This is a genomic window from Actinoplanes sp. NPDC051346 (genome assembly GCF_040682215.1).
GTDB lineage: Bacteria > Actinomycetota > Actinomycetes > Mycobacteriales > Micromonosporaceae > Actinoplanes.
In genome coordinates, this window is sequence record NZ_JBFBAJ010000014.1 from 91,173 (window position 1) to 137,695 (window position 46,523).

General features: G+C 70.9%; 41 protein-coding genes. 12 read left to right on the forward strand and 29 right to left on the reverse strand.

Annotated features, from left to right (window positions below; translation table 11 throughout):
* A partial coding sequence (locus AB0M36_RS30015; RefSeq protein ID WP_364164150.1) for a hypothetical protein occupies positions 1-1,070 on the forward strand: 1,070 nt, incomplete at its 5' end.
* Positions 1,071-1,156: 86 nt separating this feature from the next.
* Here AB0M36_RS30015 and AB0M36_RS30020 read toward each other — a convergent pair.
* The 8 genes from AB0M36_RS30020 to AB0M36_RS30055 form a co-directional block, all read right to left on the reverse strand.
* Complete coding sequence (locus tag AB0M36_RS30020; protein ID WP_364164153.1) at positions 1,157-2,143, reverse strand: DUF2332 domain-containing protein; 987 nt, start codon at positions 2,141-2,143, stop codon at positions 1,157-1,159.
* A gap of 621 nt (positions 2,144-2,764) precedes the next feature.
* Positions 2,765-3,565 carry a type I-E CRISPR-associated protein Cas6/Cse3/CasE gene (cas6e, locus tag AB0M36_RS30025; RefSeq protein WP_364164156.1) on the reverse strand — a complete coding sequence of 267 codons (801 nt, stop codon included), beginning with the start codon at positions 3,563-3,565 and terminating at the stop codon, positions 2,765-2,767.
* Positions 3,556-4,269 carry a type I-E CRISPR-associated protein Cas5/CasD gene (gene cas5e, locus AB0M36_RS30030; RefSeq protein WP_364164159.1) on the reverse strand — a complete coding sequence of 238 codons (714 nt, stop codon included), beginning with the start codon at positions 4,267-4,269 and terminating at the stop codon, positions 3,556-3,558. Before cas5e ends, cas6e begins: the two co-directional genes overlap by 10 nt.
* Positions 4,266-5,384: a type I-E CRISPR-associated protein Cas7/Cse4/CasC gene (gene cas7e / locus AB0M36_RS30035; protein WP_364164162.1), complete on the reverse strand. Its 1,119-nt coding sequence runs from the start codon at positions 5,382-5,384 to the stop codon at positions 4,266-4,268. The genes cas5e and cas7e overlap by 4 nt, the downstream gene beginning before the upstream one ends.
* Positions 5,381-6,049, reverse strand: a complete 669-nt coding sequence (gene casB, locus AB0M36_RS30040) for a type I-E CRISPR-associated protein Cse2/CasB (RefSeq protein ID WP_364164165.1) — start codon at positions 6,047-6,049, stop codon at positions 5,381-5,383. Before casB ends, cas7e begins: the two co-directional genes overlap by 4 nt.
* Positions 6,046-7,683 (reverse strand): type I-E CRISPR-associated protein Cse1/CasA, encoded by a 1,638-nt coding sequence (gene casA, locus AB0M36_RS30045; protein ID WP_364164168.1) that lies wholly within the window; start codon positions 7,681-7,683, stop codon positions 6,046-6,048. The genes casB and casA overlap by 4 nt, the downstream gene beginning before the upstream one ends.
* A gap of 218 nt (positions 7,684-7,901) precedes the next feature.
* Entirely contained in the window at positions 7,902-10,988 is a 3,087-nt protein-coding gene (locus AB0M36_RS30050) for a CRISPR-associated endonuclease Cas3'' (protein WP_364164171.1), read from the reverse strand.
* 674 nt (positions 10,989-11,662) lie between these two features.
* Entirely contained in the window at positions 11,663-12,154 is a 492-nt protein-coding gene (locus AB0M36_RS30055; protein ID WP_364164174.1) for a GNAT family N-acetyltransferase, read from the reverse strand.
* An 83-nt stretch (positions 12,155-12,237) separates the two neighbouring features.
* Here AB0M36_RS30055 and AB0M36_RS30060 point away from each other — a divergent pair, with 83 nt between their 5' ends.
* On the forward strand, positions 12,238-13,653 hold the full coding sequence (locus AB0M36_RS30060; RefSeq protein WP_364164177.1) for a hypothetical protein: 1,416 nt from the start codon (positions 12,238-12,240) through the stop codon (positions 13,651-13,653).
* 16 nt (positions 13,654-13,669) lie between these two features.
* Here the strand turns inward: AB0M36_RS30060 and AB0M36_RS30065 are convergent, their stop codons facing one another.
* From AB0M36_RS30065 to murD, 9 genes are all read right to left on the reverse strand, one after another.
* Positions 13,670-15,394, reverse strand: coding sequence for a bifunctional 3'-5' exonuclease/DNA polymerase (locus tag AB0M36_RS30065; RefSeq protein WP_364164180.1), 1,725 nt, complete (start codon positions 15,392-15,394; stop codon positions 13,670-13,672).
* A gap of 37 nt (positions 15,395-15,431) precedes the next feature.
* Positions 15,432-16,364 (reverse strand): carbohydrate ABC transporter permease, encoded by a 933-nt coding sequence (locus tag AB0M36_RS30070; RefSeq protein ID WP_364164183.1) that lies wholly within the window; start codon positions 16,362-16,364, stop codon positions 15,432-15,434.
* Between the two features lie 19 nt (positions 16,365-16,383).
* Positions 16,384-17,295: a sugar ABC transporter permease gene (locus tag AB0M36_RS30075; protein WP_364164185.1), complete on the reverse strand. Its 912-nt coding sequence runs from the start codon at positions 17,293-17,295 to the stop codon at positions 16,384-16,386.
* Between the two features lie 51 nt (positions 17,296-17,346).
* Entirely contained in the window at positions 17,347-18,777 is a 1,431-nt protein-coding gene (ngcE, locus tag AB0M36_RS30080; protein ID WP_364164187.1) for an N-acetylglucosamine/diacetylchitobiose ABC transporter substrate-binding protein, read from the reverse strand.
* Positions 18,778-18,814: 37 nt separating this feature from the next.
* Positions 18,815-19,714, reverse strand: a complete 900-nt coding sequence (locus tag AB0M36_RS30085; protein WP_364164190.1) for a carbohydrate ABC transporter permease — start codon at positions 19,712-19,714, stop codon at positions 18,815-18,817.
* Positions 19,714-20,694, reverse strand: a complete 981-nt coding sequence (locus AB0M36_RS30090; protein ID WP_364164193.1) for a sugar ABC transporter permease — start codon at positions 20,692-20,694, stop codon at positions 19,714-19,716. Before AB0M36_RS30090 ends, AB0M36_RS30085 begins: the two co-directional genes overlap by 1 nt.
* Before the next feature lie 64 nt (positions 20,695-20,758).
* Positions 20,759-22,066: an extracellular solute-binding protein gene (locus AB0M36_RS30095; RefSeq protein WP_364164196.1), complete on the reverse strand. Its 1,308-nt coding sequence runs from the start codon at positions 22,064-22,066 to the stop codon at positions 20,759-20,761.
* Positions 22,067-22,109: 43 nt separating this feature from the next.
* Positions 22,110-23,072 (reverse strand): MurR/RpiR family transcriptional regulator, encoded by a 963-nt coding sequence (locus AB0M36_RS30100; protein WP_364164198.1) that lies wholly within the window; start codon positions 23,070-23,072, stop codon positions 22,110-22,112.
* A gap of 285 nt (positions 23,073-23,357) precedes the next feature.
* Entirely contained in the window at positions 23,358-24,710 is a 1,353-nt protein-coding gene (gene murD / locus AB0M36_RS30105) for a UDP-N-acetylmuramoyl-L-alanine--D-glutamate ligase (protein WP_364164201.1), read from the reverse strand.
* 80 nt (positions 24,711-24,790) lie between these two features.
* Between murD and AB0M36_RS30110 the strand changes: the two genes are divergently transcribed.
* On the forward strand, positions 24,791-26,092 hold the full coding sequence (locus AB0M36_RS30110) for a hypothetical protein (RefSeq protein WP_364164510.1): 1,302 nt from the start codon (positions 24,791-24,793) through the stop codon (positions 26,090-26,092).
* A gap of 4 nt (positions 26,093-26,096) precedes the next feature.
* Here the strand turns inward: AB0M36_RS30110 and AB0M36_RS30115 are convergent, their stop codons facing one another.
* Positions 26,097-27,509 (reverse strand): MFS transporter, encoded by a 1,413-nt coding sequence (locus tag AB0M36_RS30115; RefSeq protein ID WP_364164202.1) that lies wholly within the window; start codon positions 27,507-27,509, stop codon positions 26,097-26,099.
* Positions 27,510-27,588: 79 nt separating this feature from the next.
* On the opposite strand from AB0M36_RS30115, the gene AB0M36_RS30120 reads away from it, so the two are divergent.
* On the forward strand, positions 27,589-28,263 hold the full coding sequence (locus tag AB0M36_RS30120) for a TetR family transcriptional regulator (RefSeq protein WP_364164204.1): 675 nt from the start codon (positions 27,589-27,591) through the stop codon (positions 28,261-28,263).
* Between the two features lie 112 nt (positions 28,264-28,375).
* A complete protein-coding gene (locus tag AB0M36_RS30125) occupies positions 28,376-28,768 on the forward strand; it encodes a hypothetical protein (protein WP_364164207.1) in 393 nt (130 codons plus the stop codon).
* An 11-nt stretch (positions 28,769-28,779) separates the two neighbouring features.
* On the opposite strand, the gene AB0M36_RS30130 is transcribed toward AB0M36_RS30125, so the two are convergent.
* Both AB0M36_RS30130 and AB0M36_RS30135 read right to left on the reverse strand, forming a co-directional pair.
* A complete protein-coding gene (locus AB0M36_RS30130) occupies positions 28,780-31,581 on the reverse strand; it encodes a hypothetical protein (RefSeq protein ID WP_364164210.1) in 2,802 nt (933 codons plus the stop codon).
* 88 nt (positions 31,582-31,669) lie between these two features.
* Positions 31,670-32,788: an aminotransferase class I/II-fold pyridoxal phosphate-dependent enzyme gene (locus AB0M36_RS30135; RefSeq protein ID WP_364164213.1), complete on the reverse strand. Its 1,119-nt coding sequence runs from the start codon at positions 32,786-32,788 to the stop codon at positions 31,670-31,672.
* An 87-nt stretch (positions 32,789-32,875) separates the two neighbouring features.
* Between AB0M36_RS30135 and AB0M36_RS30140 the strand changes: the two genes are divergently transcribed.
* Entirely contained in the window at positions 32,876-33,682 is an 807-nt protein-coding gene (locus tag AB0M36_RS30140) for an RNA methyltransferase (protein ID WP_364164215.1), read from the forward strand.
* Complete coding sequence (locus tag AB0M36_RS30145) at positions 33,669-34,214, forward strand: GNAT family N-acetyltransferase (protein WP_364164218.1); 546 nt, start codon at positions 33,669-33,671, stop codon at positions 34,212-34,214. Before AB0M36_RS30140 ends, AB0M36_RS30145 begins: the two co-directional genes overlap by 14 nt.
* A gap of 18 nt (positions 34,215-34,232) precedes the next feature.
* Here the strand turns inward: AB0M36_RS30145 and AB0M36_RS30150 are convergent, their stop codons facing one another.
* The 3 genes from AB0M36_RS30150 to AB0M36_RS30160 all read right to left on the reverse strand — a co-directional run bounded on the left by AB0M36_RS30150 (position 34,233) and on the right by AB0M36_RS30160 (position 36,645).
* On the reverse strand, positions 34,233-34,922 hold the full coding sequence (locus AB0M36_RS30150) for a hypothetical protein (protein WP_364164221.1): 690 nt from the start codon (positions 34,920-34,922) through the stop codon (positions 34,233-34,235).
* 147 nt (positions 34,923-35,069) lie between these two features.
* Positions 35,070-36,185 (reverse strand): SPFH domain-containing protein, encoded by a 1,116-nt coding sequence (locus AB0M36_RS30155; protein ID WP_364164224.1) that lies wholly within the window; start codon positions 36,183-36,185, stop codon positions 35,070-35,072.
* A gap of 10 nt (positions 36,186-36,195) precedes the next feature.
* Positions 36,196-36,645: an NfeD family protein gene (locus AB0M36_RS30160; protein ID WP_364164227.1), complete on the reverse strand. Its 450-nt coding sequence runs from the start codon at positions 36,643-36,645 to the stop codon at positions 36,196-36,198.
* 117 nt (positions 36,646-36,762) lie between these two features.
* Between AB0M36_RS30160 and AB0M36_RS30165 the strand changes: the two genes are divergently transcribed.
* A complete protein-coding gene (locus AB0M36_RS30165; RefSeq protein ID WP_364164513.1) occupies positions 36,763-38,076 on the forward strand; it encodes a serine hydrolase domain-containing protein in 1,314 nt (437 codons plus the stop codon).
* On the opposite strand, the gene AB0M36_RS30170 is transcribed toward AB0M36_RS30165, so the two are convergent.
* Positions 38,073-38,879, reverse strand: coding sequence for a DUF3097 domain-containing protein (locus tag AB0M36_RS30170; protein ID WP_364164230.1), 807 nt, complete (start codon positions 38,877-38,879; stop codon positions 38,073-38,075). The two genes, AB0M36_RS30165 and AB0M36_RS30170, sit on opposite strands and share 4 nt — an antisense overlap.
* 88 nt (positions 38,880-38,967) lie before the next feature.
* On the opposite strand from AB0M36_RS30170, the gene AB0M36_RS30175 reads away from it, so the two are divergent.
* Together AB0M36_RS30175 and AB0M36_RS30180 are read left to right on the forward strand one after the other, a co-directional pair.
* On the forward strand, positions 38,968-39,750 hold the full coding sequence (locus tag AB0M36_RS30175) for a hypothetical protein (protein WP_364164233.1): 783 nt from the start codon (positions 38,968-38,970) through the stop codon (positions 39,748-39,750).
* Positions 39,743-40,246: an NUDIX domain-containing protein gene (locus AB0M36_RS30180; protein ID WP_364164236.1), complete on the forward strand. Its 504-nt coding sequence runs from the start codon at positions 39,743-39,745 to the stop codon at positions 40,244-40,246. Before AB0M36_RS30175 ends, AB0M36_RS30180 begins: the two co-directional genes overlap by 8 nt.
* Positions 40,247-40,316: 70 nt before the next feature.
* On the opposite strand, the gene AB0M36_RS30185 is transcribed toward AB0M36_RS30180, so the two are convergent.
* Positions 40,317-41,504, reverse strand: coding sequence for a methyl-accepting chemotaxis protein (locus tag AB0M36_RS30185; RefSeq protein WP_364164239.1), 1,188 nt, complete (start codon positions 41,502-41,504; stop codon positions 40,317-40,319).
* A 188-nt stretch (positions 41,505-41,692) separates the two neighbouring features.
* Here AB0M36_RS30185 and AB0M36_RS30190 point away from each other — a divergent pair, with 188 nt between their 5' ends.
* Entirely contained in the window at positions 41,693-42,034 is a 342-nt protein-coding gene (locus AB0M36_RS30190) for an STAS domain-containing protein (protein WP_364164242.1), read from the forward strand.
* Positions 42,027-42,431: an ATP-binding protein gene (locus AB0M36_RS30195; protein WP_364164245.1), complete on the forward strand. Its 405-nt coding sequence runs from the start codon at positions 42,027-42,029 to the stop codon at positions 42,429-42,431. Before AB0M36_RS30190 ends, AB0M36_RS30195 begins: the two co-directional genes overlap by 8 nt.
* Positions 42,432-42,435: 4 nt before the next feature.
* On the opposite strand, the gene AB0M36_RS30200 is transcribed toward AB0M36_RS30195, so the two are convergent.
* The 4 genes from AB0M36_RS30200 to AB0M36_RS30215 are packed head-to-tail and all read right to left on the reverse strand — an operon-like array spanning position 42,436 to position 46,382.
* Positions 42,436-43,941: a SpoIIE family protein phosphatase gene (locus AB0M36_RS30200; protein WP_364164248.1), complete on the reverse strand. Its 1,506-nt coding sequence runs from the start codon at positions 43,939-43,941 to the stop codon at positions 42,436-42,438.
* A gap of 30 nt (positions 43,942-43,971) precedes the next feature.
* Complete coding sequence (locus AB0M36_RS30205) at positions 43,972-44,574, reverse strand: SAM-dependent methyltransferase (RefSeq protein WP_364164251.1); 603 nt, start codon at positions 44,572-44,574, stop codon at positions 43,972-43,974.
* A 3-nt stretch (positions 44,575-44,577) separates the two neighbouring features.
* Positions 44,578-45,357, reverse strand: a complete 780-nt coding sequence (locus AB0M36_RS30210; RefSeq protein ID WP_364164254.1) for an HAD-IIA family hydrolase — start codon at positions 45,355-45,357, stop codon at positions 44,578-44,580.
* Positions 45,354-46,382, reverse strand: coding sequence for a ferrochelatase (locus tag AB0M36_RS30215; RefSeq protein WP_364164257.1), 1,029 nt, complete (start codon positions 46,380-46,382; stop codon positions 45,354-45,356). The genes AB0M36_RS30210 and AB0M36_RS30215 overlap by 4 nt, the downstream gene beginning before the upstream one ends.
* Positions 46,383-46,523 lie beyond the last annotated feature (141 nt).

Here is a 46,523-nt window from a genome sequence, read left to right on the forward strand (position 1 = left end):
ACGACACCAACACCGCCAGCGACATCTTCATCCGCGACACCCAGGCCGGCACCACCGTACGCGCCAGCGTCTCCACCACCGGCGAACAAGCCACCGGCGCGAGCACCAACCCGACGATCAGCGCGGACGGCCGCTACGTGGCATTCGCCTCGACCGCCATCAACCTCGTCACCGACGACACCAACACCGCCAGCGACATCTTCATCCGCGACACCCAGGCCGGCACCACCGTACGCGCCAGCGTCTCCACCACCGGCGAACAAGCCACCGGCGTGAGCACCAACCCCGCGATCAGCGCGGACGGCACCTCGGTGGCGTTCCTGTCCACGGCGGCCAACCTGGTCGCCCGCCACACCAACACCGTGCAGGACGTGTTCGTCCGCGACCTGAGCACCGGCACGACCGTCGAGGCCACGGTGTCCCCGACCGGCGAGCCGAGCAACTCGAAGAGCTTGTTCACGGAGCGGGCGGCCCCGGCGCTCAGCGCGGACGGCCGCTTCGTGGCCTTCGCCTCCAGCGCCTCACACCTGGTTTCGGACGACACCAACGGCCAGGCCGACCTGTTCGTCCGAGACCTGCTCGCCGGCACCACGGTCCGGGTCAACGTCGCCCCGGACGGCACCGAGGTGAAGAGCGCCTTCCTGTTGCTGGCACCCCACTACGTCGCGATCAGCGCCGACGGTCGCCGCGTCGCCTTCTCCTCGGTCTCCACCGCGCTGGTGCCCGGTGACACCAACGGGGTCGAAGACATCTTCGTCCGGGACCTCGAGAACAAGACAACGGTCAACATCACCGCGGGGATGAAGGAGCCCAGCCGCGAGCCGTCACTGAGCGCCGACGGCCGGTACGTCGGCTTCGAGTACTTCGCGCCCCCCGGAAGCAAGGGATTCGCCGCCCTGCACGACCTTGACACCGGCAAGCTGACCTGGCTGTCCATCCTCCAGGGCCGGACGACGCTCGGCCAAGGCCGGCAGGTGCGGATCAGCGCGGACGGCCGCTACGCCGCCTTCATCTCCAACTGGAACGCGAACGCTCCGGACAAGGTCTACGTCCGCGGCCCCCTGAGCTGACCGCACCACCCGGTCGACCCCTGTGCGGCCGGGCGCGGATCTTCGGTCCGTGCCCGGCCGTCGCCGGGTGTGGTGTCTCCAGGACTTCACGACGACCCGGCAGCTCCATGCCGCGCGGGAGTGAGCCAGTCGATCTCCTGTCCGTGCGGTCCGGTGAAAGCCACGGGCTCGCCGTCCAGGGAGAGCAAGAACCTCGCCGGGCCGCCGCCCTCGACGTCGACGGTCGCCGCCAGGTCCGGCAGAACACCCACGCCCTCGTTGGAAATCCAGTGTCCCCGCAGGCCGCGGACAAGCTCAATGAAGGCGGCGCGAACGTCCGGCGGCACATAGGTCAACACAGCACTGTGGAAGATGACCAGAGTGGCGTCCGCCGGCGCCTGGGCGGCGAGCGGCGGGAGATCGGTGAGCAGATCACCCTTGATCAGGTACGGCGGATCCGCGCGGGCGATGCGGGCGGCGGCGTGCAGTCGGTCGCGCCGCGGCTGCTGCTCCGGCCAGATCAACGCCTCGAGCCAGCGCAGGTCGTCGTCGTCCGCCACGTCGAGCGGATTGAGGTCGATACCCGCACGCCACACCACTGTGGGCACCGCACTCGGCAACGGGACGTCGCCGTTGATCGAGCAGGTGAGCAGCACCGGGCTGTCCGCGGGGCCGAGCACCGAGGCGTCATCGCGATAGCGATACCGGTAGGCGTCCGGGTACAGGCACAGCCCGGCGGAGGCGCCCACCTCCAACAGCGCAAGGGGCTGCGGCAGGCGAGCCAGAAGCGGCAGCAGGGTGGCACAGCGCGCCGGCTCGTTGGTCTGCGTCCGGCGATGCCGCATCGTCACCGACAACTGCGACCAATGCCGCACCACCCAGGACCCAAACTCCTCGGGTACGGCCATAGGGGCGCCCAGATAGCGGGCCGCGGCGAACAGCAGGTTGGGCTGGCGCTTATCCGCTGGCAGCCCGTCCAACAACGCCAGCACGCGCCTGTCGGCGCTGACCGCGATGGCCAGCGCTTCATATGTCGGGGAGAGACCCCGAGCCTCACGCACCGCAAAATCCCGATACCAATGCGCCGTCGACATCGGATCACTCTGCCCACCGGAAGCCGACGCGCGCTATGACGACGATCTCCCCCGCGGGAGCAACCCCGACCCGGGCGCCCGCTGCCGGAGTTCTATCCCCGCGTGCGCGGGGAGCAGCACGTTGTCGCGTCCGGGTTCTGGACGGCCGTGGGGCCAACCCCTCCCATGAGGGGAGCACCGAACGTCCCGCGGGTGGTGCGCCGGATTCCACGGGCCATCCCCGCGTTCGCGGGGAGCGAGCTTCACCAACTCGATCGGACTGACCTACGTCGGCCCACCCCCGCGTCCGTGGGGAGCACTACGGCATCGGCAACCTCCTGGCGCGACACGACGGGCCATCCCCGCGCGTGCGGGGAGCACTACAGCACCTGGGATCCGGGCACAGGCGACTTCGGGCCATCCCCGCGCGTGCGGGGAGCACTTGGCCACGGCCGCCTCAACCCCGGGCATCACCGGGCCATCCCCGCGCGTGCGGGGGAGCACCCGGACAAGACCCGATTCAGCGCCTATCCGTCGGGGCCATCCCCCCGCGTGCGGGGAGCACACTTGCCGACCTGCAATGAGGTAGCTCGAGAGCGGCACTTTGTGCATCTGGTCCTTGGCCGCCAGCTTCTCGGGTGCTCACTGCCGACGGAGTGGGGCGAGGGTGAGCAGGCCGCAGCCGTAGGCGCGGGCGTGGCCGATGCCGCTCATCAGCATGCCGCGGAACGGGACCACGTCCTGAATCGTCAGGACTCCGTCGAATGTCGCCGTGGCCAGCGTGACCGGTCGTTGTCCCTGGCCGTGGGCGAAGGTCAGGGTCTGCCGGCGGTGCAACGACAGGTTCGGGCGGCCGTCGCTCTGGTCGGCGACCGCGAAGCCGTTGCGCTGCTGCCTGGCCAGCAGCCATTGGATCTGATGGTCGGTGGTGACGTGCCCGTATCTTCGGGTGTCGCCGCCCTGGGCGGGGCGACCGTTGCGCACCGGGTTGGCCGTGAGGCGGAACGCCCACTGTTGTCCTTCCTGGAGGATGTCGAGGAAGGGCTGGTAGGGCTTGGTGAGCCAGGTGTCGGTCGTGGGCCAACCCGCTTGCTCGACCAGGTGAGTGAGATCCGGCTTGGTGGGGCTCGCGATGTAGAGCGTCACTCGGCTGTCGGCACCCTGATCGAGACGCCAGAGAGTGCGCGCCGGCGGCTGAGCGCGACCCGGCAGCTCACCGCGACCCGGCAGCTCACCGCGACCCGGCAGCTCACCGCGACCCGGCAGCTCAGCGCGACCCGGCAGCTCAGCGCGACCCGGCGGCTGAGTGCGCTCCGCCGGGCGGGTGTGGTCCTCGGGGCGGGGGAAGCCAGCCAGGACCGCGGCGTGCATGACCTGCGGGGAGCCGAGGAGTTTGCGGGCGTCGCGGCGGGCGGGGTTGATGCGGAAGCGGGTCAGGAACATGTCCATCCTTCGAGGACGTCCATCGGGTCATGGTCGGGGGCCGGCCGGTGCGCGGGGTTCGTCAGGTCGGCGTGTTCTCGGACCACCGTCCGCCAGGCGTGTTGCCGACGGCCGGGGTCGAAGCTGACGGGCTGGTCGGCGGCGGTTTCGGTCAGTGTGTCGCCGGGGTCGGCGTCGCGGAGGATCTCGAGGCGTACGGTGGGGTGTCCGCGCAGCTTGCGCTGGTGCCAGCCGGCGGCTTGCCACGGCCAGGTAGTGAGCTTTTCGCGCAGCGTGCCGTCGTGAACGCCGAGGCTGACCGCGCCCGCGGGTGGGCATGAGCGCCGGCCGAGGAACAGCGGAAAGTGGGGACGTGTCAGCGCCTGGTGCAGGGTGTCGAGGATCGGGAGGTCGCCGCTGACGGCGGCGAGGAAGGCCGCGTCGGTCAGGTAGTGGCGGTAGGTCAGCGGCATGCTGGTGCGGCCGTCGAGGGTGCGGGCCACGTGGAAGTCGCGCAGGATGTCGCCGGGCTGGTCGACGCGGACCCCGAACCGCAGCTCGAGCAGGTCCGTGAGCGGGTCGGTGCGCCTCAGTCCCCGGGCGGCGGCGAGCATGCCGATGACTCCGCTCTTGCTCGGGGCGATGTCGGTGTGGCGGTGCGCGAAGCGGCTGCGGGTTCCCCAGGCTTGCAGCGGGCCGGCGAGGCGCAGCAGCAGGACGCTCACGGCCGGCTGCCGATCCGTCCGGCGATCGTGGCGCCGACGGCCTCGGTGAGCTGGTTCAGGGGTAGGACGGTGCCGAGCGTGGCGAGATCCCTGGTGCGGTCGCCGACGTGGGTGACCCAGCTGGCGGCCGGCGTCTCGCCGTACGCGTCGTGGACCTCGGCGGTGTAGGTCGCCAGTGCGCGGGCGGCCTGGGCGACGCGGCCGCTGGTGTCGTCGGCGCGGCCGACGGGCTCTTCGAAGGCGCCGACGAGGTTGATCGACCGGGTGTCGCGGAGCTGCACGACGATCGCGTCGGGACGGGTGCCGTTGGCGAACGTGTTGCGCTTCCCGGTCGGCATGCTCAACGCGTACGCCTGGAGGAACGCCTCGACGGCCCGGCGGGTGGCGGCGGGATCGCCGAGGGTGTCGTGGAGGCGGTCGACGTCGATCGTCGCGTACCGATAGAGGGTCGAGGAGTTGAATTCGACCGTGCCGATCATGCCGGCGCCGCTTTCCTGGATGTCGTATTTGCGGTCGTCGACGGCGGTGAAGTAGTCGAACTCGTTCTCCACGCGGTGCACGCTGATCGCGTGGGCGACCTGTACGGCCGCGTCGACGTTGATGTCGCTGACGTCGGCGACCATGCGACCGAACATGGCGATGTCGATCGAGTGTGCGGTGTTCGCGGCTTCCCGTGCGGTGCGGGCGTCGACCGTCGTGTCCTCGTGTGCGGCTTGCACGGCGAGCTCGGCGAGTCGCTGCTGTTGGCGATGGCTGAGAAAGAGGAGGTAGTCCGTCTCGGCTTGCTTGTCCTTCTTGGGCTCCTTCTTGACCAGCCCGGCGGCTTTCAACACCCCGGTGGCGAGCGTCGCGGCCTGGCCCGCCAGCGCCGGTTCGAGTCCGCTGATCCGGGCGGCGATCGCCTCGCCCACCCGCTTGGTGCGTTCGCCCAGGTCAGCGTCGTTCAGGATTTCCTCGAACGCCAGCCGTACGGCGCGCTTCCACGCCTGGCTGGAGACCCGCGCGCGGCGCACACCGCCGTACATCGCGGTCTTGGGGGAACCGGAATCATCGCGGTTGAGATTGCTCGGCGGCACGGTGTGCAGGATGTGGACGTCGATGATGCTGCGGGTCACGGAGTCTCCTCGGCGGTGGCGCTCGGCATGGTGCGGTAGAAGTCGCGGCCCCACAGGGCGCGGACGCGCTCCCTGCCGTCGGGATGCCGGAAGGCCAGCAGGTCGTCGGCGAGCAGGCCGTAGTCCAGCGGGATGCGCCGCTGCTTCAGCAGGCCGATCAGCCCGCGAAGGTGGTAGGTCAGAGCGTCGTAGGTCATGGCGTTGCCCAGGGCGGTGAAGCGGCGACGCACGGCCGTGCTGCTGCCCGCTTCGCGGGCGAGCCTGCTGACCGCCGAGCCGAGGCTGACGCCGTCGGCGTGCATGGGGGCGCTGAGCGACTGCTGATGCACCGCGTACAGGGTGAGCGCGCTGTGTTTGGCCCATTCCTCGTCGACCGGCGCGTCACCGGGGGCATTCCGGAAGAATCGCTCGGGTACGGCGGTGACGTCGAGGACGGCGTACTCGGATCCCGGCGGTCTCGTCACGGCACCGCGCAGCTTGGACATGACGGCGACGGCGGCCGGATCGCGGCGGGCGAGCATGCGGTTCTGCAGGGCGAAGACCGTCTGGGCGGCGTGCTGGCCGAACGGCCGGGGCCTGCGGACGCGCGGCCGCGTGGACGGGTTTGTCATGCCGGCACTCTCCTGGGGGCCTGTCATGCCGGCACCCTCCTGGGGGCCTGTCATGCCGGCACCTCCTGGGAAGGGGCCGCGACGGCCAGTGGAAGGGTCTTGGTGAGGCCGCGCCGGAACCACAGGTCCGCCAGCGAGGAGCACAGGAATTGCGACCTGTCGCCGCCGGTCTCGCGGCCGGCCCAGGCCGCGGGACCTGCCTGGGCGACGAGCGACGAGCCGAGGGTCAGCAGGGCGCGTTTGACGATGTGTTGCCAGTCGCGGCGTGCCGGCAGCGGATCGGTGTCCGGCAGCAGGGTTGCCAGCCAGGCCCGGAAACGCTGATCCAGCAGGGCGAACGCGGAACCGGCCGCTACCGCTCCCGCGTGGGTGGGTGCATCCCCGCGTGCTCCGGCGGCCCGGGTGAGGTTGGCGCCGAGCGTGCGGACGTGGCGGACGGCGGCTTCGGCGTCGGCCGCGCCGTCGACGATCAGGGTGCGCAGGGCGGCATCGGGGTGGAAAGCCTGCACCGGCATGGTGAGGGCGTCCTCAATGGTCTGCTCGACCACCGACTGCTGGGTGCCGTAGACGGCGCCGACCGCGTGCAGGGTCACGCGCGTATCCGCGGCGATGCTGCCGCTGACACGCAGGCTGGCGAGCCATTCGGCAACCGCGGGCGCGAGCCGGGCGGCGCCGGCCCCGCGCGTCGCCGGTAGCAGGACTTCGAGACCGCGCCAGAGGGCACGGCCCGGATCATGCCGGGAGGGCAGGTAGACCGGAGTGCGCTTGAGTTCCTTCTCCCTGGTCTCGCTGCGCCGCCAGGCCGTCATGGGTTCGACCCGGTGCTTGTCGGCCGGGTCCAGCTTGTCGCCGTTGGCGATCAGCGCCCCGGTGATGGCCCGCCCGTCGCCGAAGAGCCTGACCCGGCGGGACTGCCAGGTATAAAGACTGAGCGGACCGTACGGTCCCCGCTCACGAACGTCCTCCTCGGCCGGGCCCAGGGGCGCCCGTTCCCACGCCGGCGCGTCGTCGTCGCCGCGGTGAACGTGCGCGAAGGACTCCGGCAACAGGTTCAGCAGCAGGGTGTCGCGAAGCGAGGATCCCTCGAGAAAGACGCCGCCGAGGGCCCCACACCAGCCCGGTCCGATCGGATAACCCTTGCCGCCCTTGACCCGCGGATCGCCGACGGCACCGGACTTGATGCCGGACGTGTCGAAGGCCTGGCAGTGCACCAGCCATCGCGCCGCCTCGGCCGGGGTGATCCGCAGCAGGTCGGCGCCGAGCCGGGCGCTGAGGTACGGCACACCGTTGGGCACATCCCCGAGCAGCCGCTCCAGCCCCGCGGGTTCGTCCTTGGCGGTCCGCAGGTCGGCCACCTGGTAGAACGGCGTCACCGGATGCAGGAGATCGAACCGATCCCGGTGTTCGCGCAGGTATCCGTCGATCTCCTCGGCGGGGAGGGTCTCGCGCTGCCACAGGTCGCGCCACTGACGTTCCGAGGCGGGCCCGTCCGTCGCACGGTGCAGCACCGCCAGGGACAGTCGTAGGATGGCGAGCGCCTGGGTCGGGAGATCGCCGACCACGACGCGAAACCGGTGCGAGTCGGCGAGCAACTGGAGCAAAGAGACCACCTGTTGGCCGCCACCCCGGTCGAGCACCCTGATCCACGGTTCATCGATCAAAGAGAAGGTCGGTCCGATGTCCTTCATGGCGAAGTCTTCTCCGTCCCACAATGGGGTCGATACGGGCGATGAACCTACTCCCTCACCTGCTATTCGATAATCCTCCCACCCGTGCGGTGGGGTGATCCCCTACTGCCTCATCGAGGTACGTGTTCCTCGCGCCCAGGCGGGGATTCCGCAGTTCACCACCGTCCACACCGGAAATTTCACCCGCATTCGCAGTCGCGTTACCGACAAACATGAATTCACCCGTGCGATGTAATTCGCGCGACGCGCAAACCGTCATCGCTGTCGTAATGCACGTCGAAGCCGGCGACTTCCGCATGACCGTCCGCGTCAAGATCGAGAATCAACTCGCCGCCGAGCCACGGATCTCGCTGCCAGGCCTTGACGAACGTCCGTCCCCTCAACTCGTCGATCACCCGAGCCATCCCCGATCCGGACACCATCGCGGCCGGCAGCGCCAACGTGCAGGACGCGACCGCTCTCGCCAACGCGGGAGGTGGAGCCGCGTCCGTGGGCACGAGCCGGCCGCCGCACTCGTCGAGCCACGGCACCACCGACAGCCCTTCATCGGTACGGCTCAGCACCAGCACCTCGAGGGTGTCCGGGCCGTCGTCGCGGACATGCGCCCGACCCCGCCCGTCACTCGTCCCGTTCTCGGCGTCGCCGATGTCGCCGGCGAGCCAGGCCACGAGGTCGGTGCCGGCCGCGCCGACCCGGCCGAGACGATACGTGTCCGCCCGCAGCCGCCGCTGGGCATCCTCGGCGGCGCAAAGATCCGCCGCCGCCCGCAGATCCGGTTGCCAACTCGCCGGCCCCACCGGATCGCCGCCGTAGGCGGCCTGCACCAACGGCGAAATGTCATCCGGCAACCGAACCGGCCCGCCCCCGAGGTGGCCGAGCCCCATCAGGTACGGCCACAGCACCGCGGCGCTCCGCAGCAGGCTGGACAGGTCGTACACCCGAGCCGAGCCGCGCACGGGCGTGGGCGGCTCGGTCGTCCAGTCCGCGCCGGTGATCAGGCACCGGGGCCGGGCCACCGCCGCCGGCCTCGGTGGACGCCGATGGCGATGCAGCCGGCCGATGCGCTGCAGAAGCAGGTCGACCGGCGCCAGATCGGTGACCAGCAGGTCGAAGTCGATGTCGAGGGACTGCTCCGCCACCTGACTGGCGACCACGACATGCCGGAAGGGTCGCGTCCCGCCGCTGCGACGCACATGCTCGGGAGAACCGAACGTCCTCAGCAACCAGCGGTCCTTGGCGGCCCGATCGGGCCCGATGAATCGCGAATGCGCCACCGACACCGCGATCTCCGACCCGAACTCACGCCGGAGAACCGCCGCCGTCTGCTGAACCCGGGAAACGGTATTGCGGATCACCACGGCACAACCGCCGTCAGCCAGGGCGGCGCGCAGGGTTGCCGCTAGCGCCGTCGGGTCGTCATCGTGATGCTCGACGTCGACCACGGACGCGCGGCTCGAAGCCGCACAGCCGAGCGCTGTGGGCTCTCCCCCGCCAACACCCCCACCGCCGCAACCCCGACCGCCGTCGTCACCACCGCCGTCGTCACCACCGCCGTCGTCACCACCGCCGTCGTCACCACCGCCGTCGTCATCACCGGTGGAACCGCCGCTGAGTGGGTCTCCACGTCCGCTGCCGACCCGGTCGCCGGTGAAGCTGACCAGCGGGTAGCGAAGGTCTTCCCCGAGCGCCCGGTAGCGCGACGCCCGCTCGCGAGACCGCCCCCGCCGCACCCCGGCCCGCCGCACCCCGGCCCGCCGCACCCCGGCCCGCCGCACCCCGGTCTGGTGAGCCCCGGTCTGGTGAGCCCATCGGCCGTCGTCGTAGGCCCGCATCATCTCCGCACGCCGGCGCGCCGGCAGTGTGGCCGACAGGACCACCACCGCGACGCCATACGCTCCCAGCCATTCCAGGGCGCGATCGAGATACTGGCTCATGTAGACGTCGTAGGCGTGGGCCTCGTCGATCACCACCACCTTCCCGGCGAGGCCCAGATGCCGCAGGACCAGGTGTCGCTGCCTGAGCGCGGTGAACAGCAGCTGATCAATGGTGCCGATGACGAAGCCGGACAACATGGTGCGCTTACGACCGGCGAGCCACCGGTGCGCGGCGACCTCGGCACCGCCGTCGTCGACGCCGACCTGCGAGGGCAGCGGCGCCTCGTACAGAGCGGTGAACTCGGTGTTCAGACGAGCCTTGCCGTGCGCCAGTGCGACGCCGTGCGCGCCCCGGGCCGTATCGGCGTCGGGAAGGCGCCGCAGCCATTCGAGCACCCGGGAGAACATCGCGTCACTGGTCGCTCGGGTCGGCAGCGCGACAAAGCAGCCGCCGGCACCTGTCCGCTCGGCCAGGATCTCCACCGCGGCCAGGGCAGCCTCGGTCTTCCCCTCCCCCATGGGTGCCTCGACGACCAGCAACCCCGGCGCCGGCATCCGCCGAGCCGCCTCCACCACGGTTTCCTGCACCGGCCGAGGCCGCGCACCCTCTGGCAGAGCGAACCGCGCCGCGTAGAGATCGTGCGCGCCCTCGGGCGGAGGCACCGCCCGCCAAGGGGCGGGCAGATCCAAGCCTTCCCAGCCCGCGGCGAGCCGGGCCGCACCGTCGGGAAGCACCATGGAGTACGGGAAGTAATCCTCGTTGCTGGCGATCCAGTCAGCGACGATGACCACGCCGGTCAGCAGCGCCTGCACCGGCTGGGACAACGCCACTCCATCCCAGTGCGGCAGCCGCTCGTCCACGCCGGCGCGGGCAGCGATCCAGTCCAGCAACTCGTCGCGTACGCGAAGCCAAGGGTCTTGGAATTCGACCAGATAGGGGCGGTCCATGAGCTCTTTGAGATCGGAGTCCGTCGGCGGCAGGCCGTGATGGCCGCCGACCACGACCGCCAACGCGCGAGCGTCGGCCGGAGCTCGGCCGCATCGAGACCCCAACCAGTCGGACAGAATGAGGAAACCGGCCGTGGCGTGCGGCGCCAGTCGACGATCGGCATCCACCCGGGAGTCGAAGGCGAAGCCATGATCTTGCATCCGGCGCGCCAGGAGAGGCACCTGACTCGCGAAGGCCGGCGTCGCCTTGCCGATGTCATGAACACCCGCCAGCCAGCACACCAACCGCCGCCCGTCCTCGGCGGCCGGCAACTCGGAACTCACCCGGTCACGGACCGTTCGGGGAAGCCACCGGTCCCAGAGCAACCCGGCGACATCGGCGCTGTCCGCCAGATGCCGCCACAATGGCAAAGGCCGCACAAGATCGCCGGACTTCCCCCAGACCACCCGTGCGGCGTCGCTCAGGACCGCGTCAGCTCTCACGCCGAAAATGAAAGCACCGGGGTACGACAAATCCCGGCGCATGATCAATTCACGGCCCGAAACCGATCCCGCGAAGAATGTAGAATGATCGCGATCAAATGCGAACGATGATCTTCAAGCCGCAGGCAAGCATGCTCCCCGCACACGCGGGGGTGGCCCCCACAGCGGAAGCACGCCGTCGTCTTGGCCGCCGCTCTCCCGCACGCGGGGGTGATCCGAGGCTAAGGTGATGGTGCTCGACACCTGCTCCCCGCTTGCGCAGGCGGGGATGGTCCGATCCCGACCAAACTCGGCGCGGGCACGAATGAGGGTTCCTCGCACACGCGGGGGTGCTCCCGGCTCATCGTCCATGTCCTGAACGCCGACCTTCTGTTCCCCGCGCCCGCGGGAGTGGCCCTCACTTGGCGGACGTGACGTTCGCCGTCACCACATGTTCCCCGCGCCCGCGGGGATGCTCCTCGCTTGACGGCGCGGAAGTCGTTCACACTGCCTTGCTCCCCGCACACGCGGGGGTGCGCCCGGGATCACGCCGTTGTCGTTGCAGTAGATGACAGGTTCCCCGCGCACGCGGGGATGGTCCTACGGTACGCACTTTCGCAAGCTGGGCTTGTGTTTCCTACGGCATGCAGGGATGATCCGCGTTTCACCGACGTGAGGTTCGCCAGCTGGGCGGGCTACAGCGTTTTCTCCAGCACCAGGGTGGGCCGGCCCTTGGCTCGATCCGGTCGCAGGTCGATCTGGCGGTATCCGAGCTTGGCCCAGAATGGCTGCGCCTCGGTGTTGACGACCAGGACGCCGAGGCGGATGGCGGTCGCGCCCTCGGATCGGAACCGGTCTTCGAGGGCCGCGACGATTGCCCGGCCGTGGCCTCGGCGGCCCAACCGTCCATCTACGAGCAGCAGCCCGATCCATGGGTGACCGTCTTCGGGGTGGCGCAGCAGGAGCTGGGCGAAGCCCACGATCCGACCGTCGGAGTCGCGGCCGACCACGGTCTCGCATCCGTCCGCCTCGGCGTCCTCGCGCAGCATCGCCTCGATCTGGGCCCGGGTCATCGTGTCCGGATCCTGGTCGCCGCTGGACCGCCAATAGGACGGCTGGGACCGACAGATCTCGTCGAGACTGTCCAGCTCCGCGCCGCTGAGGGTCGCGCGATTCAGGGTGACCACCTCGAGGAGGCTAAGCCCTCGACGGCCGCGGAACCACGCGAATTCTCAGCGTGCCCTCAGCGCGGGCGAAAGACAATCTCGCCGTGACCGAATTCGTCGTCGTGCTGGGGTCGGTTGCTCTCGTGCTGGCTCGCTGGCTGCCGTCCGCTCGCGGCCGCCGCCGTGTCGCGGGCGGCGCGGTGGTCGTGGTGGCGGTCGCCGCGGCCTCGATCGGGATCGGAATGCGCTGGCAGTTGCTCCTCGTGCTGGCCGTCGACCTGCTCGTCGGCGCGGCGGCCGGCGTGGTGTGGATGGTGCGCCGGCGCCGCGGGCGTACCGGTTGGCGGGTTCGTCGGTGGCTGGCCGTGCTCGGCACCGTGGCGTGTGTCGGCCTCATCGCCACGGGCGTGGCCGCCGCCTGGGCGCTGCCCGTGCCGGTGTTCCCGGAACCGTCCGGGCCCTTCGCGGTCGGCACCATGACGGTGCAATGGACCGACGCCGAGCGCGAAGAGACCGCCACACCGGACGCTGGTGACCGGCGAACCGTGGTCGTGCAACTCTGGTATCCGGCGCAGTCGGCCACGCAGGAGATGCCGCGGGCGCGGTACCTCGGCCGGACCCGGCGAGAAGCGGACACCGTGGCCGCAGCGGCAGCCGACTATCTCGGAGTGCCCGCCCTCCTGCTCGACGGGCTGCCGCGGGCCCGCAGCCACGCGGCATTCGATGCGGCGCCAGCTGCCGGTCGCTTTCCGGTCGTGCTGTTCTCTCCGGGCCTCGGCGGCGTACGCACCCAGAACACCGCGTGGGCCGAGGACCTGGCCAGCCGCGGCTATCTCGTCGCGGGCGTGGACCATCCGTACGATTCGGCGGCGGTCGTGCTTGCCGACGGCCGTAGCGTCCGGACCCGGATCGCTGCCAGCGGTGATCCGAAGGAGGATGAGAAACGGAGGATCGGCTGGACGGCGGTGCGGGCCGCGGATCTCAGTTTCGTCCTCACCCAGCTCGGCCGCCTCGATCGCGGTGAGCTCACCGGGCCGCTCAGCGGACACGTCGACATCGGGCGGGCGGCGGCGACCGGCCACTCCGTCGGCGGGGCCGCCGCCATGCGCGCCGCTCAGCAGGACAGCCGGTTCGCCGCGGTGATCAACCTGGACGGTGGTCTCAATGCGGACCAGGCGTCGCCGCACCAGCCTGTGCTGGCCCTCACCCACACGGTCATCGACCAGGCCGACGCCGATTACGTCGCCGGCCTGTCGAGGGTCCTGGAACGTGGCAGCGCGACCAGTTACCAGCTCAGCGTGCCCGGTAGCGCACACCTCACCTTCACCGACGGCCCGCTGTATCTGCCACCCGTCCCCGCGGTGGCGGGCTCTCTCGGTCGGACCGAAAGCGTGCGGATGACCACACTGACCTGCGCCGCGTTCCTCGACGCCACGCTGCGCGGCCGGTCCGACGAGCTGTCCGCGACGCTGTCACGGCACGGTGAGCTCCGGGTGTACCCGGCCGCGGCGGGCCGCTGACCCCGGCCGTCGACCGTCAGGCCGCGTCGGCGTAGCACTCGACCACCGACACGTCGAGCGGGAACCGGACCGCGACATCGCCGAAGAGCAGCTCTCCCGCGCGACCGGCCGACGCGCGGACCGCCTCCACCACCTTCGCGGTCTCCTCCTTGGGACAGTGCACCCCCACTTCGTCGTGGACGAACAGCACGATCTCGGCCCGCATGCCTTCCAGCGCCGTGCGCAGGGTCGCGAGCAGGACCAGGGCCCATTCGGCCGCTGTGGCCTGGATGACGAAGTTGCGGGTGAAGCGGCCTCGGGCGCGGCCTGTGGCTCCGCCCTGGGGCAGCTCCGCGCTGCCTGATTCCTCGGGCGGGTCGAGGCCCGCGTCGCGCCAGGCGGTGGAGGCCGGCGGGCAGGTACGGCCCAGCCAGGAACGGACCAGGCCGCCCGCTTCGCCGGTGCGGGCGGCGGCCTCGACGTATTCGAAGGCCGTCGGGTAGCTCTGGCGCAGGACCGCGAGGGCCGGGATCGCGGCGCCGCCGGTCTGGCCGTACATAGCGCCGAGGAGGGCGACTTTGGCCTTGCCGCGGTCTCCGGCGAAGGCGTCCGACGCGAGGGCGGCGTAGAGGTCGTCGGCTTCTCCGGCCGCCGCCAGGCGGGTGTCGCCGGAGACGGCGGCCAGCACCCGTGGCTCCAGTTGGCCGGCGTCGGCGACGACGAACTGCCAGCCGGGGTCGGCCACCACGGCGCGGCGGACCACCTTGGGGACCTGGAGGGCGCCGCCGCCTCGGGTGGCCCAGCGGCCCGACACCACGCCGCCGGGCACGTACTCCGGGCGGAGTCGGCCGTCGCTGACCCAGGCGTCGCGCCAGGCCCAGCCGTGTGCCGTCCAGATGCGGTAGAGCTCCTTGTATTCGAGCAGCGGTTTGACCGCCGGGTGTTCGACTCGGCGCAGCACCCAGGCGCGGGTGTTGGGGATGTCGATGCCGGCGCGGGCGAAGGCGCGCAGCACCTCGGCCGGGGAGTCGGGGTGCAGGCCACGCATCCCGAACGCGGCGTTGATCTCGGCGGCCAGTTCGGCCAGTCGGCGGGGTGGCCCGACCGGCTGCGGCGGCCCGAGCAGGTCGCGCAGGAGCTCGTCGTGGAGGTCGCCGCGCCACGGCAGGCCGGCATGGCCCATCTCGGCGCCGACCAGGGCGCCCGCCGACTCGGCGGCGACCAGCAGCCCGAAACGACCGGACCGCCCGGACTCGTGGGACCGGCCCCCGGACTGCCCGATCGCCACGATGCGCCGCTGCTGGTCCGCGTACACCCTGGTCAGGGCGTCGAGCACGACGGGCCCGGCGGCTGCCGGCGGACCGGTGGTGGCCTCGAAGAGCGCGGCCTGGGCGAAGCCCGGCGGTTCGGCGATCCGCGGCGGCGGATCGCTCGGAACGGGCGCACCGGTGAGTCGGGCGAAGGCGGCGCCGAGCGACCGCGGCGAACCCCACTGCCCCGCGTGCCCGAGCAGCAGCGCCTCGGTGAGCTCGACGTCGTGGCAGCGGCGGACCCTGACCCCGGCCCGCAGCAACGCGGGATAGCAGTCGGCGGTGGCCGCCCAGACCCAGCGCGGGCGGTCGGCGGCCTCCCGGTCGGCGATCGCCGTGGGCAGGTCGGCGACCAGGTGCGGCTCGGACGCGGGCGTGCCGTCGGGACGCAGGGCCTGGAGCCGCCCGGAACCCCGCCAGCTCCCGTCGTCGGACACCGCCGCTATCAGCACGAGGTCATTTTAGGAACACGGGTACGACAGAAACGGCCTACTTCGTCGCGCCCGCCGTCAGGCCGGACTGGATCTGGCGCTGGAAGAAGGCGTACACGATGATCATCGGGACGATGGACAGGGTGAGGGCCGCGAAGAGGGCGGCCCAGTTGGCCTGGTAGCCGGCCGAGACCGAGATGTTGGCGATGCCCTGGGTGAGCACCCACTTCTCGTCCGCGCCGGCGCCCTGCATGATCGCCACGGGCAGCAGGTACTGGTTCCACTGGCCGACGATGTTGAAGATGGTGATGCTGACCAGGCCGGACTTGGCCATCGGCAGCATGACCTGGAAGAAGAGCCGGGTGTGCGAGGCGCCGTCGACGACCGCCGCCTCCGCGATCTGATTGGGCAGCGTCTTGAAGAACGCCGTCATGAAGAAGACGGTGAACGGCAGCGAGTAGGCGATGTAGACCAGGATCAGACCGGTGTACGTGTTCAGCAGGTTGAGGTTCTGCAGGATCAGGAACAGCGGCACGATCGCCATGAAGACCGGGAACGCCAGGCCCGAGACGAACAGGTAGTAGATGAAACGGTTGCCGAAGAACTTGTAGCGGGCCAGCACGTAGGCGGCCATCGACCCGAAGACCATGGTGCCGGTGGTGCTGACGGCCACCACGAAGACGCTGTTGAGGAAGTAGCGGCCGATGTGGGCCTCGGTCCAGGCCGTCTTGTACGTCTCGAAGGACAGCTGGCTCGGCAGGCTGAACGGCGCGTGCGTGAAGATCTCGGTGTTGCTCTTGAACGACGCCAGGACCACCCAGATCAGCGGCGCGATCACGAGCAGGCCCCAGATCGCCAGCGCGATGTGGGCGAAGCCGCTGAAGATCTTGATCTCGCGCTTGTCGCCGGCCGCGGCGGCGGAGTGCCGCGCGCCCGGGTAGGGCACCGTGCCGGGCGGCGGAGTGGAAACGTCGGTACGCAGGTTGGTCATCTCAGGCTCCCGGTGCGGCTCAGAGCTCGACGGCGTCGCGCCGGGTGACCCGCAGGGTCAGCGCCGCGAAGGTGAGGGTCAGGAAGAACAGCACGACGCCCATCGCCGAGGCGTAGCCGAACTGTGCGTAGTCCTGCATGTTGCGGAAGATCTCCAGGCCGAGCACGGTGGTCGCGCCGTCCGGGCCACCGCGGTCCACGGACATCACGTTGACCAGGGCGAAGGCGTCGAAGGCCGCGATGCCGAGATAGACCCACGCGACCTGGAGGGTGTTCCACAGCAGCGGCAGCGTCACCTTGAAGAACAGGGTGCCGCGGGTGGCGCCGTCGAGCGCCGCCGCCTCGTAGATCTCCGTGGGGATGGAGCCCATGCCCGCGGAGAAGAGCACCACATAGAAGCCGACCGCCTGCCACACGAGCACGGCGAGGATCGACCAGAGTGCGAGGTTCTTGTCGGCGAGGAACAGGATCGGTTCCCCGCCGACCTGGTTCAGCAGGCCGTTGATCAGGCCGCTCTCGTCAGGCGAGTAGACCCGGGAGAAGATGACGGCCACGAGCGCCAGGGCGAGCAGTTGGGGGAAGAAGAACACCACCCGGTAGACCTTCGACCCCCAGACCCCCCGGGTACGCCCGCCTTTCGAGCCGCCGCCGACGTTGAGCAGGAACGCGAAGAAGAGCGCCAGGATGATCGTCAGCAGGGGCAGGAAGACCAGCAGCAGCGCATGGTGCTGGATCGCCTTCCAGAAGGTGTTGTCCTGGAACAGCTTGGTGAAGTTGTCGAACCCGATGTAGTTCACCTCCGGCGAGAAGCCCCGCCAGTTGGTGAACGACAGCTGGAATGCCTGAAGGTAAGCCGCGACCACGAACGTCCCATAGATGGCCACCGGCACGATCAGGAAGCCGATGATGAACGGGTACCTGCCGTGCTTCATGGTGCTGTGCTCCGTCCGTGATCGCGGTCTAGGTCGTCAAGGGGATAGGGATCAGCGATGGAACTTCTTGATGGAGGAGTCCTTCTTGATCGCGTCGGCGGCCTTCTGCACCCGCTCGCAGAACTTGTCGGCGCTGCCGCCCTGGTACATCAGCTCGTTCGTGGCGGCACGCACCTCGTCGTCGAGCTTCTTGTACCACGTGTCGAAGCGGAAGCTGAAGGTGTCCGCGCCCGCTGCCGAAAGGGCCTTGTTGCCCGAGGTCAGGCCGGGGCTGATCTCCATGCCGTCGGTGGCGCCGGCGACCACGGTCAGGGTCTTGGTGAGCTGGGTGAAGCCCACGGCGCCGGCCTTGGAGAGCATGTGGCGCAGGAATTCCATGCCGCCGCGCGGGTTCTTGCCCTTGCTGGCGACGAAGTACTGCTCGCCGGCCGCGGCGTAGAGCGCGGTGACGGGCAGCTTGTCCGAGGCGGTCACGCTCGGCAGCGGCATGAGCTGGTAGTCGAAGCCGGCCGGGGTGTCCTTGGCCTGCTCGTTCTCCAGCCAGGAGCCGGACGGGTAGAGGCCGACCTTGTACTGGTTCTGCTTGAGCTGGACCTCGGTGTGCTTCTGGCCCAGGAACGCCTTGTCCGAGTACTTCGCGCCGACCTCGGCCCACGCCTTCGCGGCCTGCTTGACGGCGTCGTTGGTCCAGGCGCCGTCCTCGAGGTTGTCGATGTTCTTGAGGATGTCGGCGCCACCGATCTTGGCGGCGCTGGTGAGGATCACCGTGTACTGGTAGTACGGCGCGTTGGCTCCGGCGTACCCGTAGGGGGTGATGCCCTTGGCCTTCATCTTGTCGAGCAGCGCGGTGAAGTCCGCCCAGGTGGACGGCACGGTCCAGCCGTTGTCCTTGAACAGCTTCGCCGAATACCAGAGGCCGAAGACGGTGAAGGCGTAGTTGAGCACGTACGGCTTGCCGTCGAATATGCCCTGCTCGACGGTGCCCGGGATGAGGGTGTCCTTGACGGTCTTGCCCGAGATGTCCACCGAGGGCGCGGCGAACAGTTCGGTGAGGTCCTGCACCTGGCCGGCCTGGACGAGGGCGCCCTGGTCCATGAACTTCGAGCCGGAGTTGTTGATCATGTCCGGCGGGTTGCCCGCGCTGAACCGCGGCTGCACCACGGTGGCGATCTCTTCGGTCTGGTTGAAGCTGACCTTGGAGTTCGGGAAGAGCTTGTTGTACGAGGGGATGTCGACATCGGTCGCGTACTTCGTGCCGAGGCCGCCGTTGAAGATGACGATCTCCAGCGGCTCGTCCTCCTTGACGCCCAGCGGGTTGGTCGCCGTGACGGCGCCCTTCGGCTTGTCGCCGGTGTCCGCGCTCTTGCCGCCCCCGACACAGGCGCTCAGCATGCTCGCGGCGGGGGTGGCCATCAGGCCGACGGCGGCGGCGCGCCGCAGCAGCGTCCGGCGGTCGACCTCGGGCTTAAGGATGTCGGTCATGCGCTTTCTCCTCAGGGGGTGTTGATGCGGAGCCGGTTCAGCCCTTGACGGCGCCGGCCGTCAGGCCCGTTGCGATGTTGCGCTGGACGATCAGGAAGAAGATGACCACCGGGAGCGCGGTCAGGATCGACCCTGCCATCAGAGGACCCCAGAAGGTCCCCTTGCTCGTTTGGTTCTGCATGAGCCAAGCCATCAGGTTCTGGTTGGCCTGCTCGTTGAGGGTATTGATGATGATGAATTCATTCCAGGCCTGGATGAAGCCGTATACCGAGGTCGCCACCAGGCCGGGCCCGGTCAGCGGCAGGATGATGCGCCAGAAGACCTGGAACCGGCTGGCTCCGTCGATCTCCGCCGCCTCGTCGAGCTCCCGGGGTACGCCCTGGATGAAGCCCCGCAGTGTCCACACCGTGTACGGCAGGATCAGCACGATGTAGACGAGCGTGACGCCGAACAGGCTGTTCGTGAGCCGGAAGTCCTGCAGCATCAGGAACAGCGGGATCAGGACCGCGACCAGCGGCACCATCTGCACCGACAGGACGATGAGGATGATCGCTTTACGGCCGTAGAACCTGAACCGGGCGATCGCCAGCGCCGCGAGGAACCCGACCACCAGCGCCCCGAGCACCGCGCCCACGGTGATCAGGACGCCGTTGACCAGGTCCTTCTGGAAGAACGGCGCGTTGAAGGCCGACGTGAAGTTGTCGAGCGTGAAGCCGTGCGGATAGAAGGTCGGATCGAACTGGAGGATCTCGGGCGCCGGCTTGAAGGCCGTGTTCACCACCCAGTAGATCGGGAAGAACATGACGAGCGCGAAGAGAACGCCGGCCGTGTTGGCCGCGATCGTGCCCGCCCGGCTGCGCCCGACGGTGGGCGTGTCGGACTCGCGCGCCTTGCGGCGACGCCTGCGGACGGTGATATGCGGGGCGACGGCGACCATCAGTCCACGTCTCCGATCTTGAACATCTGTCGCATGTAGAACACCATCACGCCCAGCATCAGCAGGACGGTGACGACCGCGATCGCCGAGCCCAGGCCGTAGTCGTTGTTCTTGAAGGCCAGGCTGTAGGACCAGGTGGCGAGCACCTGGTAGTCCTCCTCGGGACGGCCGTTGCGGACCACCCACACCTGGGTGAAGAGGCCGAAGTTCCAGATCACCGACAGCGTGGTGACGATGACCATCAGGGGCTTGAGGATCGGCATGGTGACCCGGCGCAGCGCCTGCCACGCCGAGGCGCCATCGATCACGGCCGCCTCGAGCAGTTCCTTGGGCACCTGGGTGAGGCCGGCGTTGAGGGTGATCGCGATGAACGGGATCCCGGCCCAGACCACGATGGCGGTGATGACGATCCAGCCCTGGACCGGATCGGCGAACCAGCTGTGGTTGGCGAAGTCGACGCCGGGGATACGGTCGATCAGCCAGTTCAGGACGCCGAAGTCGGAGTCGACCAGCCACCGGAACGTCTGCGTGGCGACCAGCTGCGGGATCGCCCAGACGAACATCATCGCGACGATCATCATGATCCGTACGCCCGGCGCGACGCGACGCATGAGCAGGGCGACGCCGAGGCCGAGCAGCACGGTCAGCACCACCGACACCACGGTGAACGCCACGGTCCGCCCGACCACCTGGTAGAAGACCGCGTCGGTGAGGATCCGCGTGTAGTTGTCGAAGCCGACGTTCTCCGGCGGCAGGTTCCCGAAGAGCTGCCGCAGACCGAGCTGCTGGAAGGAGAGCACACCCATCCGCACCAGCGGATAGCCGAGCAGTGCGGCCAGCAACAGCAGGCCGGGCAGCACCAGAACGTACGGCGCTTTCCCGCCGGTGGTCGCCCGGCGCTTGCCCGTGACCGGGCCGGCCGGGCCCGCGGCGGGCGGCACCGGCGCCGGCGGCGCGGATGGAGAGTCGACGACGGACATCGGTTTCACCTCTTTCGCGGTTGGTCGGTGCGCCGCCCGCCCGGGTCGGGCGGGCGGCGGCGGGTCAGGCGGCGTTGAGGATCTTGTTGATCTTCTCGTCGGCGTCCTTCGTGGCATCGGCCACCGTGGACTTGCCGGAGGCGATGGCGACCAGCATGTTCTGCAGCACGTTGGCGGACTCGACCTCCGACCACTTCGGTGCCATCGGCACGAACCAGGTCTCCTTGGCGGCCTGCGCGGTCGCCTCGTTGCCCTTCATCGCGGCGGCCTTGTCGAGCAGGTTGGTCGCGTTGGGCAGGGCGCTCTTGGCGATCAGGCCTTCCTGCGACTTCGTGTCGGTGAAGATCTGCACCCACTTGGCCGCCAGATCGGCGTTCGCGCTCTTCGCCGTCACGGCCAGGTCCGAGCCGCCCAGGAAGGACGGGATGCCGGGCATCGCGACGCTCGCGACCTTGCCGCTGACCTTCGTCTTGACCTTGCCGGCCTCCGGCTTGTTCGGGTCCTTCGGCTGCTCCTGAGCGGCGCCGACCTCCCAGCCGTTGGCGTACATCATCGCGGTCTTGCCCTGGGCGAAGATCGCGGCCTGGTCGGTCTCGTCCTTGGTCGGGTCACCGCTGAAGTAGGTCCTGGCGAGCTCGGACCACTTGGTGAGGCCCTGCTGCGAGGCCGGCTCGGAGAGCGCGCCGACCCACTTGTCGCCGTTCTTGCGGGCGATGTCGCCGCCGGAGCCCTTCACCCAGGCCATCGCGGCGTACCAGTATTTGCCCGGCATGTGGAAGGCGGAGAACTGCTTGTCGCTCCCGTTCTTCTCCTTGAGGCTCTTGGCGGCGGCGACAACGTCGTCATAGGTCTTGGGTACGTTCAGACCCGCCTTGGAGAACATCTCGGTGTTGTAGGCCAGCACCCGGGCACCGGCGTAGTACGGCACGCAGTAGGTCTTGCCGTCGAGCTCGCACGGCGCGGAGAGGCCGGTCAGCCACTGGCCCGAGTTCTCGAACTGTCCCTTGTCCAGCGGCGCGAAGGCGCCGTTGAAGACGTACTTGGGCATCTCGGTGTTGCCCAGCTCGACGACGTCGGGCACCTCGCTGCCGGCCAGCGTGGTGTCGAGCTTGGCCAGGTGGTCGGTCCACTGTTGGTAGTCGACCTGCACCTGCGCGCCGGTGGCCTGGGTGAAGCGGTCGTTGGCCTGCTTGACGACGTCGGACCAGCCGGACTGGGCGTCGACCATGAGCCAGACCTTGATGGTCTTGCCGGCGCCGTTGACCGACGCGTTGGCGTTGGGGGTGGTGCCGCTGCCACCGCTCGAGCCGCACCCGGCGGCGCCGAGCAGCGTCGCGGCGAGGGTCGCGGCGACGGCGATTCTGCGCTTCACGCTTTCCTCCTGAAAACGAGATCACACATGAGGTAGAGGGGGTTCACGGGGCGGAGCTGCCGTCCTTGACGGCTTTGTGGCCGCTGACGGCCTGCGCGGTGCGCTGGAAAGCCGCGTGCGAACGTTCGTGGGTCCGCTGGGCGACGGCGACGTAGAGCAGATCGAGCACGACGAGCTGGGGGTGGCGCGCGGAGAGCGCGTCCGGCCGGAAGGTCGTGGCCTGGGTGGCGGTGAGCAGGACGATGTCCGCGAGTTCGGCCAGCGGCGAACGCGGGAAGCTGGTCAGCGCGATGGTGGTGGCGCCGTGGCTGCTGGCCTCGGCGAGCAGCTCGATGGTCTCGCCGGTCTCGCCCGAGTGCGAGATGCCCAGCGCCACGTCACCCGGGCGCGACAGCGCGGCGCTGGCCAGGCCGTTGTGCACGTCGGTCCAGGCCCACGCGGCGACGCCGATGCGGTGGAGGCTGAACTGCATCTCCTCGCCGACCAGCGCGCTGCCGCTGGCGCCGAAGATGTTGACCCGGGGCGCCTCGGCGATCGCGACCGCGGCCCGCTCGACCTCGGCGAGGTCGAGCAGCGCCGCGGTGTCGTGCATGGCGCGGGTGTCGGCGGCCATGATCTGCGCGAGGACCCGTTGGAGCGGGTCACCGGGCTGGATCTCGCGGCCGATGTCGACGGTCCAGCCGGCGGCGCGGGCGCGACCGGTCTCGGCGGCGATGCCCAGCCGCAGGTCCGCGTACCCGTCGAAGCCCATCGCCCGGCAGAACCGGGTGACCGTGGCGGGCGAGGTGCCGCTGCGCTCGGCGAGCTCGACGATCGTGGCTCGCGAGGCGGCGGCGGGATCGGCCAGGACCCGCTCGGCGACGCGCTGCAGCGCCCCGGTGAACTCCGGCAGCATGGTGCGTACCCGTACCAGCACGCCGTCGCTCGCGGCAGCGGGCGCCTGATCGCGCACCAGAGGGTCGGCCACCACGGTTGAGGCGGTGCCGTCCACGTCCGGCTCGACCATGGGCCGTCCTCTCACGAAGGAGTGTTAACTGTCGCGGTAAAAGTTCTTACTGCGAGGCCCCTCCTGTCAAGACTGTGGGTGAAGTTTTCAAACCGTTACCAAGAGCACGCACGGCAAAGACGGTCCGTCAACCGCCCCATCTTCCGATAAGGCCGTTAGGACGTGACCGCCATCACATACTGCGTTTTGTCCCGATTCTTACGTCCGCTTTAGCCCGCAATGCGAAACGCCCCCGCGCAAGGCGAGGGCGTTCGGTGGAGCGGCGAAAAAAATACCCAGAATCTGTCAGGCGCTGTCGCGGATGGCCTGGGCGAAGACCTCCGAGCGGTGCTCGAAGTTGCGGAAACGGCCATAGCTGGGTGCCCCCGGCGACAGCAGCACCACGCCGCCGGCCGGGGTGACCTTGCGCGCCAGGCGTACGGCGGCGGGCAGGTCCTCGGCCGGCTCGGTCCGCACGCCGGGCAGACCCGCCAGCTCCTCCAGGATCCGCGGCCCGCTGTCCGGCAGCCCGATCACGGTGATGTCCCGACCGCGCAGATGCTCCCGCAGCGGCGTGTAGTCCAGCCCGCGATCGGTGCCGCCGACGAGAACGGTCAGCGGCCGCCCCTCGTACGCGTCGATCGCGTGCATGGCCGAATACGGACTCGTGGACAGCGTGTCGTCGACGAAGGTCAGCCCGGACGGATCCTCGATCTCGGACAGGCGGTGCGGCAGCCCCTCGAACGACTCGACCGCCGTCCGCAGCTGCTCGGCCTGCCCCACCACGTCGATGCCCATGCCGTCCAGAACCGCCAACGCCACGCACAGGTTGTGCCCGTTGTGGCGGCCCTTCAGACGAAGCGCGTCGCGCCGGAAGAGCGGCTCGTCGCTGCAGTAGACGAGATCGTCGTCGTCCACCCGGAACCGGGAGTCGCCGGACCCGGCCGGGATCGCCGGGAACCCGTTGGCGTCGCGGGCCGCGATCGTCTCGCGGACCAGCCGCTGGTCGGCACCGTTGACCACGATCAATTCCGGTCCGTGGGCCAGCAGGTTCAGCTTGTCGCGGTAGTACTCCCGCTCGCCGCCGTGCGCGTCCAGGTGCTCCGGAAAGAGCGAGGTGACGACGGCGACACGCGGCGAATCGGTGAGGTCGGCGCACTGGTAACTGGAGAGCTCGAGCACGTACTGCTGGGCGTCGGGCAGATCCAGCAGCGGCACGCCGATGTTGCCGCCGAAGACGTTCGGCCGCCCCACGCCGGCCAGAAGATGGCTGATCAGCGCCGAGGTCGTGCTCTTGCCCTTGCTGCCGGTGACGCCCACGGTGCGCCGGGCGTGGTCGGCCATCCACAGCGCGCTGCCACCGGTGACCGTCACGCCCCGCGCGCGCAGCTCCGCCATCCACGGGTGGGTCTGCGGCACCCCGGGCGAGCGCACCACGACATCGGCGGCGACGAGCGCGGGAAAGGCGTGGTCGCCGCCGGCCAGGGGCGCCAGCGCGGCCAGCTCCCCCTCCCACGGCACGGACAGGAAGTTGGCGCTGTCGTCCACCGCCATGAGGCGGCCCGGCCCGTGCGCGGCGATCGCGATGACGGCGGCCCGGCCCTCACGGCCGGTCCCCCAGACGGCTACGGAACGTCCGTGCAGGTCTGCCAGGCGCACAGTGAATACTCCCTCGGTCTGATCGCACTAGTATTGCCCGTCGGTCCAGTGACAGGAGTTCGCGGGTGCAGTTCGACGTCATGCGCTTCCCCTCGTACGCATACGACCCCGACACCGGGGTCGCGACGTTCGATTACCTGCTCGACGGGCCCACCCCGGAATCCTTCACCGAGACGATCACCTTCCCGACCCGCCCGGGCGGGGACGTGCCGGAAACCTTCTACCGGGTGCTCGACCTGCTGCATGTCGTCGCCGGGGTGAGCTACTACAAGGTCGGCGCGCCCGAGCGCGTCGAGGCGCCCACGGCCGTGCCGGCCGAGGCCGCGGCCCTGTTCGACGCCGTCTACAGCCAGGGACTCGGCGAATACGCGTACGTGAACAAGCTCCCGTACGTGCTCGACATGACCGTGCGCGTGCCCGCGACGGCCCCGCCGGCCGCACCGGTGGACAACTCCGGCGGGCGCCCCCTGTCGGCCGTCGGCGGCGGCAAGGACTCCATCGTCTCGCTGGAGATCCTGCGCGCCGCCGGCCTCGACCCGGTGCCGTTCTCGGTCAATCCCAACCCGGTGATCGTCAACGTCAACGCCGCCTCCGGCCTGCCCGCGCTGGCCGCCCGCCGACGGCTCGACCCCCGCCTGTTCGAGCTCAACAAGGCCGGAGCCCGCAACGGCCACATTCCGGTCACCGCGATCAACTCGCTCATCGCGATCGCCACCGCCACCCTGCACGGCCTCGGCCCGGTGGTGATGTCCAACGAGCGGTCCGCCTCCGACCCCAACCTGATCTGGAACGGTCACCCGATCAACCACCAGTGGTCCAAGGGCGTCGCGGCGGAGGGTCTGCTGCGCGCCGCCGTCACCGCGCACGCCGGGCTGACCGAGCCGTACTTCTCGCTGCTGCGGTCACTCTCGGAGCTGCACATCGCCCAGTTGTTCGCCCGCTTCACCGCGTACGACGACGTCGTCACCAGCTGCAACAAGGCGTTCAAGCTGCACGACCCGACCGCCCGCTGGTGCGGCGACTGCCCGAAGTGCCGCTTCGTCGCCCTCGCCATGGCGCCCTCGATGTCCCGCGAGCGCCTGACCCGCATCTTCGGCCGCGACTTGTTCGCCGAGCCCGCGCAGGTCCCGGGCTATCTCGAACTGCTCGGCATCGACGCGCACAAGCCCTTCGAATGCGTCGGCGAGGTCGAGGAGTCCCTGGTCGCCCTCACGATGCTCGCCGACGATCCGCAGTGGCGCGACGCGCCCGTGGTCACCGCGCTGCGCGACGCGGTCCCGGCCGCCGCGTGGGCGGAGGCTTCCCGGGAGTCGGTGCTCGCCCCGGGCGGGGAGACCTTCGTGCCGCCCGCGTACGCGAAGGCCCTCGCCCAGATGCTCTGAGCCGTCAGACAGGCTCCGGCACCCGTTCCTCGGTGACCGGCGCCTCGGCGCGCGCCGAGCGCAGTGCGTACAGACTGACCGGCACGCCGACCGCGACCAGGATCGCCGCCACCACCAGGCTGAACTGGTAGCCCTCGAGGTAGCGGTGCAGTTCACTGCCGGTCGCCGCCGCGGCCCGGTTGGTCAGGATCGCGCCGAGGATCGTGATGCCCAGCAGGCCGAACACCTCCCGCGATACGTTGAGCATCCCGGCCGCGATCCCCGCCCTGTTGGCCGGCAGCGCCCCGACGATGACGTTGTTGAGCGGCACCATCATCCCGGCCCCGACGCCGTAGAGCACAAACCAGGGCAGCAGGTCGAGATAGACCGTGCCCTCGCCGTTGGTGGCGATCCCGCCCACCGCCACCGCCATCAGCACCAGTGCGCCCGCCACCGTGCGGGCGGCGCCGAAGCGCACCTCCAGGCGCGGCGCCAGGGTCGCGGTCACGGCCATCACCAGCGCCATCGGGACGAACGCGGCACCCGCCTCGGTGGGCGTGAAGCCGAGCACGCTCTGCAGGTAGATGGCGGTGTAGAAGTAGATCCCGAAGACCCCGAACGCCCACAGCCCCATGGCCAGCAGCCCGCCGGTGAACACCCGCATGCGCAGGAAGGCCAGGTCCACCATCGGGCTCGCGGACCGCGCCTCGATCACCACGAACGCCACCGCCGCCACGGCGGCGATCCCGAAGCCGGTCAGGATGGTGCCCGACGTCCAGCCCCGCGAGCTTCCCTCGATCAGGGCGTACGTCAGGGCGAAAAGCGCGAGTGACGACGTGGCCAGCCCGGGCAGGTCCAGGCCGCGGGCGACGCGCCGGCCGGCGGGCAGCGTGAGCGCGGCGAGGACCGCGGTGACGACGCCGATGGGCGCGTTGATCAGGAAGATCCAGCCCCACGAGGTGTTCTCGCTCAGCCAGCCGCCGACCAGCGGACCGACCGCCAGCGCGAGCGCGCCGACCGCGCCCCAGACGCCGATCGCCGCGCCACGCTCGCGCGGATCCGGGAACAGCTCGGGCAGCAGGGCCAGCGAGGCCGGGGTCAGCAATGCGGCGCCGATGCCCTGCACGGCCCGCGCGGCGATCAGGGTTTCCTGGCTGCCGGCGAAGCCGGCGACCACCGACGCGACGGCGAACACCGCCAGGCCGGTGAAGAACGTGCCGCGCATGCCGAGGACGTCGGCGATCCGGCCGCCGGCCAGCAGCAGGCCGGCGAAGACCAGGATGTACGCGCTGGCGATCCACTCAAGCCCGCTGATGGTCAGGCCCAGGTCCCGTTGGATCGACGGGAGGGCCACGTTGACCACGTTGTTGTCCAGATACGTCATGAAGGTGCCCAACGCCACCGCGACGAGCGCCCACCACCGACGGTTCTTCTCCATCGAGCTCTCCCTTATACGAGGTACATGTACGTCGTACATGTACCTCGTACATGAGACCTGTACGTTGTATGGTTGTCAAGTGGCGGCGGAGAAACTCAGCAAATCAACCGTGGCGGAACGCGCGCTGCGCCTCGGCGACGACGAGGGCCTGGAAGCGGTGACCATCCGACGCCTCGCCAAGGAACTCGGCGTCACCCCGATGGCGCTCTACTGGCACTTCAAGAACAAGGACGAACTCCTGCTCGGCATCGTCGACCACGCGTTCGCCGGCGTCCGCGCCGACCGCGCCGCAACGGACCCGTGGCAGCACCAGCTACGCGCGATGGTGCGGACACTGGTCTCGGTCATGCGGGCACACCCGATCCTGCCGGTCCTGCTGATGTCGGTGGACAAGGAAGAGGCGGAAAGCTTCAGCCGCGCCGACAACGACGCGCTGGCCCTGCTCACCCAGGCCGGATTCACCGTCGAGGAGGCCTACTGGGCCGCGTCGTACCTGCTGCAGGGCGTGATCGGCCTGGTCGCCTGGCAGCCCGGCTGCCCGGCCCGAGTGCCACCCGAGGAGGCCGCCGAATGGCGCCGACAGCGCCGCCTCAAACTGGAGCGCCTGCCGGCCGACCGGTTCCCGATGCTCGTCGCCTTCGCCGACACCTTCCAGCGCGAGCCCGACCTCGACCGTTATTTCGCGTTCGGCGTGGACCTGCTGATGTCCGCCATCGAGGCCACCGCCCGCTCAGCCAGCGCCCCGACACCCTGACGCCGGATGACGGTCGGAGCCATCGCCAGCCCGGATACGACGATGGCTCGCATAGTTCCGAGGCCTGAACGCTTTGTGGTTGCCGCGTGATTGGTTGTGACATTCTGTGTGGATGCCCAGGGGAGGCAACAATCACGAGGCCACCGTCGCGGCTGACGCGACGAGGGAAGCCGCCCGGATTCAGCGGCGGGGAGCCGTTCAAGCTGCCCGGATCGGCCGGACCGGCACCATCGGAGCGGCCAAGCTCAACACCGCTGGCGCGCTCGGCGTGGCCCTCATCGCGGGTATGACCATGGTCATCAATACCAGCGTGCAAGGCTGCTACAGCCTGGAACAGGCGAGAGTCAACGCCTCCGCCAGTGCTGTCGAACGACTGCGTTCCCGGCCGCGAGCCCAGTTCTCAAACCCGGATCCGTATTCCTTCAAGGTGACGAATAGGGACTTGTATATTCGGACTCTCGCGGAACGCTACTCGGATGCCGAAAGGGTCCGCGTCAGCGAGTAGCGGCGTCGGGGTCACTCGGGCTGGTCGTGGTGGATCCGCTCGGGGGCCACGCCGAGCTCGTGCAGGGCGAGGCTGGTGGCCGCCAGCATGACCGGCGGGCCGGCCAGATACACCTCGTGGCCCGACCACTCACCATAGGCCGCGACCGCGTCGGTAACCAGGCCGGAAGCGTACGGTCCCGCCGGGCCCTCGGAGATCACCGGCACGACGGTGGCGCGCCGCGCCGCGTGGGCGACCTCGACCAGGGCCTCGATGTCGTAGAGCTCGTCGAGGGTCCGGACGCCCCAGAAGAGTACGGCCGAGCGTGGGTCGTTCGTCTCGGCGAGCTCGGTCAGCAGTGCCTTCAGCGGCGCCACGCCGGTGTCGCCGGCGATCATCAGCAGGTCGCGGCCCTCGGCGGGCAGGCTCATGTCGCCTTCGGCGCGCCAGATCTTGACTTTGTCGCCGACCCGCATCCGGTGCACCAGCGTGCCGCTGACTCCGTCCAGCGACTTCGCGCGTACGTGCAGCTCGACGATGTTGTCGCGGCGCGGCGCTCCGGCCAGCGAGTAGGGGCGCCATACGCCGGGCAGCTCGGGCACCTCGATCCGTGCGTACTGTCCGGGCCGGTACGGCATCGGCAGGTACGGCCGCAGCCGCACCACGGCGAGGTCATCTCGGCGCCGCTCGTGCGACACCACCACGGCTGTCCAGGTCACCGGCTGGTACTGCGCGGCCCTCATACCGTGCAGGATCCACTCGTACGCGTGCTGCCAGGTCGACCGCCAGGCCTGGTCGTAGTCCTGCCGCCAGCCGTTGGCGGTCATTCCGGCGCGCATCGCCTCGGCCAGCGCCGCGCCGGCGAGTTGCAGTTGCTGCGGCGCGACCCCGCATTCGGCGAGAGCGGCGCCGAGGCGACCGAAGCCGGCGACGAGAGTCGGCGGCTGGTCGATGCTGTTGACGAGCCAGGACAGGCCCTCGGCGAGCTGCTCGATCTGCGCGAGCGGTCCGCCGGGAAGCCTGGCGAACAGGGCGGGCTCGGCCTGAACGAGTGCGGCCCGCAGGCGGGTAGCCACCTCTATCTGCCCGCCGGCCAGCGACAGGCTGCTGGTCAGCAGGCGCTGCACCGCGTGCAGTTCGGCGTCGTCGGCCGGGTCCATGCCGTCGACGGGCGCGGGGGCACGGCCGGCCGCGGGCGGACGGACCGGGGGCAGAGGCGCGATCGGCGACAGTTGGTCACCCTGCCACGCCGGGCCGACCAGGCGGGGGCTGCCGATGGCCGGGATGCCGCCGATCGCCTCGGTCGCGCCGGCGGGAATGGCGGCGCTCCACGGGCCGGGGCCGGGTGGATAGGGGATGGTGGGGCGCCGCGTCGGCACGGCCGGCACCGCGCCCGAGGCGGCCGGCGGCAGCGCACCCGAGCCGGTCGGCGCAAGCCCTGGAGGCGACGCCCCCGGCACGGCCGGCTGGGTTCCTGGAGCAGGTGGCACCGCGGGCAGTGAGGTGCCGGGGCCCGCCACCGGGGCTCCCGGGAGAGGAGGAACCGCGGGCAGCGGTTGGCCGGAGCCGGGCCGGACCGCCGGCAACGGCCCCGATCCGGCACCCGGAGCGGGTGGGAAAGTGCCGGGGCCGGTGGCGGGAGGTGGGGTGCCGGGGAGCGTCGGTGGCGGTGTGCCAGGCACCGGCGCTACCGGGTACGGCCTGCCCGGGGTCGGGCCGGCGTGTCCGAGGTCTTGCGGGAGCAGGTCCATCAGATGGCCGGGGTCGACGTCGGCGATCGGTGGCCGCGGTGTGCCCGAACCGCCGCCCGGCAGTGTCCCGCCCGCCGGGGCGGGACGCGGCGGGATGGTGCCCGGTGCGAGACCCGGTGCTCCGGTGGGGTCCGCGCCGCCAGCACCCAGGTCGATGCCACCAAGCCCGACGGTGCCTGACCCGACGCCACCGGGCGCGGTGGTGCCCCGCCGGCTGGTGCCCGCCGGGGTGGTGGCGGGCGGAGTGGTGCCCGGCAGGACGGCGCCGCGCGGGTCCAAGCCCGGCACGGCGGTGCCGCGCGGGTCGGTGCCCGGCACGGCGGTACCCGGCACGGCGGTACCCGGCACGGCGGTACCCGGCACGGCGGTGTTCGGCATGGAGGTACCCCGCGGTGTGGCGCCGAAGGGGGTGGTCCGGGGCGTGAAGGTGCCGGGCGGCCGGGCCGGAGCCGCGTCGTCTGTCCCCGGCGGAAGGTTCGAGGCCTCGTCGGCGCTCGGCGGATAGGTCGGGATCGTGCCGTCGAAGTCCGGCAGGATCGTCCCGAGCGGGATGCCGCCCGACGGGCTGGGCACCGGCGGGGTAGCGACCGGCGGTGTGCCGCCCGGCGGGGTCGGCACCGGCGTCGTGGCGGCCGAATCGGCGGGTGCCGGGGTGTCGGCGCTGGGTGTGCCCGGTTCCGCTACCGGTCCACGCGGGTTCTGGGGTGGAGTCCAGCGCGGACCGGACGGGACAGGCGCGACTCCGGCACGGAAGCCACCGGCCGCCTCGGCTCCCTGCTCCCGGACCGCGTCCAGCTGCTCGGCCTCGTCAGGCTGGGAAATGCCGGGTGCCGACAGCTCCCGAAAGGGATGGGCGGCCGGCAGTTCCGTCCTGCTCTCGCGGGCCGGCCACTCGGGGTGCACCAGCTCCTCGGGATGCACGCTGTCCGGCCGGTCCCGGGCGTCGGCCTCCCGGCTGTGGAGGCGATCTTGCAGGGCCGCCGCCGCGTCCGCCTCGCCGGCTGCCGCCGCCTCGGGCGCCGCCGAGCGCAGGCGCATGGCTCGCAGCAGGGCGAGCAGGTGCGGATCGGACCCGGAAGACACCCGAACACCCCCTATCGCGGAACGACGCGAACAGTACAACCGTACTGCGGCCGGGCGTGATCCGCCGCCCGACCCCGACCGCAATTGATCAGCCGGCGGCGTCGGCCATGCGGGCCGTCGCCTCATCCAGGATCGCCGCGCTCGTCCCGAAATTCAGGCGGACGTGCCCGGCGCCGGCCGCACCGAACTTCAGGCCGGCCTCCAGCGCCACCCGGCCCCGCTCCAGGAACGGCTCGGCCGGCTCGCCGGGCGAATCCCACCCGCGGCAGTCGAGCCAGGCCAGGTAGGTCGCCTGCGGCGGCTGCCAGGAGATCCAGGGCAGGCGGGTACGCAGCAGCTCGCCGAGCTGGGTCCGGCGTTCGTCGAGGAAGCCGAGGAGTTCGTCCAGCCACTCGTCGCCGTGGGTGAACGCCGCCACCGAGGCCAGCACGCCGAAGTGTCCCGTACGCCAGCGGGCGTCCGGAGGGAACGACGCCGCGAGCGGACGGGTGCCGTCGACCACCGCCGCGCACTTGAGGCCGGCGAGGTTGAAGGCCTTACTCGCCGACACCAGGCTGACGCCGACGTCGGCCGCCCCGGGCAGGCTCAGAAACGGCGTGAACGTGGCGCCCGGCAGCACCAGCGGGCCGTGGATCTCGTCGCTGACGATCGTCACCCCGTACCGGGAAGCCAGCGTGACCAGCGCGCTCAGCTCGTCGGGGGAATGCACCCGGCCGACCGGATTGTGGGGGTTGCAGAGGACGTAGACCGCCGGGTGGGCCGCGAACGCGGCCTCGAGGCCCGCGAGGTCGAGTCGCAGGTCGGCGGTCAGCGGCACCTCGCGCAGCTGCGCACCGGCCTCGGCGGCCCAGTGGAAGAACGGCGGATACACCGGCGGGCTGACCACCACGGCGTCGCCGGCGCGGGTCAGCACCCGCAGCAGTTCCACGATCCCGACGCCGACGTCCGCGACCGGGGTGACCTTGCCGGGGTCGACGTCCCAGCCCCAGCGACGGGCGGCGAACCCGGCGACGGCGGCAGCGAGCTCGGGTCCGCCCGAGGAGTAACCGGTGTCGGAGGCGTCCACGGCGGCGCGGAGGACGTCGGCGATCGCGGGCGCGAGCGGCACGTCCAGCTCCGCGACGAACAGGGGCAGGATGTCGTCCGGATAGGTACGCCACTTGGCGCTGCCCCGCCGGCGGAGGGTCTCGAGCGAATCGACGATCATCGGCTCATCCTCGCGTGCGCGGCCGGGAATCGACAGGGGGCGCCCCGGCGCCCGGTCCCGGCCCGCCCGGGTGGCATGCTCCTCCAGGTGCCCGACGTCCAGCTGATCACCGACCCGTCCGACGAGCGCCTCGGCGACTACCGCTCCCTCACCGACCTCGAGCTGCGCACCAGGTGGGAGCCGCCGCACGGCCTCTTCATCGCCGAGGGCGAGTTGGTCCTGCGCCGGGCTCGCCGGGCCGGTTACCGGCCGCGGTCCTATCTGGTCGACGCCAAACGGGCGGACCAGCTCGACGACCTCGACGACGCACCGGTCTACGCCGCCGCCCCGGCGGTGTTGGAGCAGGTGACCGGCTTCCACGTGCACCGGGGGGTGCTCGCGTCCTTCCATCGACTCCCGCTGCTCGACGCCGGCGAGGTCCTCGCCGCCGCTCGGCGGGTCGCGATCCTCGAGGACGTCAACAACCACACGAACATCGGCGCCGTCTTCCGGGGAGCGGCGGCTCTCGGCATCGACGCCGTCCTTTTGTCACCGTCGTGCGCGGACCCGCTCTACCGCCGCAGCGTACGGGTGAGCATGGGCGAGGTGTTCGCGGTCCCGTACGCGCGTCTGGAGCCCTGGCCGGACGGCCTGGCGCTGGTCCGCGAGGCCGGTTTCTCGGTGCTGGCGTTGACTCCCGCGCCCGACGCCGTGCCGATGCAGCGCCTGGACGCGGCTCAGCGTGCCCGTCCCGCCCTGCTGCTCGGCGCGGAGGGCCCGGGCCTGTCCCGCCACGCGCTGGCGGCGTGCGACGTCCCGGTACGGTTGCCGATGCGCCGCGGCGTGGACTCGCTCAACGTGGCCGCGGCGGCGGCGGTGGCCTTCTGGGAGTTGGGACGTGATGACGATCTCTGAGCTCAAGACCGCGCGGCTCGCGTTGCGCCAGTGGCGCGACGACGACGCCCTTCCGTGGGCGGCCATGAACGCCGACCCGGTCGTCCGCGAGCACTTCCCGTCCATCCTGACCTATGAGCAGAGCGCCGCGTCGATGAGGTCCTTCCGCGACGACCTGGACCGGCGGGGTTGGGGCTGGTGGGCGCTCGAGGTGGCCGCGACGGGCGAGTTCATCGGCATGGCGGGGCTGGACCCGGTGGACCCTGGCCTGCCGTTGGGCGGCGTGGAGGTCGGGTGGCGTCTCGCCCGGTCGGCCTGGGGCCTCGGCTACGCGACCGAGGCCGGGCACGCCTGCCTCGACTACGGCTTCGACCGGCTGGACCTGCCCGAGATACTGGCACTCACCACGACGGGCAACGAGCGGTCGCGGGCGGTGATGCACCGGCTGGGCATGACCCGCGACCCGGCCGAGGACTTCGACGATCCGACGATCCCGCCGGGGGCGCCGCGGCGCTCGGTGGTCTACCGGATCAGGCGCAGCCACCCGCACTGAGCCGCCGCACCGAGGTGGTCAGGACGGCGGGATCAGGCGGGAGCCGGTCCAGGCGAGCCCCATCCCCGCCGCCAGCAGGAGCAGCGCTCCGACCGTCGGCAGTGGCCTGATCGCCGACGAGCCCGCGCCGATCGACAGGGCCGCGAGGATCAGCAGCACGCCGTCGGCCGGATTGACCAGTTTGGAGCGCAGCACCGCCCAGCCCAGCAGCAGCCATCCGGTGCCCATGACGGCCGCGGCCGCCGTGGAGGCGGTGTGGACCTGGTCCGGGGTCAGCCCGGGTGCCGGCGACCCGCCGGCGGGCAGGGCCAGCAGCGGCAGCCACAGCAGCGCACCGGCCAGCCCGATCAGCAGTCCCGCCACCGCCGGCCGACGGGTACGCGACCCGGCGAGCAGCCCCGCGAGCGCGATCATCGCCAGGGTGCAGAGCCAACCGGCGGCGACTTCCACCAGCAGTTGTCCGGCCGGGGCGGACACCCCGACCGCCGACCAGGCGGGCACCCCGAGGGTCGACCAGCCGTAGAGCGCCGCGCCGGCGGGAAGTGCCCACAGGGCGACCCGGGCGTAGCGGCGTACGGACCAGATCCAGACCGCCTCGCGGACCGGCAGCAGATGGTCGTCGGTGGCCGCCGTGCTCGGGGCGCCGACCCAGGCCGGGGCCACCCGCAAAGGGCGGCCACTAGCGGTCTGGTACTGACTGATGCTCATGGCTCCGCCTTGGTGGGCTCAAGCCGAGCGGCCGGGGGCACCGGTCGGAATCCTGGAACCACCATGGCAAAACCCCGCGCATCGGCGCGGGGTTTTGCGATATTCGCTACGATCCCGCACCCACCGGGGTGCCGGGACGGACGACCGTCAGGCCCGCTCGGGCTCGCCGGCTCCGTTGTAATCCGCCGCTCCGAGCGCGGCCGACGGCGGAATCGTCTCCGGCGCGGGCAGCGCCGCCGTGCCGCTGTCGCCGGAGGCCTGCGCCTCCGCCGCGCGGACCTGAGCGTTGACCGCCGCCGCCTCGTCCGCGGCCGCCTGCGCCGCCGCGGCGGCCTCGCGTTCCACGGCGCCCGAGTCCACCGACGCCGACGGCAGGTCGCCGGCCATGTTGGCCAGGCCGCCGAGGGCGCCGCCGAGGCCGTCGAGGGCCTTGGACAGCTCGGTCGGGATGATCCAGACCTTGTTGGCCGTGCCGTTGGCGATCTGCGGGAGGGCCTGCAGGTATTGGTAGGCCAGGACCTTCTGGGACGGGTTGGCCGTGTGGATCGCGTCGAAGACCGTCCGGATCGCCTTGGCCTGGCCCTCGGCCTGGAGGATGCGGGCCTGCCGGTCACCGTCGGCGCGCAGCACCTGCGACTGCTTCTCACCCTCGGCGGTCAGGATCGCCGCCTGCTTGTGGCCCTCGGCGTTGAGGATCGTGGCCCGGCGTTCGCGTTCGGCGCGCATCTGCTTCTCCATGGAGTCGCGGATGCTCGGCGGCGGCTCGATGGCCTTGATCTCCACCCGGGTGACCTTGATGCCCCAGCGCCCGGTGGTCTCGTCGAGCACGCTGGACAGATGCCGGTTGATCTCCTCGCGGCTGGTCAGGGCGCGCTCCAGGTCGAGCGAGCCGATGACGTTGCGCAGGGTGGTCACCGTCAGCTGCTCGATCGCCTGCAGGAAGTTCGAGATTTCGTACGTGGCGCGCACCGGGTCGACGACCTTGAAGTAGAGCACCGTGTCGATGCTGACCACGAGGTTGTCCGAGGTGATCACCGGCTGCGGCGGGAAGCTGACGACCTGCTCGCGCATGTCGACCTTGGTGCGGACCGCGTCGACGAACGGCACCAGCAGGTTGAGGCCCGGCGACAGGGTGCGCTTGTATTTGCCGAGCCGTTCCACGACGTCCATGCGCTGCTGGGGGACGATGCGAACGGAACGGATAAGGGTGATCACCGCGAACAGGGCGATCACGAAGATGAGTACACCGACAACGACTTCCATGGGTGCCTCTCTATATGCTGGGCGTATCGTCGCGCCACACGATGGCGGTGGCGCCCTTGACTTTGATGACACGGACGTGCTCGCCCGGAAGATACTTCTCCGCACCGTCGAAGGAGCGGGCGGTCCAGAGCTCGCCATCGATCTTGATCAGACCATGGTCGGCGTCGACCTCTTCCAGCACGGTCGCCTTCGAGCCCTCGATCGCCTCGATGCCGAAGGGTGTCTCGCCCGTCTCGAGGGCCGACCGCTGGTGGCGGATGATGATCGGCCGGACGGCGGCGACGGAGAGACCGGAGACGATGGCGAAGACGATGGCCTGCACGAGGACCGAGGCGCCGAGCGCCGCCGCGCCGGCCGCCGCGAGGGCGCCGGCGGCGAAGAAGATGACCAGGAAGGTCGCGGTAAAGGCCTCGGCGATCGCGAGGGCGACGGCGACGACCAACCACAGGACAGCTTCCATCCCCTGATCGTGACACGTCTGCGCACGCGGAGCGACACCGCGTGAGCATCAATGCGGCGTAGCCATATCCGTTTCCCCACAGTTAGACCCTTGACTCCCCACCAGGAAGGCTCCCCCGTGTCCCTGCTGCCGGAAACCGGCCGACGCGTCACCGAGATCGCCGCCCGCGCGCAATCCGCGGGCCGAGCGCCGTCGCTGGCGCTGGCGGTGGTCCGCGACCGCTCGCTGCTGCACTTCACGGGTGCCGGAGAGACGCCGCCGCCGGACCCGAAGACGCAGTACCGGCTGGGGTCGATCACCAAGACGCTGACCGCGACGATGGTCATGCAGCTGCGCGACGAGGGCTTCTTCGCCCTCGACGACCTGCTCTACCGGCACCTGCCGGGCACGTCGGTCGGCGGGATCACCCTGCGCCAGCTGCTGGGGCACGTCTCCGGCCTGCAACGGGAGCCGGACGGGCCGTGGTGGGAGCGTCGCGACGGCGGCAGCGTGGAGCAGCTGCTGCGCGAGCTCGCCTTCGACAAGATCGCCGGGCCGCCGTTTCGGACGTACCACTACTCCAATCTCGCGTACGGGCTGCTGGGGGCGGTGCTGGAGCGGGTAACCGGGGAATCCTGGACGGATCTGGTCGGCAAGCGGGTGCTCGACCCGCTCGGCATGAAGCGCACCACCTACTCCCCCGTCGAGCCGTACGCCCGCGGTTACGTCGTCCACTCCCTGGACGGCACCCTGCACGAGGAGCCGAGGCCGGACGCGGGCGCCATGGCCCCGGCCGGGCAGCTGTGGTCGACGGTGACCGACATGGCCAAGTGGGCCGCGTTCCTCGCCGATCCGGCGCCGACGGTGCTCGGCCGCGAGACCGTCGACGAGATGTGCAGGCCGGTGGTGATGCAGGACGAGACGTGGACCGCCGGTCACGGCCTGGGCCCGGAGCTGCACCGGGTGGGCGAGCGGGTCTACGTGGGCCACGGCGGGTCGATGCCCGGGTACGTCTCCAGCCTGCTGGTGCACCGCCCCAGCCGCACCGGGGTGATCGCCTTCGCCAACTCGTACGGCCTGCGCGGCACCTCCATCCGCGCGGTGGCGTGCGAGGCCCTGACCGCGGTGCTGGACGCGGAACCCACGCCTCCGACGCCGTGGCGCCCCGCTCCCGCCCCCCAAGGCGAGGCCGTCGAGCTGTGCGGGCGCTGGTGGTGGATGGGCGGCGAGTTCGAGGTGACCGCCGACGGCACCGAGCTGGTGATGGCGCCGGTCGGCTACTCGGCCCGGCCGCCGTGGCGGTTCGCCCGCGAGGCACCGGACCGCTGGCGGGGCACGGCAGGCGTGAACGCGGGCGAGATCCTCGCGGTGCTGCGGTCCGCGGACGGCACGGTGGAGAAGCTCGACATCGCCACCTTCGTCTTCAGCCGCGACCCCCGGCACCTTGCCTAACCGGCCGGCTCGGTCACGAAGTCGATGAGGCGTTCCATGGCGTTGATCAGCGGCGTCTCGACGTCCTTGTAGCTGTTCACGCTGCCCAGGATCCGCCGCCACATGTCGGCCGGCTCCGCGATACCCGCCGCCCGGCAGACGCCCTCTTTCCAGGGCTGCCCCGGCGGGATCACCGGCCACTCGCGCAGCCCCACCCGCTCCGGCTTGACCGCCTGCCACACGTCCACGTACGGATGCCCGGTGACCAGCACGTCGGGGTCCCGGACGGCGGCCACGATGCGGCTCTCCTTGGAGCCGGGCACCAGGTGGTCGACGAGCACGCCGACCCGGCGTTCAGGGCCCGGGCGAAAGTCGCGGACCGCTCCGGCGAGGTCGTCGATGCCGTCGAGCGGTTCCACCACGATGCCCTCGATGCGCAGGTCGTCGCCCCAGATCCGTTCGACCAGGGCGGCGTCGTGGATGCCCTCGACCCAGATGCGGCTGGCCTTGGCGACCTGGGCGCGTACGTCGCGGACCGCGACCGACCCGGACGCCGTGCGCTGGCGTTGCGGCGCGGCCGGGGCCTGGGCGGGTCGACGCAGCGTCACGACCTTGCCGTCGAGCAGGAACCCGGCCGGTTCGAGGGGGAAGTTGCGGCGCCGGCCGTGCCGGTCCTCGAGCACCACCGCGCCGTACTCGAAACCGACGACCGCGCCGCAGAAGCCGGCGCCCGCGTCCTCCACCACCAGACCCGGCTCCGCGTCCACCTCAGGTATCACCGTGCGGCGTCGCCAATTGCCTGCAAGTACGTCCTCCCCATACATCTGCGCACCGTAACTCGTCCGCCCGGACACGCCGTATCCGACGCTCCGGCCGAGACAACGTCGGCGCGGGACACGTACCCTTGCTCGCATGTCCCCCGCAGCAGATGCGGCGACTCTCACGGCGCGCCGGTCGACCCGGTTCGTCGCCTGGGTGCGCGCCTGGCGGGCCGGCCTCGTCCCGTTCGACGAGCTGGCCGACGAGATCTCCGGCGACGAGGAGCACCTCGTCGCCGATGCCCCCGGCACGTGGACCGACGTGCCGCTGAGTCAGGCGCTGCCGGCGTTCGCGAAGCTGCATCCCGACGAGATCCGCCTGGTGCTGCCGGTCCCCGGCGACCCGCGGGGACTGCCCGGCCCGGGCGAGCTGACCGGCGCCGCCCTGCTGGCCGGCGAGGCCATGATGACGCCCACGCTCGGTGTCGTCCCCGAGGTGCGCCGGCACACGTCGGGTTCCGGGGTCACCTTCGAGACGGTCCTGTGGCGGTTCTTCCCCGTCGCGGAATACCGGCCGGTCTTCCAGATGGGATCGGCGGAGGCCGAGGCGGAGCTGACCCGTGCCCTGGCCGAGGCCACGACCCAGCTGACCCGCCTCGACGTCGCCCAGTGGCGTCCCGAGCTGGCGGGCGCGTTGCAGGCGCTCCGCCGTCCGGAGAGCACCGCGACGCTGCCTCCGGGCTTCGACCCGCGGTCGCGGCGGCTCTTCGCCCGCGCCAGCGTCCTCGACCAGGTGCTCGTGCTGGCCGAGCACAACGCGCCCGGCGGCGCCGTCAACGGATACGAGGCACAGCAGCGGGACGCGGCCCTGCGGCCACTGACGACGGCCTGCCGTCAGGCGCTGGTCGCGGCGTGCAATTCTCCGTTGCATGCCTGACCGTTTCGCGCACTGCACGTTCTGCGGCGCCCGCTTCACCCTCGGCCAGCCGTGGCCGCGACGCTGCGCCGCCTGCGGAGAGACCAGCTATCAGAACCCGGCGCCGGTCGCCGTCGCGGTCCAGCCGGTGGCCGGCGGGCTGGTGGCGATCCGCCGGGCGATTCCGCCCGCGCGGGATCAGCTCGCCCTACCGGGCGGCTTCATCGATGTGGACGAGACCTGGCAGCAGGCCGCGGCGCGCGAGCTGCGGGAGGAGGCCGGCCTGCGGGCAGACCCCGATTCGGTACGCCTGTACGACGCGCTCAGCGCTCCCGACGGCACCCTGCTGATCTTCGGGCTCTTCCCGGCGCTGGCGTCCACCGCGGACCTTCCGGAGGCGCGGCCGAACGACGAGACCCGGGAACGGCTGGTGCTGGACGGGCCGCGACAGCTCGGCTTCGACTTGCACACCCGGGTGGCCAACCGCTGGTTCGCCGAGGCGCCCCCGGCGCTGTAGGCCCCGCGCTAGGACCGTCGCGGCGCCCCGGGGCCGTGGGTCCCGCGCTACGACCGTCGCGCGGCGTCGGTCAGGAGTGGAAGACCTCCGCGAGGTTCCGCAGGCGGGCGGCCGTGCCGGTCAGCTCGCCGACCGCGCGGTGGGTCTCCTCGGCCGCGCCGCGCACCTCGTTGGCCGCCGTGCTGACCGCCGAGATGGCCTGGCTGATCTGCTCGGTGCCGGTGCTGACCAGGCCGGCGCCCTGCACCATCGTGCCGGTCGTGGCGGTCTGCTCCTCGATCGCCGCGGCGATGGTGATCTGGTGCTGGGCGATGGCGCCGATGATGGCGGAGAACCCGCTGACCGCCTCGACCGCCTCGCCCGTGTCGTGCTGGATGCCCTCGATGCGGCGGGCGATCTCCTCGGTGGCCTGGGCGGTCGCCTGGGCGAGCTCCTTGACCTCGCCCGCGACGATGGCGAAGCCGCGCCCCGCCTCGCCGGCCCGGGCCGCCTCGATGGTGGCGTTGAGGGCCAACAGGTTGGTCTGCGCCGCGATGGCGTTGATCGAGCGCAGCACGTCGTTGATCTCCTGGCTGGAGTCACGCAGCCGGGAGACGTTGCCGGTGGCCACGGCGACCCCGGCCACCGCCTCGTCGGTCATCCGGCTGACGTCGGAGGTGTTGGTGCTGATCTCCTCGATGGCCACCCGCATCTGCTGGGTGCCGTCGGCGATCGAGCCCACCTCGTCGCTGGTACGCCGGGCCGAGTGCACCACCGTCTCGAGCTCGCCGGCGGTGGCTTCGGCCGCCCGCGTCATGGTGGTGCTCACCTGCCCCAGGGAGTCCGAGGAGGCGTTCAGCTCGGCGACCGCGAGCCGGATGCCGTCGACCGTCGTCTGGACGCGGTCCATCATCGCGTTGTAGGCCGTGGCCATCTGGCCCAGCTCGTCCTTGCCGACGACCGGCATCCGGGGGCCGAGATCGCCCCCGGCCGCGGACTTGATCACGGACGCGCAGACCTTCAGCACCCGCACGAGGCTGGACACCACCGACACCTGCAGGATCAGCACGGCCGGTACGACGACCACCGGCAGCCACAGCGCGACGCGCGCGAGCCGTTCGAGATCCTCGCGGCCGGACGAGCCCTCGGGCAGGGTCTCCGCGACCGAGCCGGCCACCGAACGGGTGACCACCGCGAGGACCGCGAACCCGCCGACGAAGAAGATCATGGCGATCAAGGTACGGATCTTGGGCGGCACTCGATCCAGCAGGGAGAGCATGTCCGACTTATCGGCGGGAGACCGCCCGACTTGAGCCGAAGTGTGATGCCAGTCTCAGGTCATTAGAGGGGAGTCTTCCCCTTAATGTCGGGAATCGTCTCGGTTCACCCGGCGGCCGTGCGGCGCCCGCCGCGGCGCGGGTCGGTGGCATGATGTGCGGGATCTCCGTTGCCGAGCGAAGGACCACGATGGCGCGCTTCGAGGCCGCGGCCTCCACCGCACCCGGCCGGTTCGTGTTGGCGTTGGCCGGCGAGTGCGACCTCGAGGGCCGGGACCGGCTCAGCGAGCTGCTGCTGGACGCGGTCGGCCGCGCCGACCTGGTGGTCGTCGACCTGACCGAGGTCACGTTCATCGACTCCAGCGGCATCCACGCCCTGGTCACCGCCCACCACGCGGCGAGACGGGCGGGTAAGCGGCTGCACGTGGTCAACGCCGCGGGGGTGGTCGCCACCGTCCTGGAGATCACCGGCGTCGCGCAGCTGCTGTCCCCGACGCCGGCGCCCGACGCGGGAGAGGCCGACCGTGGCTGACCCGGTTTTCGAGCCGTCGGTCGTCGCCGGCCCCGACTCGCTCACCTACCACGAGCCTGGCGACCTCCGCGCCGTGCGCGCCTTCGTCGCGGCCCGGGCGGCCGCGCTCGGTCTCGCCGACACGCGCACCGAGCTGCTCGTCCTGGCGGTCAGCGAACTGGCGACGAACACGCTGCAACACACCGCGGGCAGCGGCCGGGTCCGGGTCTTCGCCCGGCCCGGCGTGATCGTCTGCGACGTCGTCGACCAGGGACCGATGCGGGAGTGGGGACGCCGCATGCCGGCCGCCGACGCCGTCGGCGGCCGGGGGCTCGCCATCGTGGCCCAGGTCTGCGACGAGGTGGAGACCGCCGCCGTCGAGGACGGCACGCGGGTCCGCATCCGGCTGCGGCTCTGAGCGCTCAGCTGACGCGTACGGCGAGCAGGCACGTGTCGTCGTCCGGATTCGCCGAACGCAGCAGGCCCCGGAGCCTGACCAGCGGATCCGCGCCGGGGCTCGCCGACACGGCGGACAGGTGCCGCTTGACATCGGCCAGCGTCGCGACGGCGCCGGCCTCCCGCCGTTCCACCAGACCATCGGTGTAGAGCAGCACCAGGTCGGCCTCCTCGAGCGGCGCGTCGGCCACCGGATAGCCGGCGTCGGCGTCGGCGCCCAGCAGCAGCCCCGGCGGCGAGGGAAGCTCGGCGGCGTGCCCCGCCCGGGCCAGCAGCGGGGGCGGGTGCCCGGCACGGGCCCACGACAGCCGCCCGGCCACCGGATCGTGGCGCCCCACCACGGCCGTGCCCGTGAGCCCCAGCTGCACGCACAACCGGTTCAGATGCCCGAGCAGCACGCCGGGGTCGTGGATGCCGATCGACAGCCACGCCACCAGGGCGAAACGCAGATGCGCCATCCCGTTTGCCGCCTCCAGGCCATGCCCCGCCACGTCGCCGACGGCGAGCAACACCTGCCCGTCGGGAAGCGTCTGCGCGTGGTACCAGTCGCCGCCGACCTGGATCGCCTTCTCCGCCGGCAGGTAGCCGACCACCGCCTCCAGCCGGTGCAGCGCGATCGGCTCCGCCGGGACCGGCTGGATCAGGTGTTGCAGCTGAGCGGCGAGCCGGTGCTCGGCCAGCGCGGTCATCTCGCGGGTACGCAACTGGTGGGCGAGCCGCTGAATCGCCGACCTCGAGTCCTCCCGCGCGGTGACGTCCTGCACGACGGCGTAGATCTTCACCGGCGCCCCGTCGGCGTCGCGGGCCGCGTCCGAGAGGATGCGCAGGTGTCGCACCGCCGTACCGATGCGGAACCGGACTGTCACGTCGGAGGTCGCGCCGCTGTCGAGGGTCTGCCAGGCGGTCTCCGCGATCCCCCGGTCCTCCGCGAGCATCGCGGCCTGCTGTTCGGCGCGGCTCATCGGCCCGAGGGCGGGTTCCCGCCCGAAGATCCGGTACATGCCCGGTGACCAGTCGCTGCGGCCGGTGATCAGGTCGAACTCGGTCCAGCCGAGGCTGCCGAGCAGCTCGGTGCGCTCCATCCGGAGCTGGGCCTCGTCCGAGCGTTGCCACCACACCATGAGCCCGCCGAGCACCCGGTGCACGGTGACGACGAAGTGCGACTGGGCGACCACGCCCGCGCTGTGGTCCTCGTAGAGGAAGTCCTTCAGCTCGCCGGGGACGCCGTCCGCGAGCACCCGGTGGTACAGGTTCCACAGGGGACCGCCCACCATCGACGGGTACAGCTCCGCGAGGCGGGCCTGCCGGCGGCTCGCACCCCGGTGGTAGATGTCCGCCACCCGGTCGCTGGTCGCGGCGACCGTGAAGTCGACGACCTCGCCGTCGGCGCCGGTCACCGGCACCAACCAGGTGCACCCGGCCGGGATCGCCGTCAGCACCTCCTGCACGAGCCCGGCGAGATCCTCAGCCATGCCGGGAGCCTATCGCCGGTCGGGCGTGCGTCAGGGCAGCCGCCGCAGGACGTCCAGCACGAACCAATCGTCCTCGTGACGCACCCGCCGCTCGAGCCCGGGCCGCTCCGCCAGGGCCGCGTGCACGTTGAAGCCGTCGTAGCCGCCGCCCCGCCGGTCGCGGAAGTGGACCGCGACGATGTCCCCGTCCGGCTCCAGCCGGGACACCAGGCCGTCGAGCAGCGCGTCCAGGTCCTCGGCGGAGAGGTAGTAGAGCAGGTCGCCCACGACGATCAGGTCGAAGGTGGCGTCCGGCAACTCGGCCGGCAGCATCGCGCGCTCCACCCGTACGTTCGAAAGATCCCGGACCGCCTCGCGGGCCTGCTCCACGGCGGCGTCGACGCAGTCGACGGCGAGGATCTCGTCGCAGCGCGGCGCCAGCAACCGGGTCAGTTCCCCGATCGAGCAGCCGGGCTCGTAGCAGCCGCGGTAGCGGGCCCGGGGCAGGCTCGCGACGGTGACCGCGTACTTGCGCTGGTCGTCCCACTTCGTCGCGTTGTCCCACGGGTCGTCCTTCGCCAGGTACATCCCGAGAAAATGCTCGGCGGAGACGGTGGCACGTGGCGCCTCGGCGTCACCCGAACGTCGTGTCATGCGTCAGATCTCCCCGATCAGGTCGGCGACGCTGTCCACGACCCGCGACGGCCGGTACGGATAGCGCTCGCTCTCCGCCCGGGTGCTGATGCCGGTCAGCACGAGGATCGTCTCGAGCCCGGCCTCCAGGCCGCACAGCACGTCGGTGTCCATCCGGTCGCCGATCATCGCCGTGGTCTCGCTGTGCCCGCCGATGACGTTGAGCGCCGAGCGCATCATCATCGGGTTGGGCTTGCCCACGAAGTAGGGGTCCACCCCGGTCGCCTTGGAGATCATCGCCGCCACCGACCCGGCCGCCGGCAGCGCGCCCTCGGTGGACGGGCCGGTCGCGTCGGGGTTGGTGCAGATGAAGCGGGCGCCGTCGTTGATCAGGCGGACCGCCTTGGTGACCGCCTCGAAGCTGTAGGTGCGGGTCTCGCCCAGCACGACATAGTCCGGCGAGAACTCGGTCAGGATGTAGCCCGCCGCGTGCATCGCGGTGGTCAGCCCGGCCTCGCCGATCACGTACGCCGTGCCACCCGGGCGCTGGTCGGCGAGGAACTGCGCGGTCGCCAGCGCCGCCGTCCAGATCGACCGCTCCGGCACGTCGAAGCCCATCCGGGCCAGCCGGGCCTGCAGGTCACGCGGGGTGTAGATCGAGTTGTTGGTGAGGATGAGGAACGGCTTGCCCGACGCCTTCATCCGGTTGACGAACTCGGGCGCGCCGGGCACCGGCTCACCCTCGTGGACGAGCACGCCGTCCATGTCGGTGAGCCAGCTCTCGATGGGCTTGCGCTCGGTCATGACGCTCCTCGTCTCTGCGGTGCCGGGCAGCAGCCGGCCGAGCACTCGTCCCAGCTCGGAAGCGTACCCAGCCGCTCACGCGCGATGCCGTCGGTCCGCTCCCGCACCAGCTCGGTGATCATCGTGACGAACCGGGGATCGGTGCCGGGAGTCGCGGCACGGGCATAGCCGAGGCCGAGCCCGGCGGCGGTGTCCCGGGCCTCGTTGTCGAGATCCCAGACGACCTCGAGGTGATCGGAGACGAAGCCGATCGGGCTCACCACGACGTCGGTGACCCCCTCGTCGGCCAGCAACCCGAGGTGGTCGTTGACGTCCGGCTCCAGCCACGGCACCCGCGGCGGTCCGGACCGGCTCTGCCACACCAGGTCCCAGGAAAGCTCGGGCGCGGCCGCGGCGTGCACCAGCGCGGCCGTCTCCCGCAACTGGGCCTCGTAACGGCCGCCGTCCGGGCCGGCGGTGGCGGCCATCGACACCGGGATGGAATGCGCGGTGAAGACCAGCCGGGTGGTGGCGCGGCGCCCGGGGTCCAGCGTCTCGAGGGCCGCGCGGACGGCGTCGGCGTGCGGGCGTACGAAACCGGGGTGGTCGTGGAACTGCCGCAGCTTGGTGATCACCGGCGCGCCGGCGCCGACCTTCGCCCGCGCCTGGGCGATGTCCTCCCAATACTGCCGGCACGACGAATACCCGCCGTAGGCACTGGTGGCGAACCCGAGGGCGGAGGTGACGCCGTCGTCGCGCATCTGCGCCACGGTGTCGGCGAGCATCGGCTGCCAGTTCCGGTTGCCCCAGTACGCCGGCAGACCGACCCCGTTCGCGGCGAAGTCGGCCCGCACGGCGGCGAGCAGGTCCCGGCACTGCTGGTTGATCGGCGAGACGCCCCCGAAGTGGTAGTAGTGCTCGGCCACCTCGGCCAGCCGCTCCTCGGGAATCCCCCGCCCCCGCGTCACATTCCGCAGAAACGGCATCACATCATCGCGATGCTCGGGCCCCCCGAACGACATCAACAAAAACGCGTCATACGCCACCCGACGAACCTACCTGTTACATGGCCTCGCTTTGCTCGGCGGGCACTGCGCCCCTGAGAGCCGATGTTGAGGGCGCCGAAACGAACCACGGCAAAGAACGCCTAGTTCGTTTCGGCGCCCTCAACATCGGCGGGCGCAGTG

What these genes read in the sequence shown, in the direction of transcription:
- AB0M36_RS30020 (WP_364164153.1), bottom strand. Translation starts at nt 2,143, where the DNA reads ATGTCGACGGCGCATTGGTATCGGGATTTTGCGGTGCGTGAGGCTCGG.
- cas6e (WP_364164156.1), bottom strand. Translation starts at nt 3,565, where the DNA reads ATGTTCCTGACCCGCTTCCGCATCAACCCCGCCCGCCGCGACGCCCGC.
- casB (WP_364164165.1), bottom strand. Translation starts at nt 6,049, where the DNA reads ATGACAGGCCCCCAGGAGGGTGCCGGCATGACAGGCCCCCAGGAGAGT.
- casA (WP_364164168.1), bottom strand. Translation starts at nt 7,683, where the DNA reads ATGAAGGACATCGGACCGACCTTCTCTTTGATCGATGAACCGTGGATC.
- AB0M36_RS30070 (WP_364164183.1), bottom strand. Translation starts at nt 16,364, where the DNA reads ATGACCAACCTGCGTACCGACGTTTCCACTCCGCCGCCCGGCACGGTG.
- AB0M36_RS30075 (WP_364164185.1), bottom strand. Translation starts at nt 17,295, where the DNA reads ATGAAGCACGGCAGGTACCCGTTCATCATCGGCTTCCTGATCGTGCCG.
- ngcE (WP_364164187.1), bottom strand. Translation starts at nt 18,777, where the DNA reads ATGACCGACATCCTTAAGCCCGAGGTCGACCGCCGGACGCTGCTGCGG.
- AB0M36_RS30085 (WP_364164190.1), bottom strand. Translation starts at nt 19,714, where the DNA reads ATGGTCGCCGTCGCCCCGCATATCACCGTCCGCAGGCGTCGCCGCAAG.
- AB0M36_RS30090 (WP_364164193.1), bottom strand. Translation starts at nt 20,694, where the DNA reads ATGTCCGTCGTCGACTCTCCATCCGCGCCGCCGGCGCCGGTGCCGCCC.
- AB0M36_RS30100 (WP_364164198.1), bottom strand. Translation starts at nt 23,072, where the DNA reads ATGGTCGAGCCGGACGTGGACGGCACCGCCTCAACCGTGGTGGCCGAC.
- AB0M36_RS30110 (WP_364164510.1), top strand. Translation starts at nt 24,791, where the DNA reads ATGCGCTTCCCCTCGTACGCATACGACCCCGACACCGGGGTCGCGACG.
- AB0M36_RS30115 (WP_364164202.1), bottom strand. Translation starts at nt 27,509, where the DNA reads ATGGAGAAGAACCGTCGGTGGTGGGCGCTCGTCGCGGTGGCGTTGGGC.
- AB0M36_RS30125 (WP_364164207.1), top strand. Translation starts at nt 28,376, where the DNA reads ATGCCCAGGGGAGGCAACAATCACGAGGCCACCGTCGCGGCTGACGCG.
- AB0M36_RS30135 (WP_364164213.1), bottom strand. Translation starts at nt 32,788, where the DNA reads ATGATCGTCGATTCGCTCGAGACCCTCCGCCGGCGGGGCAGCGCCAAG.
- AB0M36_RS30145 (WP_364164218.1), top strand. Translation starts at nt 33,669, where the DNA reads ATGACGATCTCTGAGCTCAAGACCGCGCGGCTCGCGTTGCGCCAGTGG.
- AB0M36_RS30150 (WP_364164221.1), bottom strand. Translation starts at nt 34,922, where the DNA reads ATGAGCATCAGTCAGTACCAGACCGCTAGTGGCCGCCCTTTGCGGGTG.
- AB0M36_RS30155 (WP_364164224.1), bottom strand. Translation starts at nt 36,185, where the DNA reads ATGGAAGTCGTTGTCGGTGTACTCATCTTCGTGATCGCCCTGTTCGCG.
- AB0M36_RS30160 (WP_364164227.1), bottom strand. Translation starts at nt 36,645, where the DNA reads ATGGAAGCTGTCCTGTGGTTGGTCGTCGCCGTCGCCCTCGCGATCGCC.
- AB0M36_RS30170 (WP_364164230.1), bottom strand. Translation starts at nt 38,879, where the DNA reads ATGTATGGGGAGGACGTACTTGCAGGCAATTGGCGACGCCGCACGGTG.
- AB0M36_RS30175 (WP_364164233.1), top strand. Translation starts at nt 38,968, where the DNA reads ATGTCCCCCGCAGCAGATGCGGCGACTCTCACGGCGCGCCGGTCGACC.
- AB0M36_RS30180 (WP_364164236.1), top strand. Translation starts at nt 39,743, where the DNA reads ATGCCTGACCGTTTCGCGCACTGCACGTTCTGCGGCGCCCGCTTCACC.
- AB0M36_RS30185 (WP_364164239.1), bottom strand. Translation starts at nt 41,504, where the DNA reads ATGCTCTCCCTGCTGGATCGAGTGCCGCCCAAGATCCGTACCTTGATC.
- AB0M36_RS30190 (WP_364164242.1), top strand. Translation starts at nt 41,693, where the DNA reads ATGGCGCGCTTCGAGGCCGCGGCCTCCACCGCACCCGGCCGGTTCGTG.
- AB0M36_RS30200 (WP_364164248.1), bottom strand. Translation starts at nt 43,941, where the DNA reads ATGGCTGAGGATCTCGCCGGGCTCGTGCAGGAGGTGCTGACGGCGATC.
- AB0M36_RS30205 (WP_364164251.1), bottom strand. Translation starts at nt 44,574, where the DNA reads ATGACACGACGTTCGGGTGACGCCGAGGCGCCACGTGCCACCGTCTCC.
- AB0M36_RS30210 (WP_364164254.1), bottom strand. Translation starts at nt 45,357, where the DNA reads ATGACCGAGCGCAAGCCCATCGAGAGCTGGCTCACCGACATGGACGGC.